This is a genomic window from Acidiphilium rubrum (assembly GCF_900156265.1).
GTDB classification, from domain to species: Bacteria; Pseudomonadota; Alphaproteobacteria; order Acetobacterales; family Acetobacteraceae; genus Acidiphilium; species Acidiphilium rubrum.
In genome coordinates this window covers 1-57,671 of record NZ_FTNE01000008.1, presented here as the reverse complement: position 1 = coordinate 57,671, position 57,671 = coordinate 1, and the positions used below count along the sequence as shown (strand labels likewise).

The following is a 57,671-nucleotide window of genomic DNA, read 5'->3' as shown; positions in this document are numbered from 1 at the left end:
CTGATGGGCGCGGTCGCGCGATAGCTGCGCGGCGGGTTTGATGATCCGACGAGCGGGCGGCGTGAAACGTGATCGGCTGGTCGATGGTTCGGTTATCGGGTGGCTGAGAAATCGATGACGGCGACAAAGCCGGTTTCGGTGCCGAAGCCGAGGCGGCTGCCGTCCGGGCTCCAGGCGAGGGCTGAGATCGGGCCGTGGCCGGGGGCGGCCACCGGGAGGACGCGTTCGCGCGCGATATCGACGACAAGGACCGTGCCATCCGCGTAGCCGCCGGCGACGACCTCGGTCTGCGGGTGGCAGGCGATGCGTTTGACGATACTGTCCGAGGCGGCGAGTTCGAGCGGGGCTTTGCCCATCGGGCCGCCGCCGAAGAAGGGCCAGAGGATGATGGCTTCGGCGCCGGCGCTGGCGAGCCATTTGCCCGATCTGGTGAAGCCGAGGGATTCCGGTTTGCTAGGGTAGCCGCTCATGCGCATGTGCTGACCGTCCGGCAATTTCCAGCCGTGTAGGGCGTTTTCCTGCATCGCGGTGGTGATCGCGCTGAGGTCCGGGTGGAGGGCGACGCCGATGTGGCTGCCTTTCCATTCCAGCACATGCGGCTTGGCGTTTTCCGAGCGGACGAACCAGAGCGAGGCGCCGTTGTAGTGCGAGGCGGCGATGCGGCGGAATTTGGCATCGATGGCGATGCCGGAGACGGTCGATGGATGGGCGAGGCTGCGCAGCAGGGCGCCTTTGTCATCGAGCAGCATGATGTTGCGCCCGACCGCGGCCGCGCGAATCGGGGCTTTGCGGTCGGGGATGGACGCGACGTGTTCGACCCATTTCATGCCGTAAGCGGCGACCGGCGTGACGCTGGCGGCGTCGATCCGGCGCAGATGCCCGTCATCGCCGCCGGTGAGGAAGCCGGTGGCATCGATGTCCGGCGCGATGGTGAGCACGGCACCATCGTGCAGTTCGTGTTCGTGCCAATTGGCGGCGGCGATGGCGTGGACGGCGACGCGGCCATCCCCCAGGCTTGCGGCGAAATGGGTGCTGGCGCGGTTGAAGCAGGCGGCGGTGACGAAGGCATCCGCATCGCGGGTGGTGCCGCGTTTTTCCAGGAGATCGTTGGGGCTGGAGATGGTGTTGCTCATATTGATAGGCCAGTCGAAGGGAGGGGAAGGACTTCTTTTTTGTAAAAAAGAAGCAAAAAACTTTTATTCGTTTTGGTCACGGGCGGTTTCACTGGCACAGTCCTAAGGACGGAAGTTTTTTTGCTTCTTTTTTTTCAAAAAAAGAAGTCTTCCCTTTCCTGACCTCGCTCATGCCGCGACGCAGCTCTCAAATCCGCGCCGCAACTGCGGCCGATTGAGGTCGCGGCCGATGAAGACGATGCGGCTTTCACGGTCCTCGCCTTGTTTCCAGGGGCGGATGTAATCGCCATCGGCCATCATGTGCACGGCCTGGAAGGCGAAGCGGCGGTCTTCGCCGGCGAAATCGAGAATGCCCTTGGTGCGCAGGATGTCCTGGCCCTGGGTGGCGAGGACGCCGCCGATCCAGGCGTTGAATTTTTCGGCATCGAGCGGGGTTTTGGTGGCGAGGCTGATGCTGGTCATGTGTTCGTCATGGGTGTGGGCATCGTCCTCGAGGAAATCGGGGACGGATTCCAGCACGCGGTCGAGGCTGAAGGCGTTGATGCCGAGCAGTTTGTCGGCCGGAACATCCGATTTGGTGGCGTGGTGGATCTCGGCATAGCGGTTGATGGTGCGGATGCGGGCTTCGACGGCGGCGAGTTCGTCCGGTGTCACGAGGTCGAGCTTGTTGAGCACGATGACGTCGGCGAAGGCGATCTGTTCGGTCGCTTCGGGGCTGTCGGCGAGCCGGGCGGGCAGGTTTTTGGCGTCGACCACGGTGACGATGGCATCGAGCCGGGTTTTGGCCTTGACGTCTTCATCGACGAAGAAGGTCTGGGCGACTGGGGCGGGGTTGGCGAGGCCGGTGGTCTCGACGATGATGCCGTCGAACCGACCGCGCCGCTTCATCAGCCCGCCGATGATGCGGATGAGGTCGCCGCGCACGGTGCAGCAGATGCAGCCATTGTTCATTTCGAACACTTCCTCGTCGGTATCGACCACGAGGTCGTTGTCAACGCCGCGTTCACCGAACTCGTTGATCACGACGGCGTAGCGCTTGCCGTGGTTTTCGGTGAGGATGCGGTTGAGCAAGGTGGTCTTGCCGGCGCCGAGAAAGCCGGTGAGGACGGTGACCGGGACGAGGTCAGTCATGGTATGATCCTGTCATGGCGGGTTGACGTGATTGGCCGGTATATAGGCGCTCCGGCTCGGCGGGGCCAGATTGCGGCAGCGCGAGGCCGAGACCGAGCATGACGAACAGCCATCCAGCCATCGGCAGGACTGCGAAATTATCGGTGGAGGCCAGCGGCCAGGCGTAGGTGAGCACGCCGATGAAGGCGCCGAGTTTCATGGGTTGGCGCAGGATGCCGCGGCCGAGTTCGATCAGCCAGGCGAGGTTGAGGGCGGCGAACAGCAGCAGCCCGCCGATGCCGGCTTCGATGGCGGCCTGGAGGTAGAAATTATGCGGGTGGATGTTGCAGGCACCGCGGGCGAGGTCGGTCGGGCCGATGCCGAGCGCGGGTAGACCGGCATCGAACCTGGATTGCGGGCAGAAATACAGGAAGCCGTTGAACCCGTAGCCGTGCCAGGGGGATCGTTCGATCATGACGGTGGCGCGGGTGTAGAGCTCGCCGTAGGGGCTGAGGGCGAAATGCTGCACCTGATGCGTGGTTTCGAGCACCAGCTTGTCGAAACTGGGCGGGGAGACGAGTTTCAGCGCCGGGATGGCGAGCAGGACGAGAATGCCGAGTGCGATGGCCGGCAGGCGCACCGGGCGGAAGGCGAGCGCTGTGACCGCGAGGCCGAGGCCGGCGAGCAGAAAGGGCATGCGCTGACCGATGATGAGGGCGGTGGCAAAGCCGATGATGCCGATCCCGGCGGCGGCGCATTTCGGGGCGATGCCGCGCCGGGCGATGAGTGCCGCGATGATCGGCAGCGCGACCAGGAACAGCAGATGGGTATAGGGCGGGCCGGCTCGCGGCGCCCAGAACGGGCCGGTCAGGGCACCATCCGGCCAACGATGGTCGCCGAAGATGTTGACGCCGATGATCGCCTGTTGCCAGCATTGCAGCAGGATCCAGCCCTCCGCGATGGCGATTGCGAGCCAGAAGCGGGTGCGGGCCGCCGGGGTATCGAGCGCCCAGGCGAGGCCGGCGGGCAGGAGCAGCAGGCGGATCAGCACGATCGCCTGGGACAGCGATTTCCAGCCGGCGGGCCCGAGGCCGAGTGCGGCGATGGGGGTGGAGGCGAGGATTTCGGCGGCCCACCAGAGCAGGGCGATGACGAACCAGGGCCGGCGTGCCCAGGCGAAATCGCGGCTGCGGAGGCTGTGGGTGAGGAAGGCGAGGTCGATCAGCCCGATCGTGAGTTCGGCGCCGGCGCGCGCATAGAGCAGGCAGAACGGCAGCAGCAGGGCGGCGAGGCGGGCGATGCGCTTGGCGGTCATGCCGCGGTCATAGCGCCGTTTTTTCGCCACGCAATGTCTGCAGGCGGGCGGCGATGACCGGCGTGTCGAAGGCGCGGGCGCGGGCGATGCCGGCGGCGGCGCGCATTTCGCGGGCATGATCATCGGTGGCGAGGGCTGTGATGGCCGCGGCGAGGGCAGCGGCGTCGCCCGGGTCGATCAGGATGGCGGCATCGCCGGTAACCTCCGGCAGGCCGCCGGTGTTCGTTGCGATCAGCGCCGCACCGCTGGCCAGCGCTTCGAGGGCGGTCAGGCCGAACGGTTCCGGCCAGCGCGACGGCACGACGACGATGGCGGCCGTGGCCATGGCGGCGAGCACGTCGGCGTGGGGACGATAGCCGGCGAAGCCGATGCCAGCGGCTTTGGCGGCCGCGCGCATGGCGGCGACATACGGGGTTTCGGCGCTGTTCGGGCCGAACCGGTCGCCGCCGATGATGGTCGCTTGCCAGCCTGGCAGATGGGGCAGGGCACTGGCGCAGGCGGTGATGAAATCGGCGATGCCCTTGGGCTCGACGATGCGGCCGGCGAACAGGATGGTGCGGCTGCGCGAGGTTGTCGGCGGCGGTAGTTCGGCAAGGGTCAGCGGGTTGGGCAGCGCGATCGGGCGGTGCGTGGGGCTGACGCGCGTGGCGGGCGGCAACGACGTGCCGAAGCGCTCGGCAAGATAGGTCGAGACGCAGATGACCCGGTGCAGACGCGTCATGATGTGGGCGCGCTGTGCGGCGCGCTTCAGCCCGCGCATGGTCAGTGGGTCGTTATGGATGAACAGCATCACGCGCGAGCGGGGCATCAGGCGCGCGATCGTTACGGCGAGGCGGGGCTGCTGGTGGATTTCGATGCTGGCGGGCTGGAGGGCGAGCAGGTGGCGTAGGACGTTCATGCCATAGATCAGTGGCGGCCGACCGTGCGCTGGTCGATAGTCGATGCCGGGAAAGACAGCGGGTTCGGCTCGGCCGATGACGCACGCGCCGGCGGCATGGGCCAGGCGCTGGACGACCAGGGCGATGGCGCCGGCACGGCCCGGCGCGAAACCCTCGCTCGCCGGCAGCACCATGGCGATGCCGGCGGGCGGCCGCCCGGGCTTCAAGCAGCGCGGACCTTGACGTATTCGCCGGGCGCATCGGCGAGGGCGTGCAGCTTGCCGCTGCCGGGGATGCGAGCGGCAACCCGGGTTTTTTCACGCGGGGCGAGCCAGCGCTGCCAATCGGGCCACCAGGACCCGGCAACCTCGGTGGCACCGTCCATCCACTCCGCCGCGGCTGCGGGCAGGGCGTCGTTGACGAAATGATTGTATTTGCCGCTGCCGGGCGGGTTGACGACCCCCGCGATATGACCCGAAGCGGCCAGCACGAAGCGCTTGGGGCCGGCCATCACCTGGGTGGCCTGGTAGGTGCTGGCCCAGGGTGCGATGTGATCCTCACGGCAGGACAGGAAATAGACCGGGATGGTGATGCGCCGTAGATCGACGCTGGTGTTATCGAGCGTCAGGCCGCCGGGTTCGATCAGGCGATTGTTCTGGTACATGTTGCGCAGATAAAATGAGTGCATCGCGGCCGGCATGCGGGTGGAATCGGAATTCCAGTAGAGCAGGTCGAACGGGAACGAATCATTGCCCAGCAAGTAGTTGTTGACGACGAAGCTCCAGATCAGATCGTTCGAGCGCAGCATGTTGAAGGTGGTCGCCATTTCGGCCCCTTCGAGATAGCCGCGCTTGTTCATTTTGTCTTCGAGTGCGCCGAGTTGTTCCTCGTCGATGAACACGCCAAGCTCGCCGACATCGGTGAAGTCGGTCAGTGTTACGAGGAACGTGGCGGATTTGATCCGTTTGTCGTTACGCGCCGCCATGACCGCGAGGGTTGCGGCCAATAGCGTGCCGCCGAGACAATAGCCGACCGCGTTGACATTGCGTTCGCCGGTTGCCGCCTCGATCGCGCCGAGCGCGGCGAAGACGCCCTCGTTCATATAATCGGCGAAATCCTTGGCGGCGAGGTGTTCATCGGGGTTGACCCAGCTTGCCACGAACACGGTGTGGCCCTGTTCCACCGCCCAGCGGATGAAGCTGTTTTTCGGCTTGAGGTCCAGGATGTAGAATTTGTTGATCCAGGGCGGAAAGATCACCAGCGGGGTCTTGATGACGGTTTCGGTGGTCGGCGCGTACTGGATCAGCTCCATCAGATCGTTGCGGAAAATAACCTTGCCGGGACTGACCGCGATGTTGCCACCGACGCTGAACTGATCGGCATCGGTCATGCGGATGTGCAACTTGCCGTGGCCGGCTTCGAGGTCGCGCAGCAGGTTCTGCAGGCCGCGCATCAGGTTTTCACCGCCCGATTCGATGGTTTTGCGCAAGACCTGCGGGTTGGTCAGCGCGAAGTTCGACGGGCTCATCGCGTCCATGAACTGGCGGGAATAGAAATCGACCTTCTGGGCGGTCTTGGGATCGAGTCCATCGACCCGCTTGACCACGTCCTGGACGAAGCGCGCCGAGAGCAGGTAACTCTGGCGGATGAAGTCGAATATCTCGCTCTCGTTCCAGCCCGCATCCGCGAAGCGTTTGTCCTTGGGGTCGACCGCGATGACCGGTGCGGTCTGCATGCCCATCAGGCGGCGCGTCGAATGCTGCCACAGCGTCATGTAGTCCTGCCAGAAGCCCATCTGCGCTTCGATCAGCTTGGTGGGATTGGCGATCATGCGCGCGGTCATTTCCATGAAGGCACCGCCGATGTTCAACGGGTCGACCGTCATGCCGCGGTCGGACTGGCGCTGCAGCCATTCGCTGACGATGCGTTGGGATCGGGCACCGATGTCCGCCATGGTGCGGGAATAGACCGCGGGGTCGGGCATTGGCAGCTTGCCGGGTTCGGGATTTTGCGGGTCGGTCATGGGGACTCCTTTCGGCTCCGTGATCGAGGCGCTAGAGAAAGGTCTGCTGAGCGAGGAGCCGGAATGGTCTATACCCAAGTTTCACGGAAGCCCGAAATGGTGCAATGCCGCATGGAACACGCGTGGCGGCGCGGCCTGGGTGGTGCGATGGCGCTGCTTGCGGTGGTGACGCTGGCCGGTTGTGCGACGTATGATCCGTTGACCGCGTATCATCGCTACGAGGGCGGCGTGATCGGGCATAATCCGCCGCCGGCGCCGGGGCTGCATGATAGCTTTCCCAACCTGGCATCGGTGCCGCCCAAGCCTCCGGTATTGTCGCCGATGGTGCAGCGGGCGGTTCGCCAACAGTTACTGGCAGCCAATCATCATCAGAATGCCATGCCGGTGCCGGGCGCGACACCGGTTGTTCCGGCAAAAGCGGCACCACAGGCCATTTTGACGCCGCCGGCCGTTCTGGTCGGATTTCAGCCGGATCGGGCGATCTTGTCGCACCGCGATCGCGTGGCACTGCAAGCTCTGATCGCGCGGCGCGCGGCGACGCCCGGTGCTGGAGGTGTGGCGGTGGTTGCAATGGGATTTGCGTCGGACCGCACGCCGGCCGGGTTGAAGCTGGCGTTGCTGCGGGCAACCGCAATCGCCAATGCGCTCAGCGCAGCCGGAGTGCCGGTATCTGTCATTCGCATCGAAGCGCTCACGGCGGGTCGCGGTGGTGCGGCGCAACTGCTATACGCCGGAGCGACGTAATAAACTGTCGCAACAATAATCTTGCTTCACCTTCGCCAGGACCGACCATGACCGAGGAATTCCATCGTATCCGCCGCCTGCCACCCTACGTGTTCGCCGAGGTCAATCAGGCCAAGGCGGCGGCGCGCAACGCGCGGGAAGACATCATCGACCTCGGCATGGGCAACCCCGACAGCGCCACGCCGCCGCATATCGTGGCCAAGCTGATCGAGACCGTCGCTGACCCGCGCAGCCATCGCTATTCGACCAGCAAGGGCATTCCCGGCCTGCGCCGCGCGCTCGCCGCCTATTACGATCGCCGGTTCGGCGTGAAGCTCAACCCGGATACCGAAGTCATCGCGACGCTCGGCTCGAAAGAGGGGCTGGCCAATCTGGCCAATGCGATCACCTCGCCGGGTGATACCATCCTGGTACCGAACCCGTCCTATCCGATCCATCAGTTCGGCTTCATCATCGCGGGTGCCTCGGTGCGCTCGGTGCCGGCGACGCCGGACGAGACGATGCTGCATGCGCTGGAGCGCGCGGTGAAGCATTCGGTGCCGCGGCCGACGGCGCTGATTGTGAATTTTCCTTCAAATCCAACCGCTTATTTGGCGACGCTGGATTTTTACAAGGACATCGTCGCCTTCGCCCGCAAGCATGAGATTTTTATTTTGTCCGATCTGGCCTATGCGGAAATCTATTTCGAGGGTGAGCCGCCGCCCTCGGTGCTGCAGGTCAACGGCGCCAAGGAGTTCACCGTCGAGTTCACCTCGATGTCGAAAACCTATTCGATGCCGGGCTGGCGAATGGGATTTGCGGCGGGGAATCCGCGGTTGATTTCGGCGCTGGCGCGAATGAAATCCTACCTCGATTACGGCGCCTTCACACCGATTCAGGTGGCGGCGACGGCGGCGCTGAACGGACCGCAGGATTGCGTTGATCAGATGCGCGCCCTTTATAAGGAGCGGCGCGACGTGCTGATCAAGGGCCTGGCTCAGGCCGGGTGGGACGTGCCGAGCCCGGCGGGGTCGATGTTTGCCTGGGCGCCGATCCCCGCGCGGTATGCGCATCTCGGTTCGGTGGATTTTGCCAAGCTGCTGCTCGAGCGGGCGAAGGTTGCGGTGGCGCCCGGTATCGGGTTCGGCGAGTATGGCGATACCCATGTGCGGATCGCGCTGGTCGAGAACACGCATAGGCTGCGTCAGGCGGTGCGGAATATCCGTGGCTTCATGGCGCCGGGCAATGCGCCCGCGGTGGCGGAGACCGAGGCGGTATGACGGGCGCCCTGGCGGTCGGCATCGCCGGGCTCGGCACGGTCGGCGCCGGTGTGGTGCGGTTGCTGGCCGATCACGCAGCGCTGATCGAGGCGCGGGCGGGACGGAAGGTTACTGTAGTGGCGGTCTCCGCGCGCGATCGGGCGCGCAATCGCGGTGTTTCGCTCGAGGGGCTGCGCTGGTACGATGATCCGGTCGCCCTCGCGGCGGATACCAAGGTCGATGTGGTGGTCGAACTGATCGGCGGGGCGGACGGGCCGGCGCATGATCTGGTGATGGCGGCCTTGGCGGCCGGCAAGCCGGTCGTGACCGCGAACAAGGCGCTGATCGCGATGCGCGGCAGCGCGCTCGGCGCGATCGAGGGTGCCAGCATCCGGTTCGAGGCTGCGGTCGCCGGCGGCATTCCGGTGATCAAGGCGCTGCGCGAAGGGCTGGCGGGTGATCGGATTGCCGGTTTTGCTGGTATTTTCAACGGCACCTGCAACTACATCCTGAGCCGCATGCGCGCTGAAAAACTCGATTTCGCGACCGTGCTGGCCGATGCGCAGGCCCAGGGCTATGCCGAGGCCGATCCGTCGTTCGATATCGATGGCATCGATACCGCGCATAAACTCGCGATTCTGGCGGCGATCGCGTTCGGCCGGGAGGTCGATTTCGGTGCCGTGCATGTCGAGGGGATCAGGGGCGTCAGCGCGCTGGATATCGCCTTCGCCGAGGAGCTTGGCTACCGCATCAAACTGCTCGGCATCGCGCGCGCGACCGATGCCGGTATCGAGACCCGCGTGCATCCGGCCATGGTGCCGCTGGCCGCACCGCTTGCCCGGGTCGATGGTGTGAACAATGCCGTGGTGATCGAGGGCGATCCGGTCGGGCAGATCGTGCTGCAGGGGCGTGGCGCGGGCGCGGGACCGACCGCTTCGGCCGTGGTGGCCGATCTGATCGATCTGGCGCGCGGTCGTGCCGCCCCGATGCTGGGCGTTGCACCGCAGGCGTTGGCACGGCGCGCGGCGGTGCCGATGGCGGCGCATCGTGGGGCGTATTTTCTGCGCCTGATGGTGGTCGATCAACCGGGCGTGATCGCCGATGTGACGGCGGTGCTGCGCGATCATGGGATTTCGCTGGAATCGATGTTGCAGCATGGCCGCAGCCCCGGCGATGCTGTGGCGGTGGTATTGGTAACGCACGTGACCCAGGAAGCCGCGATGGCGGCGGCGATCACGCGGCTGGCTGCCCTTGAATCGGTGCAGGTACCGCCCGCGCTGATCCGCATCGAAACCGCCTGAATTCCAAGACAGCACCAGGAAAGAAGCGCAATGACAACCGACAAATCGCCCAGCCAGTCTGACCGGAACCTCGCCCTCGAACTGGTCCGCGTGACCGAAGCTGCAGCACTCGCCGCCTCGATCTGGATCGGGCGGGGTGACAAGAACAGCGCGGATGGCGCGGCGGTGGGCGCGATGCGTCAGGCGTTCAACGCGGTGGCGATCAACGGGCTCGTGGTGATCGGCGAAGGCGAGATGGATGAGGCGCCGATGCTCTATATCGGTGAGCGGGTCGGCGCCGGCGGACCGGAAATGGACATCGCGGTCGATCCACTCGAAGGCACATACGTGACCGCGAAGGGCGCGCCGAACGCAATCGCCGTGATCGCGCTCGCCGAGCGCGGCAATTTTCTGCATGCCCCGGACATTTACATGGACAAGATTGCCGTGGGGCCCGGGCTGCCGGCCGGCGTGGTGACGCTCAACGCCTCGGTGCGCGAGAATTTGCGCAATCTCGCGATGGCGAAACAATGCGACATCTCCGATCTGATGGTCTGCACGCTCGATCGTGAGCGGCACGCCGAAATGATCGCGCATTGCCGGGAGGCCGGCGCGCGGATCAGCCTGATCGGGGATGGTGACGTGTCGGGCCTGATTGCGGTCTCGCAGCCGGAGGCCGGTATCGACCTGTTCATCGGCTCCGGCGGCGCGCCGGAAGGCGTGCTGGCAGCGGCGGCGCTGCGCTGCATCGGCGGGCAGATGCAGGGGCGGTTGCTCTATGAGGACGACGCGCAGATCGAGCGCGCCCGCGGCATGGGGATCAGCGATCCGCACCGGATTTACAGCCTGGAGGAGATGGCGCGCGGCAATGTGATGTTTGCGGCAACCGGCGTGACCTCCGGCCCGATGCTGCGCGGCGTGCGCCGGTTCGGCACGGGTGCCATTACCCACTCCACCGTGATGCGCTCGAAATCCGGCACCGTGCGTACGATCGAGGCGCGGCATAATTTCGAGACCAAGACGTGGGTCGAAAGCAAACCGGCGATCGAACCCAAGGCGGGACGCGCCTCCTGATCGAGCCCGAACCGGCGCTTGGCGTCACACACAGCCTGACGGGGCGGCGCTGGGTCTGGCGGCCGGCGGAGGAGCGGATCGCCCAGGCGATCGCGCAACGCCTGTCTGCCCCCGAACTGCTGGGTCGGTTGCTGGCGGCGCGGGGTGTTGCGGCGGAGCAGGCGGCCGATTTTCTGGACCCGACCTTGCGCGCCTATCTGCCCGATCCCTCGGTGCTGACCGATATGGACACGGCGGCGGCGCGCCTGGCCGATGCGGTGCAGGACGGCGAGACGGTAGCGATTTTCGGCGATTACGACGTCGATGGCGCGTGCAGCGGTGCCCTGATGGCGCTCGGGTTGGGGGCACTCGGGCTCGCCACGATCAATTACGTGCCGGACCGGATCCGCGAGGGCTACGGCCCGAACGCGCCCGCGCTGCTGGCGCTGGCGGGGCAGGGGGCGCGGCTGATCGTGTGCGTCGACTGCGGTGCCGCCGCGCATCAGGCGCTCGCGGCGCTGCACGGCGTGGCCGATGCGATCGTGCTGGATCACCACAAGCTCGAAGGTCCGCCGCCCGCCGTTGTCGCGACGGTCAATCCGAATCGGCTCGATGATCGGTCCGGTCTGAACAATGTCTGCGCGGCGACCATCGTGTTTCTCACCTTGATCGCGATGCAGCGCACGCTGCGCAAGCGCGGTTTTTTCACCGCGCGCCGCGAGATCGATCTGATCGCGATGCTCGATCTGGTCGCGCTGGCAACCGTGTGCGACGTGATGCCGCTAACCGGTGTGAACCGCGCGCTGGTCAGCCAGGGGCTGAAAATCATGGCGCGGCGCGCCCGGCCCGGCATTGCCGCCCTGCTCGATGTTGCCGGCGTGACCGAGGCGCCCGGTGCGATGACGTGTGGCTTTGCGCTCGGCCCGCGCATCAACGCGGCCGGACGGATAGATCAGGCCGATCTGGGCCTGCGCGCGCTGCTCGCCGCCGATCCGGCGCAGGCGACGGAGATTGCCCGGCGGCTCGATGACATCAACCGCCAGCGTCAGGCGGTCGAGGCGGATCTGCTCGATACCGCGCTGCGCCTGGCCGAGGCGCAGTTCGCCGCCGGAGCCGCGGTGGCGCTGATCAGCGGGGATGACTGGCACCCCGGCGTGGTCGGCATCGTGGCCGGGCGGATCAAGGAGGCGTTCAACCGGCCGGCGCTGGTCGCGGGGATCAGCCAGGGGCGGGCGACCGGTTCGGGCCGTTCGATCACGGGCATCGATCTGGGCAGCGCCATTATCGCCGCTCGGGAATCCGGCCTGCTGACGCGCGGCGGCGGCCATGCGATGGCGGCTGGCTTCACGCTCGAAGCTGATAAACTTGATGCCCTGCACGCGTTCCTGAACGAGCGGCTCGCCGCCGCGGCGATGCTGCCCGAGGCGGCGGAACTCTGCCTCGACGGCGCGATTGCCGCGGCCGGTGCGACCGAGGCGATCGCCGCCGAGATCGCGCGGCTCGGCCCGTTCGGCGCCGGTAATGCCGAGCCGATTTTTGTGATCGCGCGCGCGCGCGTGGTCCGCGCCGACCGGATCGGTCGCACCGAAACGACCATTCGCGCCTATGTCGACGGTGAGGCGGGCGGGCGGCTGAAGACCATGCTGTTCCGCGCCAAGGACGATGCCCTGACCACGGCGCTGCTCGACCGCTCCGGCACACCGCTGCATCTGGCGGGCCATATCCGCGCCGAACGCTGGAACGGCAAAACCACCACCAGCCTGATCCTGCAGGATGCCAGCCCGGCTTGACCCGATAATCCCACTCCGCTACCGAGAGCCACGCGGTCCCGTTCGTCTAGAGGCCTAGGACGCTGCCCTCTCACGGCGGTAACACCGGTTCGAATCCGGTACGGGATACCAACGCGTTATCAGCTATTTATCATAACGCCTTGCGATCAGGACTATGCTGTCGGCACATTGTTACGGCTTGGGCGGTGTGGCGGGCACTCCCGATGGCACGTATCATATTGGCTTAACACGATTTTCCCCTGCGCCCGCGACCGCGTTGCCCTGATCGATGCAAACCCTGGCATCCGCCACGGTCATCCAACCACGAAAGAGCGTCCAATGATAAAATTCTACTACAGCCTTGCGCCCAATCCCATGAAGGTCGCCTTGTTCCTCGAGGAAGCCGGGCTGCCCTATGAGGCGATACCGGTCGATACCCGCAAGGGCGAGCAGTTCGACACCGCCTTCGCTGCGCTCAACCCGAACAATAAAGTGCCCTGCATTGTCGATGGCGATGCCGTCGTGTTCGATAGCAACGCGATCCTGCTCTACCTCGCCGAGAAGACCGGCCGGTTTCTGCCGGAAGCGACACCGCAGGCCCGGGGTGCATTGTTGTCGTGGTTGATGTTTGTCGCCACCGGGATTGGCCCGTATTCGGGGCAGGCGGTGCACTTCCGGCATTTTGCGCCGGAGCCAAAAGAATACGCAGTTGGCCGTTACGCGTTCGAGGCGGACCGCCATTGGGGCATTGTCGATACGCATCTGGCGGACCGGCCTTATATGCTGGGCGAGACGTATACGATTGTGGATATGGCGCTTTGGGGCTGGGCGCGGATGGTGCCGTTCGTGACCGGGGATGATGCGATCTGGGCGCGGTTCGCCAACGTCAAGCGCCTGCTCGACGAGATCAGCGCGCGCCCGGCCGCTGTGCGCGCGGTCGCGATCAAGGATCGGCATGCGTTCAAGACCGAGATGGACGAGACGGCGCGGAAAATGATGTTTCGGCATATCACACCCAACGCCTGAATTTGTCGGGTTTCTAGGCGTTCTGCCTCATGCTTGCGGCGGACTGCTTCACACATAGGCAGTCCGAGTCAGAATTCGGTCGTTTTTCCGCGTTTTGTGGATGGCGCGGTGGCCTCGCGTTGTGCATGATCGCCCGATGGATGAAACGATCACACAATCGCGCGAAGGGTTCGCCCCGTTCGGTGCATGGCGGACCTGGTATCGGCTGACCGGCGCGCTGGATGGCGGCAAGCCGCCGCTGATCGTGTTGCATGGCGGCCCGGGCTGCACGCATGACTATGTCGATAGTCTGAAAGAGCTGGCGGCCACCGGCCGCGCGGTGGTGCATTACGACCAGCTCGGCGGCGGCCGTTCGACCCATTTGCCGGAGATGGGTCCACAGTTCTGGACAGTTCAGCTGTTCATCGATGAGTTGAACAATCTACTCGATCATCTGGGCATCAGGCAGAGCGGGTATCATCTGTTCGGCCAGTCCTGGGGTGGGATGCTGGGCGCGGAATTCGCGATCACGCAGCCGCCGGGCCTGCGTGCGCTGGTGATCGCCGACAGCCCGGCCTCGATGAAGACCTGGGTCGCCGAGGCGAACCGGTTGCGTGCCGCTCTGCCAGACGATGTGCAGGCGACGCTGACCCGGCACGAGGCCGATGGCACGACCGCGAGCCCCGCGTATGAGGCGGCGGTTGCGGTGTTCTATGCGAAGCATCTGTGCCGGATCGAGCCGATGCCCGATGAGGTGACCCGCACCTTCACCATGCTGGCACAAGACCCCACCGTGTATCACACCATGAACGGCCCCAGCGAGTTCCATGTGATCGGCACGTTGAAGCATTGGACCGTGGTGGACCGGGTGCACGCGATCACGGCACCCACGCTGCTGATATCGGGCAAATATGACGAGGCGACCATCGCCTGCGTGCAGCCGTTTCTGGCCGGCATTGCCGATGTGCGCTGGCATATATTCGGCAGATCCAGCCATATGCCGCATGTCGAGGAGAAGGCAGAGTGCCTTGCCCTCGTCGCGGCATTTCTGGATCGTTATCCGTTCGCATCATCTTGACAGGAGACGCCATGACCGATCGCATCAAGACCTGGCTGCTGCCCGGTATTCTGGCCGCAGGGCTGCTCCCCGGTTTCGCGCGTGCCGCGACGCCGGATGCATCCTTCGCGCAGCACAAGGGCGGTACGCTCAAACTGGTCGCGGCTTCGGCCGCCGGTACGATCGATCCGCAGGTGAATTACACCAACCAGTATTGGCAGACGTTCATCAACGTCTACGACGGTCTGGTGACGTTTCGGAAAACCTCCGGCAAGGCCAGCAACGAGATCGTGCCTGATCTGGCGACTGCGGTGCCGGCGCCGACCGACAATGGCCTGACCTATGTGTTCACATTGCGGAAAGGCATCAAATTCTCGAACGGCAAGCCGGTGACGGTGGCTGATGTGGTGGCGAGTTTCGAACGCATTTTCAAGGTGAACAACCCCAACGCGGGGTCGTGGTATAAATTCATCGTCGGCGGTGATGCCTGCATGGCCAAGCCCGCCGCCTGCACGCTGCCGAAGGGCGTGATCGCCGATGCGGCGAGCAACACCATCACGTTTCATCTGGTCTCGCCCGATCCTGAGTTTCTCGATCAGCTGGCGGTGCCGTTCGCGGTTATTCTGCCGGCCGACACGCCGGCCAAGGACATGGGCACCGTGCCGGTTCCAGGCACCGGGCCTTATATGATCACCAGCTATAATCCGCAGAAAGCGCTGATTCTCAAGCGCAATCCGTATTTCAAGCAATGGAGCGCCGAGGCGCAGCCGAACGGCTATGTCGATGAAATCGATTTCGATTTCGGCGTTACCGATGAGAACGCGGTCACCGCGATCGAGAACGGGCAGTATGATTGGGAGTTCGACCCGCTGCCCGCCGACCGGCTGGGCGAGGTCAGCACGCGGTTTCCCAATCAGGTGCATATCGACCCGCTGCTGGCCGATTACTACGCGCCGATGAACGTAAATATTCCGCCGTTCAACAACAAGGACGCGCGGCTCGCGGTGAATTACGCGCTCGATCGCCAGGCGCTGGTGAATATTTTCGGCGGCCGCAACCTTGCAACCCCGGCTTGCCAGATCTTGCCGCCCGACTTTCCCGGCTACAAACCCTATTGCCCGTACACGCTGCACCCGGGCACCACCTGGTCGGCGCCGAATATGGCGAAGGCGCAGGCGTTGATGAAAAAATCCGGCGAGATCGGCCAGAAAGTGACCGTGATCACCGATGACCAGGGCGTCGATCCCGCACTCGGCACCTATATGGCGAGCCTGCTCAACAAGCTCGGCTTCGTTGCCACCACCCATGTTCTGTCGGCGAATATTCAGTTCAACTATATTCAGAATACCAAGAACAAGGTGCAGATCAGCGTCAGCCAATGGTATCAGGATTATCCGGCGGCTTCGGATTTCCTCAATGTGCTGCTCACCTGCGGTGCAATTCATCCTGGGTCAGACAGTTCGATCAATATTTCCGGCTATTGCAGCAAGACATTCGATCAACACGTCGATGCGGTGTTGAAGACCGAGATCAGTGATCCGGCCAAGGCCAACCAGGAGTGGGCGGCGGTCGATCGTGAGGCGACCGATGCGGCGCCGTGGGCGACCATGTTCACGCCCAAGCAGCTCGATTTCGTCTCCAAGCGGGTTGGCGATTTCGTGTTCAGCGATCAGTTCCACATGTTGTTCTCGAAAATCTGGGTGAAGTGACCGGCGCGCCGCGATGAGTTTGACCAGCGAGGACGGTGCCCGCGTCGCGGCCGAGCCGGCATCCGGCCCGTGGCGCGCGGCGCTGCGCAAACTGGTGCAGAACCGCACCGCGATGGCGGCGGCGCTGGTGTTGGTCCTCGTCGTGCTGGCCTGCATCGCGGCACCGCTTTATGCGAAATATGTCGCGCACACCGACCCGTTCGGCTCTAACCTCGATGGTCAGATCACGATCGGCGGTAAATCGGTGCCGGTGATGCAGCCCTCGCCGACCGGGCTTGGGATGACGCCGATCGGGCCGACCTGGCGGGCGCAGTATTTTCTGGGCGCGGATAATCAGGGGCGCGATGTAGCGGCGCGCATGCTGTACGGCGGGCGGAATTCGTTGCTGATCGCGACCGGTTCGACCTTGATCTGTCTCGCTCTCGCCGGGCTGGTCGGCGTGGTGGCCGGGTTCAGCGGTGGCATCGTCGATACCGTGCTGGCCCGCGCGCTCGATGTGCTGTGGGCGTTTCCGGTCTATATGTTGGCGATTTCGCTGTCGGTCGTGCTGATCAGCCATGGTTTGAAGCTCGGGCCTTTCACCCTGCAGGCCGATAGTCTGCTGATCCCGGTGATCATCATCGGCGTGGTCTATGTGCCTTATGTCGCGCGGCCGATCCGCGGGCAGGTGATCAGCCTCGCGCGCAGCGATTTCGTGTTGGCGTCCCGCTGCCTCGGTGTGGCGCGGCGGCGGATTTTGTTGCGCGACATCGTGCCCAACGTGACCACCACGCTCATCGTGTTTGCGCCGCTGATGATGGCGCTGAACATGCTGACCGAGGCGGCACTGTCGTTTCTGTCGATCGGCGTGCAGCCGCCGGCGGCGAGCTGGGGCACCATTATTCTCGATGGCGAGGGGCTGCTCTACACGCGGCCGATGGTGGCGCTGGCGCCGGGCATCGCCATCATGATCACCGTCGTGATGCTGAATTTTCTGGGTGATGGCGTGCGCGAGGCGTTCGATCCGCGCGCGAAGCTGCGCGTCAAGTCCGACCGATGATTCTGGTGATGGTCCGCCGGCTCGGCGAGATGGTGTTCGTGCTGGTCTCGATCAGCGTGCTGGTGTTCCTGATTTTTTTCGCGACCCCCGGCGCCGATCCGGCGGCCCGGCTGGCGGGGCGGGGTGCGACGCCGGCGACGCTTGCCGCGGTGCGCCATAGTTTCGGCCTCGATAAACCGTTGCCGGTTCAATATGTGTTGATGATGAAGCATCTGTTCGTCACGCAGGACCTCACCTCGTTCGTCAACCCGGGTGAGAAGGTGGTGCCGGCGGTGTTGCAGGCCGTGCCGGTGACGTTGTCGCTGGTGTTCGGTGCCGCGATTATCTGGGTGATCGCGGCACTGGTGGTTGGCGTGCTGGCCGCCTGGGCGCGCGATACCGTGCTCGACCGGCTGCTGATGCTGTTCAGCCTGATCGGCGTTTCGATGCCGGTGTTCTGGCTCGCCGAAGTCGCCAATCTGATCACCCAGGCGCGCTATCACGACACCTGGCTGTTCTCCTGGGTGCCGGCACTCGGCTATGTGCCGCTCAGCGTGAGCGTGGTCGGCTGGTTCAAGAGCCTGGTGATTCCGTGGACCGTGCTGGCGGTGACCTATATCGGGCTCTATGGCCGGGTGCTGCGCTCGAACCTGGTCGAGGCGATGAACGAGGATTATATCCGCACCGCGCGCGCGAAGGGATTGTCGGAACGCCAGATCATTTTGCGCCACGCGCTGCGCATGTCGCTGATCACGCTGGTGTCGATGTTCGGGTTGGATTTCGGGCTGCTGGCCGGCGGCGGGGCGCTGCTGATCGAGGTGGTCTCGGGCCTGCCGGGGGTCGGCGAATTGACCTATCAGGCGCTGCAGAATCTGGACCTGCCGTTCATCATGGCGGCGGTGCTGTATGGGGCGGTGTTCATCGTGGTCGCGAATACCGTGGTCGATATGCTGTATGCCGTGATCGACCCACGGGCGCGATAGGATGCCATGCTGGTGCGATGCAACGATGAGATGTGATGGATATGGCTCATGAACGGTGAGACGCTGCTCGAGGTCGATGACCTGCGCGTTTCGTTTCGCACAGGTCAGGGCGTATTGCCGATCGTTGAGGGTGTTTCGTTCGTGGTCAAGGCGGGCGAAATTCTCTCGGTGGTCGGTGAATCCGGCTCGGGCAAGAGCCTGACCGCGCTTGCCATCATGCGGTTGATCACCGACCCCAACGCGGTGATCACCGGCAGCGTTCGCTTCAGGGGGCAGGATCTGCTGGGCTTGCCGGAGCCGGCCATGCGGTCGCTGCGGGGCGGCGCGATTGCCATGATTTTCCAGGACCCGATGACGGCGCTGACGCCCGCCTATACGGTGGGGGCGCAGATCGTCGAGCAGATCATGGCGCATCGGAATGCCGGGCGGATGGCGGCGCGCACCCGCGCGATCGACCTGCTGGGGGCGATGGGCATCGCCTCGCCGCGCGACATCGCCGGGCGCTATCCGCATCAATTGTCGGGCGGGATGCGCCAGCGCGTGATGATCGCCATGGCGCTGTCCTGCGATCCGGCGCTGTTGATCGCCGATGAGCCGACCACGGCGCTGGATGTGACGGTGCAGGCGCAGATTCTGGAATTGATCCTGCGGCTGCGCGGCGAGTTTGGATCGTCGGTGCTGCTGATCACCCATGACATGGGGGTGGTCGCGAAGGTGGCCGACCGGGTGGTGGTGATGTATGCGGGCGCGATTGCCGAAGCCGGGGCGACCCGCGCGTTGTTCGCTCGGCCAGCGCACCCGTATACGATCGGTCTGTTGGGGGCGATTCCGCGGTTGCGCGGGCCGCGGCTTGTGCGCCTGCCGGCGATTCCCGGCGCACCGCCGGCACCGCATGATCGGCCGAGCGGCTGCGGTTTCGCGCCACGCTGCGCCGCCGCGACCGGTATTTGTGCGGCGCATCCGCCACTGATCACCCACGACGGCCACGCCGTCGCCTGTTTTCACGCGCGCGCCGCATGAGCGACGCACCGCCGCTGCTGCAGGTGCGGAACCTGACCAAACATTTCAACGTCGGCAGTCGGTTCGCGAGCGGCGGGCGGCAGGTCGTGCAGGCGCTCGACGATGTGTCGTTCGATGTGTTTGCGGGTGAGACGCTTGGCCTGGTCGGTGAATCGGGATGCGGCAAATCGACCCTCGGCCGCTGCTTGCTGCGGTTATACGATGCGGATGGCGGGCGCATTCTGTTCAACGGGCACGATATCACCGCGATGACCGAGCGCGCGCTGCGCCCGCTGCGCGCGGACATGCAGATGGTGTTTCAGGACCCCTATGCCTCGCTCAATCCGCGCCGGCGGATCGGCGATCTGCTGGCCGAGGCGTTGATCGCGCATGGTCAGACCGATGCCGCGGCGAACCGCGCGCGGTTGGCCGAGCTGATGGGGCTGGTCGGGCTGGCGCCCGATCATCTCGATCGGTTTCCCCATGAATTTTCCGGTGGCCAGCGCCAGCGCATCGGCATTGCGCGCGCGCTTGCGCTCAACCCGAAACTGATCGTGGCGGATGAACCGGTTTCGGCGCTCGATGTCTCGATCCAGGCGCAGGTCGTCAATCTGCTCGCGGATCTGCAGGAGCGGCTGGCGCTGACCTATGTGTTCATCGCGCACGATCTCAGCGTGGTCCGCCACATCGCCGATCGCGTGGCGGTGATGTATCTGGGCACCATCGTCGAGATCGGGGCGACCGATGATGTGCTGCACGAGCCCGCGCACCCTTACACCGCCGCCCTGATTTCAGCGGTGCCGGAGCCCGATCCCCTGGCGCAGACCGCGCGCACTATCTTGCAGGGCGAGCCGCCATCCCCGGCGAATCCGCCATCGGGCTGCCGGTTTCATACCCGCTGCCCGATCGCTCAGCCGCGCTGTGCTGGCGAACGCCCGAACCTGAGCGCCGATGCCGCTGGGCGCACCGTCGCCTGCCATTTTCCGCTGACGGCCGGCGGGCGGCTGCCATGAAATGCGTTGGCAACCGATCAGGGTTCGATCATCCGGGCGCTCGTTCGATCATGTGCGCCCGGCCGGCTTCGTAGCTCTTCACATGGACATAGGCGATCCTGAGAACCGGGGCGGCCGCGCCGGGCGGGCAACGCGCCAGCATGGTGCCGAGGATATGATCGGCTTCGATCCGGCCTGAGCGTTCGATATCACGCAGCATCGAGGCGGCCAGCGGCGATCCCGGAGCGGTCAGGGCTGTGCTGGTCCGTTGCCGGGCCGGTTCGCGCAGGGTGTAGCCCTGGCTGGCCGCGATCGCGGCGCACTCGCCGGCCAGCGCGAGGGCGATGGTATCGCCACCGGCGGCCACGATGTCGCCGATCGTTGCACGCATCAGGCAGGTGATGCCGGCCAGTGACGTGATGAAGACGAACTTCTCCCACATGTCCTGCATGATCGTGTCGCTGCGCTGCGTCGCGAACCGCGCGGTGGCAAACACCGTGGTGATGGCGCTGACCCGCTCTATCTGGCTGGGATCGCGGGCACCGAAGGTCAGCGACTCGATCTCGTTCAAATGCACGATCCGCCCTTCAGGGTCGAGCACGGTCGAAATGACGCATTGGCCGCCGAGGACGCGCGCGGCACCGAACGCGCGGTCCAGATCGTCGAGATGGCTGATGCCGTTCAGCAGCGGCAGGATCAGCGTATCCGGCCCGACGGCTGGAGCGAAATCGGCGATGGCGCCGGTCAGATCGTAGGCTTTGCAGCTGAGCAGGATCAGATCGAAATCGGCGGTGAGGGATGCTGCGTCCACCAGCTTTGGTGACTTGTGGTGATAGTCGCCGCGCGCACTTTTGATCACCAGACCGGTGCGCCTGAGCGCTGTGGCGCGTGCGGGGCGCACCAGAAAGGTCACGTCGGCCCCGGCCTCGGTCAACCGGCCGCCGAAATAGCCGCCGATACTGCCGGCGCCGACCACCAGGATTTTCATGGCCATGGTTTACCGCTCCATCACGATCAGGGTGGATGTCGCCGAGGCATAGAGCTTGCCCGCCGCATCGGTCAGCCGCGCTTCAGCAAAGGCAGCGCGGCGGCCGATGGATACCACGGTGCCGGTAGCCCGAACCACCCCGGTTTCGGCGGTCAGCGCCCGGTGATAAGCCACTTTGAGTTCCAGCGTCGAATACGCCTGCGACGGGCTCAGCCGGGAATGCACCGCGCAACCGCAAGCGGAATCGAGCAGCGTCGCCGCGTAGCCGCCGTGCACCGTGCCGATCGGGTTATAGACCTCGCGGCCTGGATGACCCTCGAACACCACGTGACCTTCCGCTACCTCGACTAGGTCGAACCCCATCGTGCGGCCGATCCCCGGCATTTTGCCGGCGGCGATCAGCGCGCGTAGTTGTTCGAGCCCAGTTGGGGTTTGGGTTTCGTCGCTCATCGCCTGTTCCTCAATCATGCTGGTCTTACCTTATCACTTGCATCATAATAGTGACAAGGCTACAAGCATCCGCGCGAAAGTGAAAGGATCGAAATTCGATGCGGCGCAAGAGTTTCGGCAGTTTGCAATGCCCGATCGCCCGCAGCCTGGAGCGGGTGGGTGAGTGGTGGAGCATTCTGATTTTGCGTGATGCCTTTCATGGCCTGAAGCGGTTCGATGAGTTTCAGAAAAATCTGGATATCGCGCCGAACATGCTGACACGGCGGTTGCATGCGCTGGTGGAGTCCGGCTTGCTGGAGAAGCAACGCTACAGCGAGCATCCGCCGCGCTACGACTATGTGCTGACCGAACGCGGCCGGGATTTCCGGCCGGTGCTGTCGGCGTTGCTGGCCTGGGGCAACAAGCATTTCGCACCGGAAGGGCCGAGCGTCGTGCTGGTCGATCGGCAGACCGTGGCGGAGGTGGTGCCGATGATGGTGGATGGGCGGACCGGCAAGCGCGTGGCGACCGGCCGATGCAGCGCGCCCGCACGCTCGGCCGGGGGCGGGTCCGACGGGGCGGGGTAGCGCTGTGGAACTGGGGCGGTGGCTGGGTGCTATGGCCCCATGCCGACGAATTCCGCGATCAGCGCGGGGTCGGAGATTTGCTGGGGTGTGACTTCGCGCGTGATCGTGCCTTTCTGGATGATCAGCACGGTATCGGCGAGGTCGGCGATGAAATGCAGATCCTGCTCGACCAGGATCATGGTCAGCGCCTGGGTCTGGCGCAGCTTGTGCAGCGTTTCGATGATTTCATCGACGATCGATGGTTGAATTCCCTCGGTCGGCTCATCGAGCAGGATAAGTTTGGGGCTGCCGCACAGGCAGCGCGCCAGCGCGAGCAATTGCTGCTCGCCGCCCGACAGCGCGCCGCCGGGCCGATCCAGCAGGCGGGTCAGGCGGGGGAAATCGCTCAGGACCCGTTCGATCGTGGTAGATTCATCGGTTTTGGCGAGCAGGCAGCCCATTCGCAGATTTTCATGGACGCTGAGCGATGAGAAAATGTCGCGGCCCTGCGGCACATAGCCGAGACCGAGTTTTGCCCGGCTTGCGGGTGGCAAATGGGTGATGTCCGTCCCGTCGAACCGCACGCGCCCGGCGGTGGCGGGCAGGTATCCCATCAATGCCTTCAGCAGCGTGGTCTTGCCCATGCCGTTATGGCCGAGCACGCCGACGAAACCACCGGGACTCACGGCAAGATCGATGCCGGTGAGGATCGGGATCTGGCCGTAGCCCGCGCAGAGACCTGAAACATCCAGCATCATGCTGCCCTTTTTCCGAGATAGACATCGCGCACCGCCTGGTTGGCCAGCACGTGTTCGACGTTGTCTTCCACTAGAATTCTGCCCTGGTTGAACACCGTGACTTGCTTGGCGATCATGCGGATGAACTGCATGTCGTGCTCGACGACGATGAGCGCCTTGGTACGGTTGATTTCGCGGATCAATTGCGCAGTCCTGGCGACTTCCTCATGCGTCATGCCCGCGGCCGGTTCGTCGAGCAGGATGAGGTCGGGTTCCTGGGCGAGCACCGCGCCGATTTCGACCCATTGGCGCTGGCCGTGGGCGAGCACGCCGACCAGGCGATCCGCGATGTCGGTCAGGGCCAATCTTGCCAGCACCTCATCGACGATGGCGCGCGCACGGGCCGGCTTGTTGATCCGGATGGCCGAGACATAGAGGTTTTCGCGGACGATCAGGCCGTTGAACACGTTGGGGATCTGCGTCTTGATGCCGACGCCGAGCCGCGCGATCTCGTGCGTTTTTGCGTGGGTCACGTCGTGACCACGGAATTTGATCGTCCCCGTGCTGGGGGCCAACTGGCCGGTCAGTAGCTTGAAGAACGTGCTCTTGCCGGCGCCGTTCGGCCCGATCAGGCAGCGCAATTCGCCCTCGGCGAGGCTGAAATCGACGGTATCGACCGCGGTGACGCCGCCGAACCGCTTGCTCACGCCGCTCGCCTGCAGCAAAGCCGTGCCGCTCATGGTGCCGTCACCGTCTGTGACGATGCGCCTGCCCGCCTGCGCGCCGGAATGACGCGCGCGAGTTGCGCGGCGATGGCCGGCACCACCCCCTGTGGCACCAGCAAGACGAAGCCGAGCAGAATGACACCCAAAATCAGATTGGCATCAAAACGATGTTGCGTGCCGGTGAGGGTGATCAGATATTCGATCGCCACGGCGCCCATGATCGGCCCCAGCAATGTGCCGATGCCGCCGAGCAGGACGAATATGATGATCTGGGCCGATTGCGCGAGGCTGAAGGCGGTCGGGCTGATGAAGCCGCCCCAGTTGGTGAAGAGGCAACCGGAGAGACCGGCAATGCCGCCGCCGATGGCGAAGGCGACGAGTTTGTAGAAGCGTGGATCATAGCCGAGCAGCATCGCCCTGGTCTCGTTTTCGCGGATGGCGACGAGCACCCGGCCGAACCGGCTGGCGAGCAGCAGCCGCAAGCCGGTATACACGGCCATCAGCAGGATCATGCTGAGGATAAAAAACTGGAGTGGGCTCAGCGCTGCCGAAGGATCGCCCGGCAGGTTGATCGGCGGCACCGAAGGCATACCGTTGAAGCCGCCGAGTTCGGCGGCGCCGATGTGGTATTGCGAACCCGAGGTCGAGTTCATCACGTTATACAGGATAACCGCGACGGTCAGCGTGATCACGCCCATATAGGCATCGCTGATCCGGCCATAGAACATGAAATATCCGAGCATTGCGGCAAACGCCGCCGGTACCGCAATCGCCAGCAGGACCGCCCAGCTCGATCCGCCGAAATCGATCGCGGCAATGGCATAGGCATAGCCGCCGAGCCCGAAAAAGGCGGATTGGCCAAAACACATGATGCCGCCGAAGCCCCAGATGAAGCCGAGGCTGAGCGCCAGCACGGCCATGGCGATGAACACCGTGGCCTGCACCAGGCCGAACATGCCATCGATCAGCGGCAGGGCGATCGTGACGATCACGCCCGCCGCGATCACCAATGCAAACCCGGCGCGGCCGGTGAACAGCGGGCTCATAGGCTCCTCCGAAAGAACCGCCCGGTGATACCTTGCGGCAGAATGCGGATCATGATGATCGCCGCGATCAGCAACGCGACCTGACCGATCACCGGCGTGGTCTGGAATGTAACGATCTGGTCGATCGTGCCGAACAGGGCCGAGGCCAGGCCGCTGCCTGTGACGATTGCGGCACCACCGCCGATCACGGTGATGAACGCCTTGGCGATATAGGCCGCCCCCATGCCGGGTGCGACGCCCGCGACCGGTGCCAGCACGCCGCCGGCGAGCCCGGTGAGCGCCGCGCCGAGCGCGAAGGTGAGCATGTAGATGCGGTTAGGTGCGACGCCCAGCGCGGCGGCCATTGGCGGGTTCTGCATGGTTGCCCGCACGATCAGGCCGAATTTGGTAAAGCGCAGCACGCTCCAAACGCCGCCCAGCATGGCGGCGGCGACCGCGATGCTGAACACGCTGTAGAGGCTTGCGTGATACGGCCCGATGTTGAAGGCACCGAGCGGTGCCGAAACCCCCTCGACCGTGGTGCCGAACAGCGTGGTGATGCCGCCGATCATGAACAGGCTGAGGCCCCAGGTTGCCAGCATCGTGTCGATCAGCCTGCCGTACAGGAACCGGATGATGCAGCGTTCGACCAGCAGGCCGAACAGCCCGACCACGATGGGCGAGACGATGAGAATCGACACCCATAGATTGACGCCGGCATTGGTGCTCAGCACCGTCGCGTAGGCGCCGAGCATCAGGAATTCGCCGTGTGCGAGATTGATGATCCGCATCATGCCGTAAATCACGGCGAGCCCGATACTGATCAGCACGAGAACAGCGATGCCGTTGATGATGTTGAACAGGATAAGACCGAGCAACGCCATGTGCTTGTCCCTAGGCTTTGGTCTTGACATCAATCACGAATTGCTTGTCGATATTGGGATGTTTGATCAGATTGCAGACCGAGGCTGTGTCGCTCGGCGTCTGATTCGGGAAAGTCTTGAACACATCCCATTTCTTGTCGACCGCCTTGGCGAGATAGACATTGCGGATGCAATGCTGGGTCGCCGGATCGATCGTGACCTTGCCGGTCGGACCATCGAAACTCAGGCCGGAATCGAGCGCCTTGATCACCGGCATCCGGGTGACCGTGCCGGATTTCTTGACCGCTTCGGCCCAGAGGTTGAATGCCTCATAGGTGCAGGCTGCGGGTTCGCCGATGTAGGGAACGCCGGCGCCGAATTGTTTGTGGATTGCATCGACGAACGCAACGCTCGCCGGTGTCTGCAACTCCTGGTAATAGCCGAACGCTGTGATGATGCCGTTGCTCTCCTTGGCCTGAAGCGTCGCCATTTCGTTGACGATCCCAAACGTGGTGGACGCAATCGGGATCTTGCCGCTCATGCCGGCCGCGCCCCACTGGCGATAGAAGGCGGTATGGTTCGAACCCACCAGCGCCGACAGGATGAGGTCGGGCTTTTCGCTCTGGATCTTGCTGATCGTTGCATTGAAATTGGTGACATCGAGCGGGAAGAACTCGGTCGCCATGACCGTGCCGCCGTCATCTTGGGTGTATTTGGTCATCCATTTCGCGGTGATATGACCGTAATTATAATCGGCCGCGATGATATAGACTTTCTTGCCCCAGGTTTTCGTGGCGTAGGACACCAGTTTCTGCACGGTCTGCGCCGGTGTGGTACCGGTGCAGAAAATGTCGCGGTCGCACACGCCGCCTTCGTAGAACGTGTTGTAGAAATAGAGCACCTTGTATCGATCGAACACCGGGCGAATCGCCTCGCGTGAGGCCGACGTGATGCCGCCGAGCACGACATCGACGCGATCTTTCAAAGCGAGCGCCTGGGCATATTGCGAATAGAGCTGGATCGAGGATTGCGTGTCGTAGTTGATCAGATCGATCTGCCGGCCGAGGAGGCCGCCCGCCTTGTTGTGCGCCTCGACCGCGATTTTCAGTGCGTCCAGCATCGGCTGTCCGGTGGTGCCGAGAGGGCCGGACAGATCGACCAGCGAGCCGACCTTGATCGGTGCGGCCGCCATTGCACTGCCGATGAACGGTGCCGCGAGCGGCACGGCTGCGCTGGATTTGAGAATTGCGCGGCGAGTCAGAACCATTTTTGTCTCCTGAATATCCGAATGAAGTCGCGAGCCGTGATGAACGATCGAATGCGGTCAGTATCGTGTCGCTCCGCGCAGATAGAGGCGGGATGGCGTGGCGCGCGATACGTTGAATTGCCTATCGAGCCGTCCGAGCGGTGATTTTCAGTAATTATGATATCGTATCGAGATCACGTCAGACCTTTCCAGTCGACCCCGGCCTCAAACGCCCCGGCGGCCTGGTAGATGGTTTCTTCGTCATACATTCGGCCCACCAGCATGGCGCCGATCGGCAGGCCATCGACCATGCCACAGGGTATCGTCATCGCCGGATGGTGGGTGCAGTCGAACGGCGCGGTGTTGGTGAGCATTTCAAAGCCGCGCTGTAGAATCTCGCTGATCGGCGCATCCGCGGCGGGCAGTTTGGTGGCCGGCATCGGCAGGGTGGGCATCAGCAGCAGGTCGTAGTCGGCGAGCACCGCATCGTAGCCGGCGCGCAGGCGACGCACCAGATTCTGTGCTTTTGCGTAATAATGACCGCGATGCCGGGTGACCATGTAATGACCCAGCAGCATGGTGTTTTTCAGTGTCTCGGAGAGTTCGTCGGCGCGGCCACGCCAGTTGCTATGGGCATCGAGCAGCGAATTGACATAGAGCCCCTGCCAATTGAACCCGAACCCGTTGCCGAGCATCATCTGCATCGTCGCACCTTCCGCGCCGATCGGCAGCCAGATCGCCATGCCGAGGCTGTGCGTCGGGATCGAGACGCGCTCCACCACCGCGCCGAGACCGCGAAACCGCTCGGCCGCTTCGTGCACGATCGCATCGCTCGCCGCCGATGAATTCGGGTGACAGAACCCTTCGTCGACCACGGCGATCCGCAATCCCGCGGCGCCTTTGCCGATCGCGTCGCGATAGGGTTTGCTCATGCCGCCATACTGGCGCGGATCGAGCCCATCCGGCCCGGCCAGCACTTCGAGCAGCAGGGCGTTGTCCTCGACCGTGTTGGTCATCGGCCCGGTGTGATCGAGCGTCGTCTCGATCGGCATGATGCCGGTATAGGGCACCAGGCCGTGGGTGGGCTTCATGCCGTAGATGCCGCACCAGCCTGCCGGCATGCGGATCGAGCCGCCCTGATCGCCACCCAGCGCCATCGCGACTTCGCCGGTCGTAACGACAACGGCGCTGCCCGAACTCGACCCGCCGGCCGCGTAGCCCATTTTGTGTGGATTATGCACCAGGCCGGAACTCGCGGTGTGCGAGCCACCCGAAAAACAGAATTGCTCACAGACCGTTTTGCCGACGATGGTGCCGCCGGCATCGAGAATGCGGGTCACCACCGTCGCATCGACATCGGGCACATAGCCTTCGAGTGTGGATGATCCGTTCATCATCGGCACGCCGGCGACCATAATGTTGTCCTTGATCGCGACCGCCTTGCCCTTGAGCTTGCCGCTCGGCGCACCTTCGATCGTGGTCTTGACGTACCATGCGCCATATTTGTTATCGGCGGCGGTGGGCCGGTATCCCGGTGTGCGGGCGTAGCGGACTGATGGCAGTTCATCCGGCAGTTGATCGATCAGGTTATAGGCGGCGAACCCGCTTTCGAGCGCGGCGCGATGCTGTGCCATGTCGCCATCGGTCATGGTCATGCCCAGTTCGGCGGCGACTTCGTGCAACTGGTTGATCGAGGGCAGTTTCAGTGTGGCCAAGCGCGTGATCCGATCCCGATGCGGCAAACAAAAAACCCCCGGTCCGGCGCGTGATGCGCTAGAACGAGGGCTGGTCTGCCAAATTTCAAACAGGCTCTATTGCCTGAGCGGTCAGACTAGGGGCAGACCGCAGTCGCCGTCAAGCATAATTCCTGCGGTGATCCGTACCGGTCAAACCGCCACCGCACCAAATTCCCAAAAGTTTTTTGCTGCTTTTTTACAAAAAAGCAGGCCTCTTCTTGCAGCCACTTCAGAACACGGCATGATCCCCCAGCGCCGCCACGGGCGCGCCGCCGAGGACCTGATCGTAGTAATCGAACAATCTTTCGCTCCCGGTCGAGGGGGTTGCCTGCGCATCGTAACGTCCGGTCGCGGGGTCGAGCACCAGCATCGATTCCGTGGCGTAATAGCGGCCGATCCGCGCGAGTTCGGCCTTGGCCGCTAGCGCGGGCACGACCAATCCGGCGGTGCCGAGGACGCCGATGATGCCATCGAGCAAGCCCACCGGCACCTGACGGAAGCGTGGCGCCTGGCGCAGCCGCGCGAACAGGAATTCGCCCTGCTCGCGCGGCGTGATCGCGGCACCGGGGCCGCCGATCGGCAGAACGCGGTTCCAGCGCGCCTCGTCGTACAGGCAATCGACCAGATAGGTCGCGAGATCGCCATCGCTGATCGGCTTGCACGCGGTGAGCCTGCCATCGCCGAACAGCAGGAACGCCTTGCCCCGGCGCACCCGCGCGATCTGCCCGGACAATGATTTGAAAAAAGCGGTCGGCCGCACGATCGAATAGGTCAGGCCCGACTCCACCAGCGCCTGCTCGAAGGCGAGCTTGGCGTGCTGGAACGCGAGCAGCGGCTTTTGCACGCAGATTGCCGACAGCAGCACGAACTGACCGACGCCCGCCGCCTTGGCCGCCGCGAGCACGGCGAGATGGGCGCGATGATCGATCGCCCAGGCATCGCGCGGCGCGCCGGTGCGCGATGCCATGCACGATATCACGGCATCGAACCGCTCGCCGCAAAACCCGCCGCGCGCGAGGGCGCTTGCATCGGAGACATCGACGGTGCGAATCGTCGCACTGTGCAGCGGCGTGACATCCGCCCCTGCGCGGACAAAACACACGACTTCATCACCGCGCGAGACGAGGGCGCGCAGCGTCGCGCGGCCGATCGTGCCGGTCGCGCCGAGCAGCACGATCCTGCGTCGCGCGGGCGCGCTGGTCGGGTGTCGCGCTGGCGCGCTCATCCTGCGTGCAATCCCGGGGCCTCGTGCCCGGTCCGTGCGACATATTCGGTGTAGCCGCCGCCGTATTGGTGAATCCCATCCGGCGTCAGTTCGAGCACCCGGTTCGACAGCGCGGCCAGAAAATGCCGATCGTGCGAGACGAACAGCATCGTGCCCTCGTATTGCGCGAGCGCCGCGATCAACATTTCCTTGGTCGCAATGTCCAGATGATTGGTCGGCTCGTCGAGCACCAGGAAATTCGGCGGATCATACAGCATCAGCGCCATCACCAGCCGTGCCTTTTCGCCGCCGGACAGCACGCGGCAGGGTTTGTCGATCTCGTCGCCCGAAAACCCGAACGCGCCGGCCAGCGTGCGCAGCGCGCCCTGGTTGGCCTGGGGAAACGCGCGATCGAGCGTTTCGAACACGCTGCGGTCGCCATCGAGCATGTCCATCGCGTGCTGGGCGAAATAGCCGAGCTTGACCGAACCGCCGAGCGTGACCGATCCTTCATCGGGTTCGGTGGTGCCGGTCACCAGTTTCAGCAAAGTCGATTTGCCCGCGCCGTTCACGCCGAGCACGCAGCACCGCTCGCGCCGGCGCACCAGCAAATCCAGCCCGTCGTAGATGACCCGGCTGCCGTAGCGCTTGTGCACGCCGCGTAGCGCGGCCACGGTATCGCCCGAGCGCGGCGCCTGCGGGAACTCGAACACCACCGTCTGCCGGCGCTTCGGCGGCTCGACGCGGTCGATCTTTTCGAGTTTTTTCACCCGGCTCTGCACCTGGGCGGCATGCGAGGCACGCGCCTTGAACCGCTCGATGAAACTGATTTCCTTCGCCAACATCGCCTTCTGGCGGTCGAACTGCGCCTGCTGCTGTTTTTCGTTCAAGGCGCGCTGCTGCTCGTAGAATCCGTAATCGCCGGAAAACTCGGTCAGGCTGCCGCCATCGATCTCGATCACCTTGTTGATCACGCGGTTCATGAATTCGCGATCATGCGATGTCATGAGCAGCGCGCCGTCGTAGCCTGCGAGAAACTGCTCCAGCCAGATCAGGCTTTCGAGGTCCAGATGGTTGCTCGGCTCATCAAGCAGCATCACATCCGGGCGCATCAGCAAGATCCGCGCGAGGGCGACGCGCATCTTCCAGCCGCCCGAGAGCTTGCCGACATCGCCCTCCATCATTTCCTGGCTGAACCCCAGCCCGTCCAGCACTTCACGCGCGCGGCCATCGAGCGCATAGCCTCCCAATTCCTCGAAGCGGGCCTGCACATCGCCGAACCGCTCGATGATGGCGTCCAGCCGGTCCGCCTGATCCGGGTCCGCCATCGCGGTTTCCAGCGTCGCCAATTCGGCAGCCACTTCGCTGACCGCACCCGCGCCGTCCATCACCTCGGCCACCGCGCTGCGCCCAGCCATCTCGCCGACATCCTGGCTGAACAGGCCGATGCTGACGCCCCGATCGACCAGGATCTGCCCTTCATCGGGCTCCTCCTGTCCGGTGATCATGCGGAACAGCGTGGTCTTGCCCGCGCCGTTCGGCCCGACCAGCCCGATCTTCTCGCCGCGTTGGAGTGCGGCCGACGCCTCGATGAAGACCAGGCGCTGGCCGTTCTGCTTGCTGATGCTATCCAGGCGTATCATGCGTCCTCGGTGGTCAGGGTGATGGCCGCGCGCTTATAGCAAATCGGCGCGGGCGTGAACCGCATGGCTGGTGCGGGCGTCTGGACATCGGCGCGCCAGCCCCGCAAAAAGCGGTTTTCCGGGAGTGGCCAGCGATGCCTGAAGCCTTCATCTGCGATTATATCCGCACCCCGTTCGGCCGCTATGGCGGCGCGTTGTCCGGTGTGCGGGCCGATGATCTGGCGGCCGTGCCGCTGCGCGGGCTGCTGGCCCGCAACCCGCGGATCGACCCGCGGCGGATCGACGAGGTCTTGCTCGGCTGCGCCAATCAGGCGGGCGAGGATAACCGAAACGTCGCGCGCATGGCGCTGCTGCTGGCCGGCCTGCCGATCGCGGTGCCCGGTGCCACGATCAACCGGCTGTGCGGCTCTGGGCTCGATGCGGTCGGTACCGCCGCCCGCGCGATCCGCGCCGGCGAGGCCGATCTGATCATCGCCGGTGGTGTTGAAAACATGACCCGCGCGCCCTTCGTGATGGCCAAGAGCAGCGAAGCGTTCGGCCGCACCGCCGAGATATTCGACACCACGATCGGCTGGCGCTTCCCCAACCCTGGCTTGCGCGCGCAATACGGCGTCGAGCCGATGCCGGAAACCGGCGAGAACGTCGCGGCGGATTTCGCGGTCAGCCGGGCGGATCAGGATTTGTTCGCCTATCGCAGCCAGCGGAAATGCGCGGCGGCGGCGGAATTTCTGGCGGGCGAAATCACCCCCGTCACGCTGAAATCACGCAAGGGCGAAACACTGTTCGGCACGGATGAACACCCACGGCCGGACACCACGCTCGAAGGTCTCGCCGCTCTGAAAACCCCGTTCCGCACGCCGGGCACCGTTACCGCTGGCAATGCGTCGGGCGTGAACGATGGCGCGGCGGCGCTGATCATTGCCAGCGAGGCGGCGGCGCACACCCACGGCCTGACGCCGCGCGGTCGCATCATCGCGATGACCACCGCCGGCGTCGCGCCCCGCATCATGGGTATCGGCCCGGCCCCGGCCACCGAAAAACTGCTGGCGCGCACCGGGCTCGCTATCAGCGATATCGATATCATCGAATTGAACGAGGCCTTCGCCAGCCAGGCGCTCGCGGTGACGCGCCAACTCGGCCTCGCCGATGACGATGCACGGGTCAACCCGCATGGCGGCGCCATCGCGCTCGGCCATCCGCTCGGCGCATCCGGCGCGCGGATCGCCGGCACCGCGCTGCGGGCGCTGGAGGCGCAGGGCGGCAGGCGCGCGATCGCGACCATGTGCATCGGCGTCGGCCAGGGCATCGCCGTGCTGATCGAGCGCGTCTGACGCCATGATCGATAAATTCGTCCCCTCGATCGAGGCAGCGCTCGACGGCATCGGCGATGGTGCCACCATCATGGTCGGCGGTTTCGGTGCCGTCGGCCAGCCGCATCTGCTGGTCGATGCGCTGGGCGAGCGCGGGTTGCGCCACCTCACCATCATCGCCAACAATGCCGGCGGTGATTTCGGCGGCCTGCCGAAACTGATCGCCCAGGGTGCCATTACCAAGGTGATTTGTTCCTACCCGCGCGCCACGAGCAAAACCGCGTTCGACACGCTCTATGCCGAGGGCAGGATCGATCTCGAACTGGTGCCGCAAGGCACGCTGGCCGAGCGCATCCGCGCCGCCGGGGCCGGTGTGCCGGCGTTTTTCACCCCCACCGCGGCCGGCACCGAACTTGCCGCCGGCAAGGAAGTCCGTACCATCGATGGCCGGGCCTGTGTGCTGGAATATGCGTTGTCCGCCGATTTCGCGCTGATCGAGGCGTGGGAGGCCGACCGCTGGGGTAACCTGACCTACAACGCGGCAGGGCGTAATTTCAACCCGATCATGGCGACTGCCGCGGGCGTCACCATCGCGCTCGCCCATCACCGACGCGACCTCGGCACGCTCGCCCCGGAAACCATCGTCACGCCCGGTCTGTTCGTGCAGCGGGTGTTCATTGCAGGAGGATCGGCATGACAGCGCTTGCCGGCTGGTCGCGCCGCGACATGGCAGACCGCGTCGCGGCCGATATTCCGGAGGGTTGGGCGGTCAATCTCGGCATCGGCCTGCCCACGCTGATCGCGAATTTCGTACCGATCGAGCGCGAGGTGATGTTCCACTCGGAAAACGGCATTCTCGGCGTCGGCCCGCTACCGCCCGCGGGGCAGGAGAATCCCTGGCTGATCAACGCCGGCAAGCAGCCGATCACGCTGCGCCCGGGTGCCGCGATCGTCGGCCAGGCCGATAGTTTCGCCATCATTCGCGGCGGTCATCTCGATCTGTGTGTGCTCGGCGGCTATCAGGTCGGTGCCAATGGCGATCTCGCCAACTGGTCGACCGGCCGCGCCGGCGAAGCCCCCGCGGTCGGCGGCGCGATGGACCTCGGTGCCGGCGCCAAGCGCGTCTGGGTCCTGATGGAACACGCCGCGCGGGATGGCACGCCACGGTTGGTCGAACGTTGCACCTATCCGCTGACCGCGCTCGGCACGGTCAGCCGCGTCTATACCGATATCGCGGTGATCGATGTCACGCCGGACGGCTTCGTGCTGCGCGAGGCCGCCCCCGGCATCAGTATCGAGCAGATCGCGGCGCGGATGGGCGCGCCGCTCAGCCCCATTCGGGATTGAGTCGCGGCTATAGACGGCTAGAAATCCCGATCGCGCGGATAATTGACCGTTGCGATGCATTGGGTCGAAATCACCTCGCGCCGAAAGGTGAACCCGAGATCGTCGATGAAGGCGTGCTTGATTGAGATCGAACGGCAACCGGTCGATAGGAGATCAGCCGTCCGCTGCACCATCATCGCCTGACGGTCGAGCACGCTCTTGAAGTCGGAAATCACCGTCAGATCGACATGCTCGATCCGCCCGCCGGCCATCGCGACGACCGAAACCGCCTCGCGGATCAAATTCTCCGAATTCGCGAAGCGCCGGCTCGGCAAGGCGCGGCCATCGGCCAGATCGACGCCGATGCCGCCGACCGTGCCCAGAATCGCCGAGGTGATCGCATCCAGCCCGACATCCGAACCGCCGGATGTGCGCACGCCGGCATCGAGCACCACCGGAATGCCGCAGATCATGATGGTCGGGTTTTCGGCCGGGCTGGCGGCAACCAGATTCTCGGTCGAGAATCCCCAGCCGGAATGAATTTCCCGATGGCCGCGCTGCATGATCACTTCGGCGCGGTCGAGGTCGTGCTCCGTTGTGATCTTGAAATTATCCTCGGTGCCGCGCACCATCTCGATTTCGAGCCCGACCGCCTCGGCGATCGCCGCATCGTCGGTGAAATCCTGGGCGAGCGGGTTAGCGAGGTAGACGCGCCGGTGGGCGGCGAGAATATCGCGGAACCGGAACGCCTGCGGCGTCTGCGCGCGCCACAGATTGGTGCGCTCGACGGTTTTCAGAACCTTGTCCTCACCGCAGAATTTGAGCGTATCGGCCAGCGGCACGCCGGCGATCGCGCAGGGCGTGCGGTCCAGCGCGTCGATCACGGCGCCGATGGTTTCCTGCTCGACGAAGGGGCGCACGCCATCGTGAATGATAATCGTCTCCGGCGCCTCGCGCGCCAGTCCTTCGAGCCCGAGCCGGACCGATTCCTGGCGGGAATTGCCGCCGATCAGGGGCGGGGGCAGGTTCAGCCCTTCCGTTGCACGCTGATAGAGATCGATGTCGTTGGGGTGGATCACTACCTGAACGCCGCTGATCGCCTGATTGCGCCGGAACGCCGCCACAGTGTGACGAATGATCGGGCTGCCGTCCAGCAGCCGGTACTGCTTGGGAATCGGCCCGCTCAGGCGCTGTCCGCGTCCTGCAGCGACGATGAGAGCAAACGTCATGTTAACTTAACTTTTCCAGTCGTGCGATGTTCGCGGCCGAAGCGAAATCGGCCGTTCTGAACAAATGTTCGCTAAGCCCGGAACCAGATCACGTCAAGGCGAGGCGTGTCGCTTCCATGCAACGGCCTTGCATCGACCAAACGTCAGGCGCGCAGGATCTCGAGTTGCGTCCCCGGCACCAGCGCGGTCCAGAGCTCGTCATGCGGGATCGCGGTGACGCAGATCTCGCCGGGACGATCGGCGCTGGGTGCGCCGCCGAAGCTGAACGTGATATGCCCGAGGTCGCGGGCCTTCGCCCAGCTGCGCGGGCCCATCGCGGTAATCCTCGCTTCGCTTCCGCCGAACCGTACGATGTCGGACACCTGCGGCTCGGCGGTGCTTTCTGTCACCCCCGGCGCGTGGATGACCGAGATTTCCGCAAGTTCCGGCGGTGCGCCGACCTGGAACAGGATGAGCAGCCCGCCTTCCAGCAGCTCCGCCACCTCGGGCCCGATGTCGGCAATCGTGCTGCGGTACAGAACCTCCATGATACGCTCCTCAATACATGCCGAAGCTGAACGCCCAGCCGAGTAACACGGCGATCGGCCCGGTAATCTGGCGGCTCAGCAGCACCGCAGGCACACCGATTTCGACCGTTCGCGGCTTCGCTTCACCGAGCGACAGGCCGACCGGGATAAAGTCGCAGCCAACCTGCGTGTCATAGGCGAACAGGGCCGGCAAAGCGAATTGCGGCGGGATATGCCCCTCCGCGATCTGGGTGCCCACCAGCACGCCGACCACCTGCGCAATCACCGCTCCCGGGCCCAGCACCGGCGACAGGAAGGGCAGGCCGCAGATCACCGACAGCACGAGCAACCCCGGCAGCCCGCCGGCCAGAGGTGTCAGCAGATGCGCGATCACCTTGCCCAAGCCGGTCGCATCGATGATGCCGACAAGCATGGTGACGAAGGCGATGAACGGCAGGATGTTGCGGATCACTTGGTCGATCGATTTGCGGCCACTGGCGAACAAAATGCCAACCACGCGGCCCATGAACCGGCCGATCTGCGCGATAAATCCGGTAAACCCGCCCCCGCCCATCGGGATCGCCGCTGCCGCCGTCGTCTCGAACGGGCTGGCCATCGCGGGGGATGCCGGGCGCTCCAGGGCGATGGTGCCGCCCTCGATCGGGGTCAGCGATTTCGTCGTGACACCCGAGACATAGAGGTCTTCGGTGATGAACTGCGCCAGCGGGCCGGATTGGCCGACCGGCGTCAGATTGATGGTCAGCATTTTCTTGCGCGGATACACGCCGCACCGGGCGGTGCCGCCGCAATCGATCACCACGGCCGCGATCTCGCTTTCCGGTGGTGCCAGGCGAAATCCATCAACCGCCTCGCCGCCGGTCAGGCGGGCCAACTCGCGCGCCACCTCAGGAATGCCGCCGCCAGTAACCGCCACGATCTTGTCGCGCTCGGCGGTCGGCGCGATGATCAGCGGGCCGCCCCAGCCGCCAGGGCCTGCCGAGACGCGAACCGCACGATATTTGTTGTCTTGTGTCATGGTCGTCTCCCTCGTTCGGTTCAGCCCAGTTCGACACCCTGGCGACGCGCCAGGAACAGCGTGATCCGCTCGGTCACGATGCCGCGGATCAAGATGACGATCAGTCCGACCAGAAAATACCTGATCGCCAGATTGGCGATCGGCAGATGCAGTTTCTGGATGCCGGCCAGCACGCCGTAATAGACGAACAACTCACCGGCATTGGCATTCGGAAACAGCGCGGTGATCGGATGGCAGTATGATACCGCCGAATCATAGAACGCCGGCTTGTGCTTTTCCTCGAGGAACACGCCGAACGTATAGGCCATCGGATTGGTCAGGAAGAGCAACGAGAGCAGCGGCAGCAGCGTGTAGCGCGTGATGGCATATCTGCCGGCGAACCGCGCGAAATTATGGATGCGGTCCTCACCGACCAGGGCGGTCAGGGCATAGAAGGCGGTGAGCAGGACGACGAGCGTCGGGATGATCCCGACGACATAAGCGACGAAAACCTTGCCGCCGGCCTGGAACAAGCCGATGAACCATTCGGCGGCATCGGTAATGGGCATCAACCCGTGCATGGTGGTGGTCCTTCTCTCGTGGAGTTGGGCGGAAGTGTCAGGCGGCGATGGCGAGGGCGGCGATTGTGTCCTGGGCATCCGGTGCTGGTTCGCCAGCCGTGCGTAGCCGATCGATCTGCGCAATTGCCTGGGTCAGCGCCTTGGAAAAACCGCCATCGCGCGCTGCGGGCGGTGCGTTCCGCAGCGTCGCGAGCGGCGTGCCGGTCAATTCGGCCAGCGGGCGGAATTTCGCGAAAATGGTGCGCCCGCGCATCGCCAGGGCTTCGCGGACGATGCCATCGGTGCCGACCACCACGATCAGGATGATGCCCTTGCCGATCCGCCCGCGCGCATTGCCGACGCCGGCGAAACCATCCTGCCATTGCGTGGAAATTCTGCCGAGTACGCGCCGATAATGGCGCATCTGCCACACGGTGCCCCCGATCTGCATGATCCATAGCACTGCGAACACGGCAATCAGACTGATTGCGGACATTGCGTCTCCCCTTGCGTTGAATTCTCTTATTCGACTTGCTGGATCATGAACAAATGTTCGATCATGTGTCAATAAGTTTTTTTTTGAGGCGTGGCAAGATTTTACGATGGGCCGGAAAAAGACCCGTGGCAGGCCGATGTCTTGCGGCGACCGACTTGATGTTGATTGATTTTTGTGTTCAAAATGGTATAAATGTTCAGCGTGGCGATCCAGGCTGCACGCCATCCAACGGAGGAACACATGTCACTCGTCGATGATCTCGCAGCCCGCGCGGTCGAGTCCGCGCCGATCCGTATCGGCCTGATCGGCTGCGGTGAAATGGGGACCGACATCGTCACCCAGGTTGCCTTGATGCCGGGTCTCGAAATCGCCGTCCTCGCCGAAATGCGGATCGATGTTGCGCGCGCAGCCCTCACCCTGGCGGGTATCGGCGCGGATCACGTCCAACTGGTTGAAACCGTGGCGGCGGCAGAGGCGGCCATTTCCGCCGGCAAACTCGCGCTGACCCAATCCGCCGATATCGCCTGCACCGCCGGGCAGGTCGATGTCATCATCGATGCCACGGGCAACCCCGGCTACGGCGCGGAACTGTCGATTCGTGCGATGGACCACGGCAAGCACGTCGTGATGATGAACGTCGAGGCGGACATCACCGTCGGCGCCAGCCTTGCCGCCCATGCGGCCAAACGCGGCGTGGTCTATTCGCTCGGCGCCGGTGATGAACCCTCCGCGATCATGGAACTGATGGGGTTTGCCCGCTCGCTCGGCTACCCGATCGTCGCGGCCGGCAAAGGCAAGAACAACCCGCTGAATTTCGATGCGATTCCCGCCGACTACGCCGAGGAAGCGGCGCGCCGGCACATGAACCCGCGCATGCTGGTTGAATTCGTCGACGGCTCGAAAACCATGATCGAAATGGTCGCGGTCGCCAACGCCACCGGCCTGTTGCCGGATGTCGCGGGTATGCACGGGCCGGCCGCCAGCCTCGCCGATCTGCCGAACGTCTTTCGCCCGCGCAGCGAAGGCGGCCTGCTCAGCCGCAGCGGCGTGGTCGATTATTCGATCGGCGCCGGCGTAGCACCCGGCGTGTTCGTCATCATCAAGGCGCCGCATCCGCGCGTCCATGAACGGCTGCGCGACCTGAAAATGGGGGAGGGGCCTTATTTCACCTTCTACCGGCCCTATCACCTGACCAGCCTGGAAGTACCGCTCACCGCCGCCGCCGCCGTGCTCTACCGGCGACCGCACATGACGCCACTGCATCGCCCCGTCGCGGAGGTCGCCACCCTGGCCAAGCGTGATCTCACACCCGGTACCGTGCTTGGCAAAATCGGCGAAGCCGATTATCGCGGCTGGGCAATGACAGCCGAAGCCGCCCGTGCCGCCGATGCTCTGCCGATCGGCCTGGCCGAACGTGCCGTGGTCACCAGCCCGATCGCGCGCGGTGCGATGCTCACCTATGCCAATTGCCGGCCGGACCAGAGCATGGACATCGTGCGCCTGCGCGGATTGCAGGACGCGGCGCTGGGGTATCACGCGCAACCGCTGCAGCAAGCCGGTTGAGCCAACGGCCGCGCCGCCGCGACGTCAGCCCGGGCGATGCCGACCTACGGGTCCGCGCCGCCTGGATGTATTATATTGAAGGGCTGACCCAGGAAGACATCGCTGCGCGCATCGGTATCAGCCGGGTGCGGGTGCTGCGGATGCTGGCGGACTGCCGCGAGGATGGCACCGTCCAGGTGCGCATCAATGCGCGCGATACCAACTGCGTCGCGCTCGCCCGGGCGCTGGAGGAAAAATACGGCGTCGCCCATGCCATCGTGGTGCCGCAACCGGCCGAGGCCACGAACATCACCGATGCGATCGGTGCGGCGATCGGCGATTACCTCAACACCACCCTGCTCGATGGCATGACGGTCGGGCTCGGCTGGGGCCAGACATTGCGCGCCAGCCTCAAACACATCGCCAGCCGCAAGCTCGAGAACATGACGGTGGTCTCCCTGCTCGGCGCACTGACCCGCGCGAGCGCCTACAGCCCGTCGGAATTCGCCTGGCGCTTTGCCGATCTGTTCGGCGCGGACTGCTTCTTTCTCGCCGCCCCGGTGATCGCGCCCGACCCCATGACCCGCGATCTGCTGTACCGCCATGCCGGGATCGAGGAGGTCATGACCCGTGCCATGCGCCTCGACCTCGCGATCGTCAGCGTCGGCGACCTGACGCCGGATTCCACCGTGTTCCGCTACGCCCTGCTGCCCGAGGCCGATCTGCAATCGCTGATCGAGGCCGGCGCGATCGGCGATCTGCTGTGCAATTTCCTCGACGAGCAAGGACAAATCGTCGAACACGACATCAACCACCGCGTCATCGCCGTCGCCCCCGAAACGCTACGGCGCGTGCCGCATCTGGTGCTTGCCTCCGGCGGCTGGCGCAAACTGCGCATCATGTACGCCGCCATCCGCCTGCTGGCACCGCGCGTGGTGATCACCGATGAAGCGACGGCGGCGGGGCTGATCGCGCTGTAACCTGGCGGGCTTGTTCGCCGTCGCGGTAGTCCAAACTTCGCCAATCAGGGTAAACATTTTGATTGACGGAAATACAAATGATTTTTAGTAACAGGCAGTGTGGGGTCCGGCGAGGCCCATCAGCCCCAAATCTGGTGTGGGGGCGGCCGCTCGCCGTGTCGCGTCAAAAATAAACGGAGGAGTTCAATGGATAGCCTACTTGCAACCCTGAAAACGGTCATCGATGCGCTCGGTCCGACCGTGCTGCTTCCCATCGTGATTTTCTTCATCGCGCTGATCCTAGGGGCCAAGCCGGCCCGCGCCTTCCGCGCCGGCGTGACGATCGGCATCGCTTTCATCGGGATCAATCTCGTCATTGGCTTGATGTTCACCAGCCTGAGCGGCGTTGCCCAGGCGATCGTGAAGAACACCGGATTGCACCGCGACATCATCGACGTGGGTTGGCCCTCGGCTGCCGCGATCGCTTTCGGCTCTTCGGTCGGTTTGTGGGTCATTCCGATCGGGATCGTGGTCAACGTCGTTCTGCTGCTCGGCGGCGTTACGCGCACACTTAATGTCGATGTCTGGAATTTCTGGCATTTTGCCTTCGTCGGATCGCTGTTGGTCGCCGCTACCGGCAGCTTGGCCGATGGCCTGATCGCAGCCGGGCTGATGGCGGGGCTTGCTCTCCTATTCGCCGATTGGAGCGCGAAAGCGGTGCAGGAATTCTACGAGGTACCCGGCGTTTCGGTGCCACACCTGGCTTCCGCCCAAATCCTGCCGGTTGCGATTGCGGTGAACTGGCTGATCGAAAAGACCCCCGGTTTGCGCGCAATCCAAATGGATACCAGCTCGATCCAAAAGCGCTTCGGCGTATTCGGCGAGCCGATGATTCTGGGGCTCATCATTGGGATCATCCTTGGCCTGATTGGTTTTTACAACGCCGGCAATGCTTCCGTCGTGACCCAGAAGGTCCTCAGTACCGGGATTGATCTGGCCGCGGTCATGGTCCTACTGCCGCGCATGGTGAAAATACTGATGGAGGGGCTGATCCCGGTCTCCGATGCAGCCCAGCAATTCGTCCGCAAACGCTCAGGCGATCGTGAGATTTTCGTCGGCTTGGATTCGGCGATCTTGATCGGCCACCCCGCTGCGATCGCAAGTTCTCTCATCCTGGTGCCGATTGCCATCCTGATGTCGATCGTTCTCCCCGGCAACCGGGTCATTCTGTTCGCCGATCTTGCGGTAATTCCGTTCGTGGTGGCGCTCGCAGCGCCAGTGTGCCGGGGGAATGTGTTCCGCATGATCATCGTCGGCATCGTCACATTGGCGTTTGGCTTTTATATCGCCGGCGCGCTCGCCCCGTTGTTCACCGATGCTGCGCGTGCCGCGCATTTTGCCATTCCGAAAAATGCCTCGCTGATTACCTCCATCGTCGATGGTTTCATGTGGGTGCCCTTTGTGGTGGTGATGTTGGTGCGAACTCTTGGCATGGGCGGATTGGCGATCGTTCTGATGATGATCGCCGGCAGTTATGCGCTGTTCATCCGCAATCGGGCCGTCTGGGAGCGCGCAGCCGGTGCAAGCGTCGCTGCCGAAGCGGAACTGGCTGTCGCGACTAGCAAAGTGAGGGCCGCAGAATGACCGAAACCATTACAGGTCTTGCCGATCTGCTCGATCGGCGGGCTCTGCTGCCCGGATTGGCGGCGGTGTCCCAGAGCGACGTGATCACTGCGCTAGGCCGCAAACTCGAAATGATCGGCAAGGTGCACGGGTCCTATGTCGGAGCCGTGCTCAGCCGGGAAGGCACGATGCCGACTGGCCTGCCGCTGGATGCCATCCATGTCGCCATTCCGCATACCGACCCAATTCACGTCATCTCGCCAGCCGTTGCAGTCGCGACTCTCAACACACCCGTAACCTTCGCCAGTATGGAAGATCCCGACGAGTGGCTACCAGTCCGGGTCGTGTTCCTGCTAGCGTTGAACGACAAACACCGCCAACTGGCCATGCTTCAGCAGATCGCAGCACTTATCCAGGATGGCCCCCGCCTTACCCGTATTGTCGATGCGCCCGATGTCGACACATTATGGCACGAGCTCGCGGCATAAATCGTTCCGTTCAATCCAATCGGAGATCGTAGTCATGAAACGGAAAACCATACTCGTCGCCTGCGGCACTGCCGTGGCGACATCGACGGTGGTGGCCAGCGCCATCGAAGAGGCAATGCAGGAGCGCGGTATCTCGATCATCCTGCGCCAGTGCAAAGCAACCGAACTGCCCAGCCTGGCGGCGGACGCTGATGTCATCGTCTCAACCACCCCTGTGCCAGACGGTCTTGGCAAGCCGGTGATCAAGGGCCTGCCGTTTCTGACTGGCATCGGCAAGGCGGCGACGCTCGACCAGATTGAGGCCGCTTTGCGCGATTAAGACCGGCCGCGGCTGGGAGCGGCTGCGCGCTGCGCGTCGGTTTCCTTGACCCAGTGAGAGTGACGCCTCACAAAGGCTCGCCGAACATATGGGTATGAGGAGGCGTCTTTGTCCTGGTCACGTCCTGTTGGCGCGTCTATCGAGCGCAGTGGTGATGCCGACGCCACCGATCTGAAGACCCGCGTTGCCTGGCTCTACTTCATGGAAGGGCTGACTCAGGACGCTGTCGCTTTGCGCCTCGGGCTCACGCGTCAGAGGGTTCTGAAAATCCTTGCTGCTGCCCGGCAGGATGGGACGGTACAAATTCGCGTTACAACCAGGCTGACCAACTGCGTCGCGCTGGAGCGCAGGCTCGAAGCCGGTTTCGGCATCGAGCGGGCTATCGTGATTCCATCGCCCGGGGAGCCCCAACAACTCACGGCATTGCTGGGCGCTGTCGTCGGCGCTTATGTCTCCGAAGCGCTGCAGGATGGTATGACGATTGGCCTTGGTTGGGGGGCCACGCTACAATCGAGCCTGACCAGCATGATCGCGCGCCCGATGCGCGATGTCACGGCAGTGTCCTTGCTCGGCGGCCTGACGCGGGCAAGCGGCGTCAATCCGGCCGAATTCGCTTGGCGTTTCGCCGATCTGGTCGGGGCCGAGAGTTTCCTGCTCACAGCGCCGGTGTTTCTGCCTGACGAAGCTACCCGCGACACGCTGCGCCGCCACCCCGGCATTGTCGAGGTATTGGCGAGAGCGGCACGGCTGGACATGGCGCTGCTCAGCGTCGGCGACATCTCGCCGTCGTCGACAATGATGCGCTACGGCCTGATCACCCGGGATGAGTTGGCCGAGGTTACGCGTGCCGGTGCCGTCGCCGACGTGCTTTGCCAATTTGTCGATGCGCAAGGTCAGGTCTTGGACCATCCGATCAATCGGCGGGTACTGGCTGCCGATCCCGCCTCGTTGCGCGGCACGCCGGGGTTGGTGCTGGTATCGGGTGGTTGGGCGAAGGTCCCTTCCTTGCTGGCCGCGATCCGGCTGCTCGCGCCCCGGGTGCTTATCACCGACGAAATCGCGGCTGAGGGATTGCTTCGACTGACCGAGACTGAGGCCTAACAAATATATTTGATTATTGACAAATACATTTGTCATGGCCATTCTCCGGGCAGATACTTGCCCGATGTGAAGGAGAGTCCGTGGACACGCCACTCACCAAACCACTGCACCCCGAGTTCAAAACCCAGCCGTTGCTGGCTGCCGTGTTTCCTTTGGCCGAATCCGATGCACGTGCGGCACTCCGCCAGATGATGCTGATCCGCCGCTTCGAGGAAGCCGCCGAGGAATGCTACATGCGTGGGTCGATCCACGGCACCATGCATCTCTCGATCGGCCAGGAAGCCTCGGCGGTCGGTCTCTGCCTTGAATTGCGTCGCTCCGATCTGATCACCTCGACCCATCGCGGCCACGGCCATTGCATCGCCAAGGGAGCCGATCCGCGCCTGATGTTCGCCGAGTTCTTTGGCAAGGACGCCGGCTATTGCCGCGGTCGCGGTGGCTCGATGCATATCGCCGACGTCGAAAGTGGCAATCTCGGTGCCAACGGCATCGTCGGCGGCGGCATTCCCATCGCGGCCGGTGCGGCGCTCGCGATCAAGCAGCAGCGGCGCGATGACGTGGTGGTCTGCTTCTTTGGTGACGGCGCCTCGAACGAGGGTGCGTTCCACGAAGCGCTGAACATGGCCGCACTCTGGCATCTGCCGGTGATTTTCGTCTGCGAAAACAACAAATACGGCATGTCGGTCTCGACCGAACGCTCGATGTCCGTACCGCACGTCGCCGACCGCGCGCCCGCCTATGCCATGCCGGGCGTGAGGATCGACGGCAACGATCTTTTGGCTGTGCTGCAGGCCGGTCGCGCCGCGATCGATCGGGCGCGCGGCGGCGGCGGGCCGACCTTGATCGAATGTGAAACCTACCGCATCCGCGGTCATTCCCGCAGCGATCGCAACCGGTATCGCACCAAAGATGAAATCGATGCCTGGAAGGCGCGCGACCCGATTGCCGCGTTCGAATCCGTGCTGCGCGATGCCGGGCTGATGAGCGCTGCCGATATCGAGGCCTTGCGCGCCGAAGTCGCCGCCGAAATCGCCGCCGCGATCGACTTCGCCGCCGCCGCCGCCCCGCCCGATGCAGCCGATCTGACCGAACATGTCTATATTGCTGCCTGAGGAGTCGACCGCCGTGGATACCATGATCGAGCCCACCGCCGCGCTCCGCGAACTCAGCTATGCCGATGCGATCTACGAGGCGCTGTTCCAGGCCATGACGGAAGACGAGCGGGTGTTTCTGCTCGGCGAGGATATTGGCGTTTACGGCGGTGCCTTCCAGGTGACGCGCGACCTGTTTCATCTGTTCGGCGGGGAGCGGGTGATCGACACGCCGATCGCCGAGCTTGGCGCGGCCGGCGTCGCGGTCGGTGCCGCGCTGGCGGGCGGGCGGCCGATTCTGGAATTCCAGTTCTCCGATTTTGCAACCCTGGCGATGGAACAGATCGTCAACCAGGCCGCCAAGATCAGCTACATGCTCGGGGGTCGTGCCGCCGTGCCGCTGGTCATGCGGCTGCCCGCCGGCTCGGGCACCGGCGCTGCCGCCCAGCATAGCCAGAGCCTCGAAGCCTGGTTCGGCCATATTCCCGGTCTGAAAGTGGTCCAGCCATCGACGCCGCATGATGCCAAGGGATTGCTGCGCGCCGCGATCGACGATCCCAACCCGGTGCTGATCTTCGAGCACAAGCTGCTCTACAAAACCAAGGGCCATGTGCCGGAGGCGCCCTACCGCGTCGCGATCGGCAAGGCCGCGATCCGCCGGGCCGGCCGGGATCTGACCATCGTTGCCACCGGCGTCATGGTCGGCCGCGCGCTCGAAGCGGCGGCAAGCCTGGACGCCGCCGGTCACGATGTCGAGGTGATCGACCTGCGGTCGATCCGCCCGATCGACCGCGAAACCCTGGTCGCCAGCGTTTCGAAAACCACGCGGCTGCTGATCGTGCATGAAGCGGTCAAAACACTCGGCATCGGTGCCGAAATCAGCGCCATGATCGCCGAAAGTGAGGCGTTCGACCGGCTCGATGCGCCGATCCGCCGCCTCGGCGGTGCCGAATGCCCGATCCCCTACAATCCGGTATTGGAACGCGCGGCGGTGCCGCAGGTCGATGACATCATCCGTGCCGCGACCGATCTGATCGAAAGGGGCGCGTAATGCCAACGCCGGTCATCCTGCCCCGGGTCGATATGGACATGGAAACCGGGCGAATTGCGCGATGGCTGATCGAATCCGGCGCCAGTGTCCGCCAGGGCGACGCGCTGTTCGAGATCGAGACCGACAAGGCGACGATGGAGATCGAGGCGCCGGCGAGCGGCATCGTGCATATTTTCACCCCGGCGTCCGGCACCGATATCAAGGTTGCCAGCATCGTCGCGGAAATCCGCGCGCCCGGTGAAACTCCGACCGACGCACCTGTGCCGCAACGCGTGCCCGAACTGCACGCCGGCATCGCCGCAGGGCATGCGGCGCCGCTCGCCGAGATCGAGGCATCAGCGCCGCCGCCCATGCCATCATTTGCCCCGCCGGTAAAATTGCTGCGCGCGACACCGCTGGCCCGCCGCCAGGCGGCGATCCGCGGCCTCGACCTGACCGCGATCACCGGCAGCGGGCCGCGTGGGCGTGTGACCAGCCGGGATGTCGAAACCGTCACCTTGGCAGAACCGCCCGCCGCGCTGCCCCGGCCCGCCCGCATTGAAGTGCGCGAAACCATTGTATATCTGCATGGTTTCGCCTCCAACAGCACCGCGTGGGACCCGCTGTCGGCCCAGCTCGACGCCGATCTGCCGCGCATCGCGATCGATCTACCCGGTCACGGCGACGCGGCAACGCTCGCGCAGCCGACGCTCGCGGCAATGGCGGCGCACGTGGTCGCCGCGGTGCGCGAACAGACCAGCGGTCCGGTTCATCTGGTCGGCCATTCGCTCGGTGGCGCGATCGCCGCGCGGGTGGCGCTGTCGAACTTGCTCGACGTACGCTCCCTGCTGCTGATCGCTCCGGTCGGCCTCGGGCCGGTGATCGATCATGATTTCATCATCGGCCTGCTGCGCGCGCGTGCCGAAGCCAGCGTGCTGCCCTGGCTGCACCGCCTCGTCGCCGATCCGGCGCGGATCAGCCGCGGCATGGTCCGCGCGGTGCTGGCGCTGATGGCGGACCCCGCTCGTGCCGCTTTCCTCGCCGCGCTCGCCGCGAACGCGTTTCCGGACGGCACGCAGTCGGCCGACTGGATGATCGACGTCACGCCATTGCTGATGCCCGTGCGCATCGTCTTTGGCCGAGAGGATCGCATCATCCCGTTCCATCCGGCCGCGCGTATCGGCGGCAGCGTTGCCGTCAATCTCTTGCCAAACATCGGTCACATGCCCCAGATCGAGGCACCCGCGCTGCTTGCGCGGATCCTCGCCGAGGTGATCAGATCGGCCAGTATCGTGAATGTCCAAGCCAACGCGTCATCAGGCGCACCCTCGTAGAAGGAACCGAACCGACATGGATATCGAGGCGGAACGCAGCGTCCTGGTCAGGGTGCCGGAAGGGCTGCACGCGCGCCCGGTCGCGCAATTGGTCGCATTGGCCAAGGCTTTCCCCACAACGCTCGAAATCGTCCATGGTACCAAAAGTGCCAACCCGCGCAGCGCGGTCAAGCTTCTGCTGCTCTCGATCAAGGAGCATGATCGCGTCATCGTCCGCGGCAGCGGTGCCGATGCGCATAAGGCGGTCGATGCCGTCTGCCGCTTGCTCGAAGACACGACCGAGGCGGCCATCCCCGGCGGCATTTCATCCCCCTTCGCCGAGCGCGCACCTGAGCCCGCAACCGAACCCGATGACGGACAGTTCCGTGGCATCGGCGGCAGCGAAGGCGTCGCCCTGGGGCCAGCCTTTCCGTATTTCCGCCAGCGCCTCGTCATCGATCGCACCACGGTGCCGGCGGCGCAGCGGGCTGAGCAGGTCGCGGCCTTCCGCTCGTCGCTCGATCTCGTTTGCGCCCAGACCGATAGCGCCGATGCAACCGCGAGCCAGATCCAGAACGCGCTGAGCGAAATCGTGCGTGACGTGGAATGGACCGGCGGCATCGAGGCGGCGATCGCTGCCGGATTGCCGGCGGTCGCGGCGACGCTCGATGCCGGCGAGACCCTGGCAATGCAGTTCGAGGCGGTCCCCGATCCTTACGTCAGGGCCCGTGCCGATGATGTGCGCGGCGCCGCGCGTGCGATCGCTCTCAACCTGACCGGCGTGCACGATCCCGCGCTTGGTGAGGCGCCGGACGGTGCCATTATCATCGCCGAAGATCTGAACGCCTGGGATGTTGCCGATGCCGATTTGTCGCAGATCGGCGGCATCGTCTGCCGAACCGGCACGCCCGCCGCCCATATCGCCATTATGGCGCGCGCTTACGGCATCCCAGCGGTATTCGGCTGCGGGATGATGCCCGAGGTCGCGGCGGGAGTCGAAATCGGCATCGATGGTGCCGGCGGCATGGTCTTTGTCGCGCCCGGCGATGCCGAACGCGCGCGCCTGATGTCCGCCCGGACCGCCTGCACCGCAAAGCAGGATAACCTTCAGAGATGGGCGAGCGTACGTCCCGTCACCCGATCCGGCCATGCGGTGCAAATCGCCGCCAATCTGGGTTCGGTCAAGGAGATCGACGCGGCCCGCCGTGCCGGTGCGATGGGCGTAGGCCTGTTCCGCTCGGAGCTTTTGTTTAGCGAGCACCGCAGGCCCCTGACCGAACAGGAGCAGTTCGAAACATATGATGCGGTCGCGCGCGCCTTTGACGACCACCCGGTGATCATCCGCACCCTCGATATTGGTGGCGACAAATCAGTGCCGGGGATCGACATTCCACCCGAAGGCAACCCGTTTCTAGGGTGGCGCGGCATCCGCCTCTGCCTCGACCGGCCGGATTTGTTCAAACCGCAACTGCGTGCGCTGTTGCGCGCCGCGGTCAATCGCAATCTGAAAATCATGCTGCCGATGATCAGCGAGGCCTCCGAAATCCATCGTACCCGTGCCCTGATCGATGAATGCCGCCGCGAACTCGCCGCCGAAGCCATCGCGCACGACCGGCCGGCCACCGGCATCATGATCGAAACGCCGGCCTCGGTCCTGCTGGCCGAGGAACTGGCAAAAGAGGTCGATTTTTTCTCGATCGGCACCAACGACCTGACGCAATACATCATGGCGGCGGACCGCCTCAATCCATGTGTGGCCGCGCTGAGCCGACCCGAAAATCCGGCAGTGTTCAAAGCCATCGCCATGACCTGCGCGGCGGCAATGGCGCGAGGCATCCCGATATCGGTCTGCGGCGAAGCGGCATCGAGCCCCCCGATCATTGCGAAACTGCTCTCGTTCGGGATCCGATCGCTCAGCATGAGCCCGTCGTCGATCCTGCGCATCAAGCAATTCGTCAGCGAGGAGGCTGGGCTTTAACCCCCGGCCGACCTCACTGGTTCGGGTGCGCCAGACCGATTAGCCCAGCCTAGCGCGTCATCATACCGGGATGAACGCCGTAATATTCGTCGACCCGCTCGCCATAAATGCCATTCGACCAGTCCGGCATGGCGCTGGTGGCGAAGGACGGGCCACCCTCGAGGCGATCACGATCGATATCGACCACATAACCACCTTGTTGGCGGTCATAATGCAGCATGCTCCACGGCAGCGGATGGTAATGCTCGCCGAGCCCCAGAAATCCGCCGAACGACATGATGGCATAGGAAATCCGGCCGGAATTCTTGTCGATCATGACATCATAAATCGACCCGATCGAATCGCCCTGCCGGTTATAGACATGCGTGCCGTTGACTTTGCTGGCGGCGATCAGCGTTCTGGTTTCGCTGAGGCTATCCAACTGTTCGGCGCGCGCCGAGTTCGCGGTACGCATGGTTTCGTCGTGACTGCTCATGTCCGGGTTCCCCTGGTTTGATGGTTTGTAGCCGCCGTTCGGCGGCCGTCGTCCATCCGATGTGAGCATCGCCACCACCGATTACGACGCGGCGCAGATGAAACTATTGTCAGGCAAATCCTTGTGCTGCTAGCTGATCAGCTCGATCTAATGATAACCTGCTGCCCGAGGATAAATGCCGCGCGTGATAGAAACAAATTCACTGATCATGCAACGAATTCCGTCAACCTGACCGTACCGTTGCCGAATTGTTATTTGGATCACGTGGTAGAAGCCCCAGATGTCCGCAGCCAGCGTGACGACAATGCGTGACGTTACGACTAATCAACGAAATCTCTGCCGCGACGTCGACCGTCCTGCGTCGCGCGCATCGATCAAATCAAACATGAATATACTGAAAGTTTTCGACACATGGACATCAATCAACGCCAACAGAAAATCCACGATGAAGTGCGCGCTGCCGACCAAGCCCGGCCAAAGCTCGAAATGAAGGGCGCCATGCAGGCCGGCGCGCGCCACTACCCCGAACCGCCGTTTACCACCGATGCAGCGGGCCAGCGCGGTATCGAAGCCGGACAGAGCATCAAGCCGTTGTACGACGCCCCGTTCTGGAAAGGGTCTGGCAAACTCGAAGGCAGCGTCGCCATCATTACCGGCGGTGATTCCGGCATTGGCCGCGCCGTCGCGGTATTGTTCGCGCGCGAAGGCGCCGATGTCGCCATCCTGCATCTGGCATCCGAACAGGAAGACGCCGATGTGGTTGTCAAAGCGATCGAGCACGAAGGCCGCAAGGCGATGGCGGTCGTCGCCGACGTGACCGATCGCGCATCGTGCTTCGCGGCCGTTCGAAAAATCGTCGATGCATTCGGCAGGGTCGATGTCCTGGTCAACAACGCGGCATTCCAACTCCACGTCAGCCGGTTCGAGGATCTATCCGAAGAGCATTTCGATTTGACAATAAAAACCAATCTCTACGGCTATTTCCACATGGCCCAGGCCTGCTTGCCGCACATGCGCGCGGGCTCCGCAATCGTGAACTCGGGCTCGGTCACCGCCTTGATGGGCAATTCCACAGTCATCGATTACACCATGACCAAAGGCGGCATCCACGCCTTCACCCGCGCCCTCTCCGGCAGCCTGGTGCCGCGCGGCATCCGCGTCAACGCCGTTGCCCCCGGCCCGGTGTGGACACCGCTGAACCCCAGTGACAACCCCGCAGGCATGGCCGAATTCGGCACCAACACGCGCATGAAGCGCCCGGCCCAGCCCGAGGAAATCGCACCGGCCTATGTCTTTCTCGCATCGAAACAAATGTCGAGCTACATCACCGGCGAAATCCTCCCCGTCATCGGCGGCTATACCGACCGTTAGTAAACGGGAACGGCTGCGGCGTGGTCACCGCCGCAGCACCGCGCGGGCAATATCCGAACCAAAAAGGATCACGATAATGGCGCAACAACCAAGCGGTATCGACTTCAACCAAGGTGTCGCAATCCACGCGCTTGCCAATCATCCAGCCGTGCGCGGTCATGCCGATGGTGAGCCCGTACTCATGGTCCGCTCCGGCGACACCTTCTTCGCCATCGGTGCCGATTGCACCCATTACGGCGCGCCGTTGGAAAAAGGGCTGATCAGCAATGGAACCATCCGATGCCCCTGGCATCACGCCTGCTTCAGCCTGCGCACCGGCGCCGTTATCGACGCACCCGCGCTCGACGCGCTTGCCACCTGGAACGTTGAACAGCGTGACGGCAAGCTATTCACCAACGGCCGAAAACATCCAGCCAAGCCCGCGGCTCTAAAAAATCCACCCAGCAGCATCGTCATCATCGGCGGCGGTGCGGCCGGCGAAGCGGCGGCTGAAACTCTGCGTCACGAAGGCTACCAAGGCCGCATCACCATCCTCAGCGCCGACCCCGATCTTCCGCCGGACCGAACCGCCCTGTCCAAAAGCTTCCTGAACGGTTCATCGGCGGCAGAGACCATTCCTCTGCGCGATGCGGCCTTCTTCACCGACCACGCGATCGATCTGGTGCTAAATGCCCGCGTCAACCTGATCAACACGGCGGATAAACAGGTCATGCTGACCGACGGCATCAGCCACCCCTACGATGCCCTGCTGATCGCGACCGGCGCCATGCCCGCGCGCCTCGATCTCCCCGGCGGCGATCTCGTCCACTACCTCCGCACCGTGGCCGACGGCCGCAATCTCGATGCGCTGGCGGTCAAAGGCGCGCGCGCCGTCGTGATCGGATCGAGTTTCATCGGCATGGAAGTCGCCGCCGCGCTGCGCCAACGCGAGGTCGAGGTCCTTATCGTCAGCCAGGAATCCAAGCCAATGGCAACGGTGCTGGGCGCGAACCTCGGCGCATTTTTCCAGACACTACACGAAGATCACGGCGTCGCCTTCCGCCTCGAAGCGGACGTCGCATCGGTCACCGAAACCGCGGTCGTCCTCGCCAGCGGTGAACAGATCCCGGCCGATTTCGTGGTCGCGGGCATCGGCGTCGCGCCGCTCACGGAACTCGCGGCCGATGCCGGTATCACCGTCGATCATGGCGTCATGGTCGATGCCTATCTGCAAACCAGCACCCCCGGCATCTACGCGGCCGGCGATATCGCCCGCTGGCCAGACCCGCACACCGGCAAACCGATCAGGGTGGAGCACTGGGCCGTCGCTCAGCGCCAAGGCCAGGTCGCCGCCCGCAACATGCTCGGCCGCCAGCAGCGGTTCGACCAGTTGCCGTTCTTCTGGACCGGTCAGTACGATGTCAGCCTCCGCTACGTCGGCCACGCGACCGATTGGGACGACGAACTGGTCGACGGAACCATGGGCAACTGCACCGTCACCTATCGCAAAGCCGGTAAGCCCCTCGCCATCGCGACCCTCAAGCACGACAAGGCAGCGCTTGACTTCGTCGCCGCCCACCAGCCAACCCATGAATGACGCCGACCCACCCACCCTGGTATTCCTGCATTTCCTCGGCGGCAGCAGCAATACCTGGCGCTACACGATCGATCATCTGCCGCCGTCCACCCGCTGCCTCGTCATCGATCTGCCCGGCTTCGGTGCCGCCTCGGCCCTGCCGGGCGGCAGCGTCAGCGCCATGGCCGATGAGGTGATCGCCACCATCGGCCGCACCGTGCGCGGGCGCTGGGTGCTGGTCGGCCACAGCATGGGTGCCAAGATCGCAACCGTCATTGCCCGTGCCGCCGAACATGGCGCGGAAGCCCTATCCGGCCTCAGCCACATCATCCTGCTGGCCGGCTCGCCCCCCGCTCCAGAGCCGATGAGCGAGGAATCCCGCGCCGAAATGCGGGGCTGGTTCCAAGGGTCTGCCGATGAGTCGATGGCTCAAGCGCGTCGCTACATCGCCAACAATATCGCGGACAGCCTCGATCCATCCGCGCATCAGGCGGCCGTCGCCGATATTCTGCGTACCAACCGCGCGGCCTGGGTCGCGTGGCTCGATAGCGGCAGCCGCGAGAATTGGGCCGCGCGCATCGGCACGCTGCGTACACCCGCCTTGATCATCGCCGGTGCGGCCGACGCCGATCTCGGGGCCGAAGCCCAACGCACGCTGATGGCGCCGCATTTCACCCATCACCGCCTGATCACCCTCGCCGCAACCGGCCATCTGATCCCGCTCGAACAACCCGCAGCACTCGCCCGCCTGATCGAAGATCACGCGGACCTGCCCCACAATAACAACACGATCGACGCCTCCTACCGCGCCTTGATCGCATCTGACCGCGTCAGCACCCACACCCGCGCTGCCCTCCTCGCGCGAACCCTACCCGCCGCCGAGGCATCCCCGTTCAACGATCAGCAGACCCGAACCCTGCACGCGGTGATTGCGCGCGTCATCCCCCCGGCCGTCGCACCGCCCAATCTTGCCACCACCATCGCCGCCAGTTTCGCAGCCCCGCGCGGCTGGCGTTTCGCCGCACTCCCACCCGATACCGAAGCGTGGAGCATGGCGCTCGACACGCTGAACCATCGCGCCAACCACCGCTGGAACACCATGTTCATCGCGCTGTCACCCGCACAGCAGGACACCATGCTCACCGAACTCGCCGCCGGCGATACCAATGCTGCACCCGCCAGCCTCGATGCCAGCCAGATGCGCCTCTGGTTCGAAGATTTCCGCGCCGCCGCGGTTCGCGCCTACATGGCGCATCCCGCCACCCTCGCGCGCATCGGCTACAGCGGCATCGCCTACGGCGGCGATGGCGACCATAAACCCGGCTTTCACCCGATCGGCCTTGACGTCGTCGAACCCTGGGAACCCAAACCCCGCGCACCACATGCGCCGGCAGGGCAGGGCGCATGAATCTCGATACCATGCGCCGCCACGCCACCGGTGATACGGTCGATGCCGTCATCATCGGCACCGGTGCCGGCGGTGCGCCCTTGCTAGCCGCCCTCGCGACCGCCGGCCTCAAGGTCGTCGCCCTTGAAGCCGGCCGCAACTGGGAGCCCGAAACCTTCCCGGCCGATGAAATCGCCGCCGCCGGCATCTACTGGCGGGATGAACGCCTCAGCGCGGGCGATACCCCCCAGCCGTTCGGTGCCAACAACAGCGGCACCGGCGTCGGCGGCTCGACGCTCCATTGGGGTGCGTTCTGCCCGCGCGCCGACCCGCGTGACTGGCGCCTGCGCACCGAAACCGGCCAGGGCCAGGATTGGCCGCTGGACCCCGCTTCCTTCACGCCGTATTACGAACAGGCTGAAGCCTACATCGGCGTCTCCGGCCCGCGCGCCTACCCGTGGGACCCATCCCGCAGCTACAGACTGCCGCCGGTCGCGCGCAACGCACCCGCCATGCTGATGCAGCACGCCTGCGACTCTCTCGGCATCACGACGACCGACGCACCCGCCGCCGTCGTCTCGCACCGGTTCGAGCAGCACAACGCGCTGCCCCGCCCCGCCTGCATCAACTGCGGCTATTGCCACCAGGGCTGCCGCATCGGTGCCAAGGCCAGCATGGATGTCACCTATCTGCCGGCCGCGGTGCATGCCGGTGCGGAAATCCGCCCGGACTGCAGGGTCCACACCATCGAGCGCGATGCCACGGGCAAAATCACCGCCGTCGTCTATCGCCACCAGGGGCACGACCATCGCCAGCGCTGTGCTGCGGTTTTCCTGTGCGCCGGTGCGGTGGAAACACCGCGTCTGCTGCTGCATCTCGGCCTCGCCAATTCCAGCGGCCAGGTCGGCCGCAACTACATGGCCCATGTCGCCACCCAGGCCTGGGGCAGTTTCACCGCGCAAACCCGCCCCCACAAAGGCTACCCCTCGTCGCTGATCACCGAGGACATGCTGCGTCCGGCCGACGCCGATTTCGCGGGCGGCTACCTGATCCAGAGCCTCGGCATCGTGCCGGTCACCTGGGCCGAACAGGTGGCACGCGGCCGGGGTTTGTGGGGGCAGCCGCTCATCGACTATCTCGATCATTACAACCATGTTGCCGGCGTCGGCATCAACGGTGAATGCCTGCCCTCCGCCGGTAATTTTCTCGATCTGTCCGACGAGACCGACGATATCGGCATGCGCCGGCCGCGCATCCATTTCAGCTACGGCGAGAACGAACACAGGCTCGAGCGCCATGCCCAGCGCGTTCTCACCAACATCTGGCAGCACGCGGGCGCGACCGATATCTGGACCATGCGCCGCTCCGCCCACACCATCGGCACCTGCCGCATGGGCAGCAGCGCCGATACAGGCGTTGTTGATCATGCAGGCAACAGCTTCGATATCCCGAATCTGTGGATCTGCGACAATTCGGTCTTCCCCAGCGCCATGGCCGCCAACCCCGCCCTGACCATCATGGCGCTCAGCCTGCGCACCGCCGATGCATTCCTCCGCGGGCACCGCACCTGAAGCGGCGGCATCCGCCTCAGTCCTTGCCGCCAAGACCCAGCGTTTTGGCCACAGCATCAAACCCGCGTTCGATCGTTCCCAGCACACCGCTGGTCTTTTGCCGTTCATCGATGAATACGGCCAACCGGTCGGTCGCGAGCTTCGCCTGGCTCAGCCCATCGCCCAGCGCCTCATGGGCGCGCTGCATCAGCCCGCCCTTGTGCCCGGCGTGCTGGATTTCGCTTTCGATATGGTGGCTGAAGCCGAACAGCGAGGCTTTGAACCCCTCCAGCATCGCCACAGGCCGCGCCTCCTGAATATCAGGCGCCACCCCGGCCTCGGGCAGATCGCGCCGCGGCGTGGTGCGCCAGGTCATGGACGCGATCGGGTCATTGGCCTGTTCGGCGCGCCGCCCCAGCGGCTTCACACCTGGCCAGATCCGGCTTGCCATCTTCAACAGGCTGGTATGATCGAATTCGGTCGAAATCACACCAGGATCAAGCATCGGCGAGACAAAAATCGCCGGCACCCGAAAACCCAACAAATCAAACGCGAAATGCTCGGTATGCTCATCGGGCGGCACCGTCGCCGGCGGCACCACATGATCGTAAAATCCACCATGCTCGTCATACAGCACGACCAACAAGGTCTTTTCGAACAGCCCCGGGTTCGCCCGCAGCGTGTTATAGACCTCGGCGATCAGCGCATCGCCCCGCATGATATCGTGCGGCGGATGCTGATCGTTCTGATGCGGCCCGAAGTAGCTCGGTTCGATGAAGGTATAACCTGCAAGATCGCCCTTCGCGACATCGTCTTGCCAATGCGCGTAGTGACGGTAATTGCCGAGATGATGCCATTGATGGCTGAGCACCAAAGTCTGCGGCACATCGCCATAATAAATCCGCCACGGCACGCCCGCATCGCTCAGTTCGTCATACAGCGTGCGCTGGCCGTACATGTGCAGCTTCGAACTGAACAGACCACCCGGTTCATTGACATGCCCGCGCGAGGTGCCGCTGTGGGCAAACAGGCGGTTGATCCAGGTCGGTCCGGGCAGTGATGAAAACCACCGGTCGCAGACTACGAAATTCTCCGCCAGCGTGTGCAACCCCGGCAGAAACCCGCGCGGAAAATAGCCCATGATTTCCTGGCGTTCCTCGGGCGTGCTGTTCGGATGAGTGCGGACGAAATCAGCGACGAACCCGCCATTGGTGCCATCGGCAAACTGCGCCAGTGAATTGGCCAGATAATGTTTCGGATCACGATCGATATTGCGCGATATCGTCTCCCGTTGCACCAGGTCCGGTGCACCCGGCGCCGCGGCTGGGTTGCTGTGCGGCCGTGCCACATCGACACCGTCGAGACCGGCATGCACCGTCGCCATCGACCCGAGCATCCGGTCGAAGCAATTATTCTCCATCATCAGCACGACGACATGCTCGATCGGCAGAGTTTGCTCAGAATCCATCGTCCATCCCTTTCAGTCCACCGCCGCGATATGGTGCGCCGTTTGCCCATATTCGAGGCGGTGAGGCCATTGCAGCCAAAGGATGCAATCGCGCTGGGTTTAGCCATGGATCGAATCAGACGATCTCCCGATCGTGTTCAAGGCTTACGGCTGGATATAAGGTTGCCAGCCGCACATGACCTAACCGCATTTATTCATGAGGGCGTTTCATTCAATTCTTCTACAATTAGCTATGCAACCTGACGTCGTGGGCGCGTGACGACTCACCGGCCGCTCTGGGCTGGTTTTGATGAGCTTGGCGATGTGTCGGCGCTGGAGTTGGATGAGATCGGGACCGGTCGGGGCAACCGCCCCTGGGCTCAGACCAGTAACCTGGGCAGTCTGGCCAGAGCGTAGCGGAGAATGACCTGATCCGGCATCGATCGCGGCAGATGCAGGCGAATTGATTTCTTCAATGTCTCGACCTGGACGGCGAGTTTGATCAGGCGTAGCCGCAAGGTATCGAACTGGA

General features: G+C 64.2%; 54 protein-coding genes and 1 tRNA gene (1 of these 55 running past the window's edge). 32 read left to right on the top strand and 23 right to left on the bottom strand.

What is annotated here, in order from left to right; genetic code table 11:
* A protein-coding gene (gene proB, locus BW994_RS07855) for a glutamate 5-kinase (protein WP_029310667.1) crosses the window boundary here: on the top strand, positions 1-24 show its end. It extends 1,116 nt beyond the left edge of the window; only the last 24 of its 1,140 coding nucleotides appear in the window; its start codon lies beyond the left edge, outside the window; it ends in the stop codon at positions 22-24.
* A 68-nt stretch (positions 25-92) separates the two neighbouring features.
* Here proB and BW994_RS07850 read toward each other — a convergent pair whose 3' ends face one another.
* From BW994_RS07850 to BW994_RS07830, 5 genes are all read right to left on the bottom strand, one after another.
* Entirely contained in the window at positions 93-1,133 is a 1,041-nt protein-coding gene (locus BW994_RS07850) for a WD40 repeat domain-containing protein (RefSeq protein WP_029310668.1), read from the bottom strand.
* Between the two features lie 168 nt (positions 1,134-1,301).
* On the bottom strand, positions 1,302-2,264 hold the full coding sequence (locus tag BW994_RS07845; protein WP_029310669.1) for a CobW family GTP-binding protein: 963 nt from the start codon (positions 2,262-2,264) through the stop codon (positions 1,302-1,304).
* Positions 2,257-3,558: an O-antigen ligase family protein gene (locus tag BW994_RS07840; RefSeq protein WP_029310670.1), complete on the bottom strand. Its 1,302-nt coding sequence runs from the start codon at positions 3,556-3,558 to the stop codon at positions 2,257-2,259. The genes BW994_RS07845 and BW994_RS07840 overlap by 8 nt, the downstream gene beginning before the upstream one ends.
* Positions 3,559-3,565: 7 nt before the next feature.
* Entirely contained in the window at positions 3,566-4,663 is a 1,098-nt protein-coding gene (locus BW994_RS07835; RefSeq protein ID WP_245594045.1) for a glycosyltransferase family 4 protein, read from the bottom strand.
* Positions 4,660-6,459 carry a PHA/PHB synthase family protein gene (locus BW994_RS07830; RefSeq protein WP_029310672.1) on the bottom strand — a complete coding sequence of 600 codons (1,800 nt, stop codon included), beginning with the start codon at positions 6,457-6,459 and terminating at the stop codon, positions 4,660-4,662. Before BW994_RS07830 ends, BW994_RS07835 begins: the two co-directional genes overlap by 4 nt.
* 63 nt (positions 6,460-6,522) lie before the next feature.
* Between BW994_RS07830 and BW994_RS07825 the strand changes: the two genes are divergently transcribed.
* The 13 genes from BW994_RS07825 (at position 6,523) to BW994_RS07755 (ending at position 20,327) form a co-directional block, all read left to right on the top strand.
* Complete coding sequence (locus tag BW994_RS07825; RefSeq protein ID WP_076454438.1) at positions 6,523-7,203, top strand: OmpA family protein; 681 nt, start codon at positions 6,523-6,525, stop codon at positions 7,201-7,203.
* 47 nt (positions 7,204-7,250) lie between these two features.
* Positions 7,251-8,462 carry an LL-diaminopimelate aminotransferase gene (locus tag BW994_RS07820; protein ID WP_029310674.1) on the top strand — a complete coding sequence of 404 codons (1,212 nt, stop codon included), beginning with the start codon at positions 7,251-7,253 and terminating at the stop codon, positions 8,460-8,462.
* Complete coding sequence (locus BW994_RS07815) at positions 8,459-9,742, top strand: homoserine dehydrogenase (protein ID WP_029310675.1); 1,284 nt, start codon at positions 8,459-8,461, stop codon at positions 9,740-9,742. Before BW994_RS07820 ends, BW994_RS07815 begins: the two co-directional genes overlap by 4 nt.
* A gap of 30 nt (positions 9,743-9,772) precedes the next feature.
* Entirely contained in the window at positions 9,773-10,795 is a 1,023-nt protein-coding gene (glpX, locus tag BW994_RS07810) for a class II fructose-bisphosphatase (protein ID WP_035227935.1), read from the top strand.
* Positions 10,792-12,564, top strand: a complete 1,773-nt coding sequence (gene recJ / locus BW994_RS07805) for a single-stranded-DNA-specific exonuclease RecJ (RefSeq protein ID WP_029310677.1) — start codon at positions 10,792-10,794, stop codon at positions 12,562-12,564. The genes glpX and recJ overlap by 4 nt, the downstream gene beginning before the upstream one ends.
* 35 nt (positions 12,565-12,599) lie before the next feature.
* Positions 12,600-12,675, top strand: a tRNA-Glu gene (locus BW994_RS07800).
* Positions 12,676-12,882: 207 nt separating this feature from the next.
* Complete coding sequence (locus tag BW994_RS07795) at positions 12,883-13,569, top strand: glutathione S-transferase family protein (protein WP_029310678.1); 687 nt, start codon at positions 12,883-12,885, stop codon at positions 13,567-13,569.
* A gap of 136 nt (positions 13,570-13,705) precedes the next feature.
* Positions 13,706-14,626 (top strand): proline iminopeptidase-family hydrolase, encoded by a 921-nt coding sequence (locus BW994_RS07790; protein WP_029310679.1) that lies wholly within the window; start codon positions 13,706-13,708, stop codon positions 14,624-14,626.
* Positions 14,627-14,637: 11 nt separating this feature from the next.
* On the top strand, positions 14,638-16,314 hold the full coding sequence (locus BW994_RS07785) for an ABC transporter substrate-binding protein (protein ID WP_029310680.1): 1,677 nt from the start codon (positions 14,638-14,640) through the stop codon (positions 16,312-16,314).
* A 13-nt stretch (positions 16,315-16,327) separates the two neighbouring features.
* On the top strand, positions 16,328-17,353 hold the full coding sequence (locus BW994_RS07780; protein ID WP_029310681.1) for an ABC transporter permease: 1,026 nt from the start codon (positions 16,328-16,330) through the stop codon (positions 17,351-17,353).
* On the top strand, positions 17,350-18,315 hold the full coding sequence (locus tag BW994_RS07775) for an ABC transporter permease (protein ID WP_029310682.1): 966 nt from the start codon (positions 17,350-17,352) through the stop codon (positions 18,313-18,315). Before BW994_RS07780 ends, BW994_RS07775 begins: the two co-directional genes overlap by 4 nt.
* A gap of 48 nt (positions 18,316-18,363) precedes the next feature.
* Positions 18,364-19,335, top strand: coding sequence for an ABC transporter ATP-binding protein (locus tag BW994_RS18865; protein WP_051657143.1), 972 nt, complete (start codon positions 18,364-18,366; stop codon positions 19,333-19,335).
* Positions 19,332-20,327 carry an ABC transporter ATP-binding protein gene (locus tag BW994_RS07755; protein ID WP_029310684.1) on the top strand — a complete coding sequence of 332 codons (996 nt, stop codon included), beginning with the start codon at positions 19,332-19,334 and terminating at the stop codon, positions 20,325-20,327. Before BW994_RS18865 ends, BW994_RS07755 begins: the two co-directional genes overlap by 4 nt.
* 28 nt (positions 20,328-20,355) lie before the next feature.
* Here BW994_RS07755 and panE read toward each other — a convergent pair whose 3' ends face one another.
* Complete coding sequence (panE, locus tag BW994_RS07750; RefSeq protein ID WP_245594046.1) at positions 20,356-21,300, bottom strand: 2-dehydropantoate 2-reductase; 945 nt, start codon at positions 21,298-21,300, stop codon at positions 20,356-20,358.
* Positions 21,301-21,303: 3 nt separating this feature from the next.
* On the bottom strand, positions 21,304-21,744 hold the full coding sequence (locus BW994_RS07745) for a PaaI family thioesterase (protein ID WP_029310686.1): 441 nt from the start codon (positions 21,742-21,744) through the stop codon (positions 21,304-21,306).
* A gap of 98 nt (positions 21,745-21,842) precedes the next feature.
* Here BW994_RS07745 and BW994_RS07740 point away from each other — a divergent pair, with 98 nt between their 5' ends.
* On the top strand, positions 21,843-22,310 hold the full coding sequence (locus BW994_RS07740) for a winged helix-turn-helix transcriptional regulator (RefSeq protein WP_081848990.1): 468 nt from the start codon (positions 21,843-21,845) through the stop codon (positions 22,308-22,310).
* A gap of 29 nt (positions 22,311-22,339) precedes the next feature.
* On the opposite strand, the gene BW994_RS07735 is transcribed toward BW994_RS07740, so the two are convergent.
* From BW994_RS07735 to BW994_RS07700, 8 genes are all read right to left on the bottom strand, one after another.
* Positions 22,340-23,047 carry an ABC transporter ATP-binding protein gene (locus BW994_RS07735; RefSeq protein ID WP_029310688.1) on the bottom strand — a complete coding sequence of 236 codons (708 nt, stop codon included), beginning with the start codon at positions 23,045-23,047 and terminating at the stop codon, positions 22,340-22,342.
* Positions 23,044-23,766 (bottom strand): ATP-binding cassette domain-containing protein, encoded by a 723-nt coding sequence (locus BW994_RS07730; RefSeq protein WP_029310689.1) that lies wholly within the window; start codon positions 23,764-23,766, stop codon positions 23,044-23,046. The genes BW994_RS07735 and BW994_RS07730 overlap by 4 nt, the downstream gene beginning before the upstream one ends.
* Positions 23,763-24,797 (bottom strand): ABC transporter permease subunit, encoded by a 1,035-nt coding sequence (locus BW994_RS07725; RefSeq protein ID WP_029310690.1) that lies wholly within the window; start codon positions 24,795-24,797, stop codon positions 23,763-23,765. Before BW994_RS07725 ends, BW994_RS07730 begins: the two co-directional genes overlap by 4 nt.
* Complete coding sequence (locus BW994_RS07720; protein WP_029310691.1) at positions 24,794-25,660, bottom strand: ABC transporter permease subunit; 867 nt, start codon at positions 25,658-25,660, stop codon at positions 24,794-24,796. The genes BW994_RS07725 and BW994_RS07720 overlap by 4 nt, the downstream gene beginning before the upstream one ends.
* Positions 25,661-25,670: 10 nt before the next feature.
* Positions 25,671-26,906, bottom strand: a complete 1,236-nt coding sequence (locus BW994_RS07715; protein ID WP_029310692.1) for an urea ABC transporter substrate-binding protein — start codon at positions 26,904-26,906, stop codon at positions 25,671-25,673.
* Between the two features lie 173 nt (positions 26,907-27,079).
* Complete coding sequence (locus BW994_RS07710; RefSeq protein WP_029310693.1) at positions 27,080-28,600, bottom strand: amidase; 1,521 nt, start codon at positions 28,598-28,600, stop codon at positions 27,080-27,082.
* 250 nt (positions 28,601-28,850) lie between these two features.
* Positions 28,851-29,846: an NAD(P)H-binding protein gene (locus BW994_RS07705; protein ID WP_175612101.1), complete on the bottom strand. Its 996-nt coding sequence runs from the start codon at positions 29,844-29,846 to the stop codon at positions 28,851-28,853.
* A complete protein-coding gene (locus BW994_RS07700) occupies positions 29,843-31,468 on the bottom strand; it encodes an ABC-F family ATP-binding cassette domain-containing protein (RefSeq protein WP_029310695.1) in 1,626 nt (541 codons plus the stop codon). Before BW994_RS07700 ends, BW994_RS07705 begins: the two co-directional genes overlap by 4 nt.
* A gap of 134 nt (positions 31,469-31,602) precedes the next feature.
* Between BW994_RS07700 and pcaF the strand changes: the two genes are divergently transcribed.
* The 3 genes from pcaF to BW994_RS07685 are packed head-to-tail and all read left to right on the top strand — an operon-like array spanning position 31,603 to position 34,125.
* Complete coding sequence (gene pcaF / locus BW994_RS07695) at positions 31,603-32,799, top strand: 3-oxoadipyl-CoA thiolase (protein WP_029310696.1); 1,197 nt, start codon at positions 31,603-31,605, stop codon at positions 32,797-32,799.
* A gap of 4 nt (positions 32,800-32,803) precedes the next feature.
* A complete protein-coding gene (locus BW994_RS07690) occupies positions 32,804-33,475 on the top strand; it encodes a 3-oxoacid CoA-transferase subunit A (protein ID WP_029310697.1) in 672 nt (223 codons plus the stop codon).
* On the top strand, positions 33,472-34,125 hold the full coding sequence (locus BW994_RS07685; RefSeq protein ID WP_029310698.1) for a 3-oxoacid CoA-transferase subunit B: 654 nt from the start codon (positions 33,472-33,474) through the stop codon (positions 34,123-34,125). The genes BW994_RS07690 and BW994_RS07685 overlap by 4 nt, the downstream gene beginning before the upstream one ends.
* A gap of 17 nt (positions 34,126-34,142) precedes the next feature.
* On the opposite strand, the gene ispD is transcribed toward BW994_RS07685, so the two are convergent.
* The 5 genes from ispD to BW994_RS19595 all read right to left on the bottom strand — a co-directional run bounded on the left by ispD (position 34,143) and on the right by BW994_RS19595 (position 37,910).
* Positions 34,143-35,333 carry a 2-C-methyl-D-erythritol 4-phosphate cytidylyltransferase gene (gene ispD, locus BW994_RS19600; protein ID WP_029310699.1) on the bottom strand — a complete coding sequence of 397 codons (1,191 nt, stop codon included), beginning with the start codon at positions 35,331-35,333 and terminating at the stop codon, positions 34,143-34,145.
* Between the two features lie 143 nt (positions 35,334-35,476).
* Complete coding sequence (locus tag BW994_RS07675; protein ID WP_029310700.1) at positions 35,477-35,860, bottom strand: PTS glucitol/sorbitol transporter subunit IIA; 384 nt, start codon at positions 35,858-35,860, stop codon at positions 35,477-35,479.
* A 10-nt stretch (positions 35,861-35,870) separates the two neighbouring features.
* Positions 35,871-36,875: a PTS glucitol/sorbitol transporter subunit IIB gene (gene srlE, locus BW994_RS07670; protein WP_029310701.1), complete on the bottom strand. Its 1,005-nt coding sequence runs from the start codon at positions 36,873-36,875 to the stop codon at positions 35,871-35,873.
* A 20-nt stretch (positions 36,876-36,895) separates the two neighbouring features.
* Positions 36,896-37,435, bottom strand: a complete 540-nt coding sequence (gene srlA / locus BW994_RS07665) for a PTS glucitol/sorbitol transporter subunit IIC (protein WP_029310702.1) — start codon at positions 37,433-37,435, stop codon at positions 36,896-36,898.
* A gap of 37 nt (positions 37,436-37,472) precedes the next feature.
* A complete protein-coding gene (locus BW994_RS19595) occupies positions 37,473-37,910 on the bottom strand; it encodes a transcriptional regulator GutM (RefSeq protein WP_029310703.1) in 438 nt (145 codons plus the stop codon).
* Between the two features lie 240 nt (positions 37,911-38,150).
* Here BW994_RS19595 and BW994_RS07655 point away from each other — a divergent pair, with 240 nt between their 5' ends.
* The 10 genes from BW994_RS07655 to ptsP all read left to right on the top strand — a co-directional run bounded on the left by BW994_RS07655 (position 38,151) and on the right by ptsP (position 49,354).
* Positions 38,151-39,473 (top strand): NAD(P)H-dependent oxidoreductase, encoded by a 1,323-nt coding sequence (locus BW994_RS07655; RefSeq protein WP_051657153.1) that lies wholly within the window; start codon positions 38,151-38,153, stop codon positions 39,471-39,473.
* Entirely contained in the window at positions 39,470-40,432 is a 963-nt protein-coding gene (locus BW994_RS07650) for a sugar-binding transcriptional regulator (RefSeq protein ID WP_035227941.1), read from the top strand. Before BW994_RS07655 ends, BW994_RS07650 begins: the two co-directional genes overlap by 4 nt.
* 99 nt (positions 40,433-40,531) lie before the next feature.
* The gene (locus BW994_RS07645) at positions 40,532-42,055 is read left to right on the top strand and encodes a PTS galactitol transporter subunit IIC (RefSeq protein ID WP_217696446.1); all 1,524 of its coding nucleotides are present in this window, start codon (positions 40,532-40,534) and stop codon (positions 42,053-42,055) included.
* Positions 42,052-42,522: a PTS sugar transporter subunit IIA gene (locus BW994_RS07640; protein ID WP_029310707.1), complete on the top strand. Its 471-nt coding sequence runs from the start codon at positions 42,052-42,054 to the stop codon at positions 42,520-42,522. Before BW994_RS07645 ends, BW994_RS07640 begins: the two co-directional genes overlap by 4 nt.
* Positions 42,523-42,556: 34 nt before the next feature.
* Complete coding sequence (locus BW994_RS07635; RefSeq protein ID WP_029310708.1) at positions 42,557-42,841, top strand: PTS sugar transporter subunit IIB; 285 nt, start codon at positions 42,557-42,559, stop codon at positions 42,839-42,841.
* A gap of 108 nt (positions 42,842-42,949) precedes the next feature.
* Positions 42,950-43,942 (top strand): sugar-binding transcriptional regulator, encoded by a 993-nt coding sequence (locus BW994_RS07630; protein WP_211252747.1) that lies wholly within the window; start codon positions 42,950-42,952, stop codon positions 43,940-43,942.
* A gap of 80 nt (positions 43,943-44,022) precedes the next feature.
* A complete protein-coding gene (locus BW994_RS07625) occupies positions 44,023-45,054 on the top strand; it encodes a thiamine pyrophosphate-dependent dehydrogenase E1 component subunit alpha (protein WP_029310710.1) in 1,032 nt (343 codons plus the stop codon).
* A gap of 22 nt (positions 45,055-45,076) precedes the next feature.
* Positions 45,077-46,084: an alpha-ketoacid dehydrogenase subunit beta gene (locus BW994_RS07620; RefSeq protein WP_029310711.1), complete on the top strand. Its 1,008-nt coding sequence runs from the start codon at positions 45,077-45,079 to the stop codon at positions 46,082-46,084.
* Complete coding sequence (locus tag BW994_RS07615) at positions 46,084-47,397, top strand: acetoin dehydrogenase dihydrolipoyllysine-residue acetyltransferase subunit (protein ID WP_051657145.1); 1,314 nt, start codon at positions 46,084-46,086, stop codon at positions 47,395-47,397. Before BW994_RS07620 ends, BW994_RS07615 begins: the two co-directional genes overlap by 1 nt.
* A 16-nt stretch (positions 47,398-47,413) precedes the next feature.
* Positions 47,414-49,354: a phosphoenolpyruvate--protein phosphotransferase gene (gene ptsP, locus BW994_RS07610; RefSeq protein ID WP_029310713.1), complete on the top strand. Its 1,941-nt coding sequence runs from the start codon at positions 47,414-47,416 to the stop codon at positions 49,352-49,354.
* Between the two features lie 49 nt (positions 49,355-49,403).
* Here the strand turns inward: ptsP and BW994_RS07605 are convergent, their stop codons facing one another.
* Positions 49,404-49,829, bottom strand: coding sequence for a PRC-barrel domain-containing protein (locus BW994_RS07605; RefSeq protein WP_245594047.1), 426 nt, complete (start codon positions 49,827-49,829; stop codon positions 49,404-49,406).
* A 411-nt stretch (positions 49,830-50,240) separates the two neighbouring features.
* Between BW994_RS07605 and BW994_RS07600 the strand changes: the two genes are divergently transcribed.
* From BW994_RS07600 to BW994_RS07585, 4 genes are all read left to right on the top strand, one after another.
* Positions 50,241-51,200, top strand: coding sequence for an SDR family oxidoreductase (locus BW994_RS07600; RefSeq protein WP_029310715.1), 960 nt, complete (start codon positions 50,241-50,243; stop codon positions 51,198-51,200).
* Between the two features lie 76 nt (positions 51,201-51,276).
* On the top strand, positions 51,277-52,776 hold the full coding sequence (locus tag BW994_RS07595; protein WP_035227948.1) for an FAD-dependent oxidoreductase: 1,500 nt from the start codon (positions 51,277-51,279) through the stop codon (positions 52,774-52,776).
* On the top strand, positions 52,769-54,163 hold the full coding sequence (locus BW994_RS07590; protein WP_083703299.1) for an alpha/beta hydrolase: 1,395 nt from the start codon (positions 52,769-52,771) through the stop codon (positions 54,161-54,163). The genes BW994_RS07595 and BW994_RS07590 overlap by 8 nt, the downstream gene beginning before the upstream one ends.
* The gene (locus BW994_RS07585) at positions 54,160-55,713 is read left to right on the top strand and encodes a GMC family oxidoreductase (protein ID WP_029310718.1); all 1,554 of its coding nucleotides are present in this window, start codon (positions 54,160-54,162) and stop codon (positions 55,711-55,713) included. Before BW994_RS07590 ends, BW994_RS07585 begins: the two co-directional genes overlap by 4 nt.
* Positions 55,714-55,729: 16 nt before the next feature.
* Here the strand turns inward: BW994_RS07585 and BW994_RS07580 are convergent, their stop codons facing one another.
* Together BW994_RS07580 and BW994_RS19160 are read right to left on the bottom strand one after the other, a co-directional pair.
* Complete coding sequence (locus BW994_RS07580) at positions 55,730-57,160, bottom strand: alkaline phosphatase family protein (protein WP_051657146.1); 1,431 nt, start codon at positions 57,158-57,160, stop codon at positions 55,730-55,732.
* A 359-nt stretch (positions 57,161-57,519) separates the two neighbouring features.
* On the bottom strand, positions 57,520-57,671 hold a 152-nt coding region (locus tag BW994_RS19160; protein ID WP_175612100.1), incomplete at its 5' end, for a transposase.

Coding starts and splice junctions, on each gene's coding strand:
- BW994_RS07850 (WP_029310668.1), bottom strand. CDS start 1,133: ATGAGCAACACCATCTCCAGCCCCAACGATCTCCTGGAAAAACGCGGC.
- BW994_RS07845 (WP_029310669.1), bottom strand. CDS start 2,264: ATGACTGACCTCGTCCCGGTCACCGTCCTCACCGGCTTTCTCGGCGCC.
- BW994_RS07840 (WP_029310670.1), bottom strand. CDS start 3,558: ATGACCGCCAAGCGCATCGCCCGCCTCGCCGCCCTGCTGCTGCCGTTC.
- BW994_RS07830 (WP_029310672.1), bottom strand. CDS start 6,459: ATGACCGACCCGCAAAATCCCGAACCCGGCAAGCTGCCAATGCCCGAC.
- BW994_RS07825 (WP_076454438.1), top strand. CDS start 6,523: ATGGTCTATACCCAAGTTTCACGGAAGCCCGAAATGGTGCAATGCCGC.
- BW994_RS07820 (WP_029310674.1), top strand. CDS start 7,251: ATGACCGAGGAATTCCATCGTATCCGCCGCCTGCCACCCTACGTGTTC.
- BW994_RS07815 (WP_029310675.1), top strand. CDS start 8,459: ATGACGGGCGCCCTGGCGGTCGGCATCGCCGGGCTCGGCACGGTCGGC.
- glpX (WP_035227935.1), top strand. CDS start 9,773: ATGACAACCGACAAATCGCCCAGCCAGTCTGACCGGAACCTCGCCCTC.
- BW994_RS07795 (WP_029310678.1), top strand. CDS start 12,883: ATGATAAAATTCTACTACAGCCTTGCGCCCAATCCCATGAAGGTCGCC.
- BW994_RS07790 (WP_029310679.1), top strand. CDS start 13,706: ATGGATGAAACGATCACACAATCGCGCGAAGGGTTCGCCCCGTTCGGT.
- BW994_RS07785 (WP_029310680.1), top strand. CDS start 14,638: ATGACCGATCGCATCAAGACCTGGCTGCTGCCCGGTATTCTGGCCGCA.
- BW994_RS07780 (WP_029310681.1), top strand. CDS start 16,328: ATGAGTTTGACCAGCGAGGACGGTGCCCGCGTCGCGGCCGAGCCGGCA.
- BW994_RS07775 (WP_029310682.1), top strand. CDS start 17,350: ATGATTCTGGTGATGGTCCGCCGGCTCGGCGAGATGGTGTTCGTGCTG.
- BW994_RS18865 (WP_051657143.1), top strand. CDS start 18,364: ATGAACGGTGAGACGCTGCTCGAGGTCGATGACCTGCGCGTTTCGTTT.
- BW994_RS07755 (WP_029310684.1), top strand. CDS start 19,332: ATGAGCGACGCACCGCCGCTGCTGCAGGTGCGGAACCTGACCAAACAT.
- panE (WP_245594046.1), bottom strand. CDS start 21,300: ATGGCCATGAAAATCCTGGTGGTCGGCGCCGGCAGTATCGGCGGCTAT.
- BW994_RS07745 (WP_029310686.1), bottom strand. CDS start 21,744: ATGAGCGACGAAACCCAAACCCCAACTGGGCTCGAACAACTACGCGCG.
- BW994_RS07740 (WP_081848990.1), top strand. CDS start 21,843: ATGCGGCGCAAGAGTTTCGGCAGTTTGCAATGCCCGATCGCCCGCAGC.
- BW994_RS07735 (WP_029310688.1), bottom strand. CDS start 23,047: ATGATGCTGGATGTTTCAGGTCTCTGCGCGGGCTACGGCCAGATCCCG.
- BW994_RS07730 (WP_029310689.1), bottom strand. CDS start 23,766: ATGAGCGGCACGGCTTTGCTGCAGGCGAGCGGCGTGAGCAAGCGGTTC.
- BW994_RS07725 (WP_029310690.1), bottom strand. CDS start 24,797: ATGAGCCCGCTGTTCACCGGCCGCGCCGGGTTTGCATTGGTGATCGCG.
- BW994_RS07720 (WP_029310691.1), bottom strand. CDS start 25,660: ATGGCGTTGCTCGGTCTTATCCTGTTCAACATCATCAACGGCATCGCT.
- BW994_RS07715 (WP_029310692.1), bottom strand. CDS start 26,906: ATGGTTCTGACTCGCCGCGCAATTCTCAAATCCAGCGCAGCCGTGCCG.
- BW994_RS07705 (WP_175612101.1), bottom strand. CDS start 29,846: ATGAGCGCGCCAGCGCGACACCCGACCAGCGCGCCCGCGCGACGCAGG.
- BW994_RS07700 (WP_029310695.1), bottom strand. CDS start 31,468: ATGATACGCCTGGATAGCATCAGCAAGCAGAACGGCCAGCGCCTGGTC.
- pcaF (WP_029310696.1), top strand. CDS start 31,603: ATGCCTGAAGCCTTCATCTGCGATTATATCCGCACCCCGTTCGGCCGC.
- BW994_RS07690 (WP_029310697.1), top strand. CDS start 32,804: ATGATCGATAAATTCGTCCCCTCGATCGAGGCAGCGCTCGACGGCATC.
- BW994_RS07685 (WP_029310698.1), top strand. CDS start 33,472: ATGACAGCGCTTGCCGGCTGGTCGCGCCGCGACATGGCAGACCGCGTC.
- ispD (WP_029310699.1), bottom strand. CDS start 35,333: ATGACGTTTGCTCTCATCGTCGCTGCAGGACGCGGACAGCGCCTGAGC.
- BW994_RS07675 (WP_029310700.1), bottom strand. CDS start 35,860: ATGGAGGTTCTGTACCGCAGCACGATTGCCGACATCGGGCCCGAGGTG.
- srlE (WP_029310701.1), bottom strand. CDS start 36,875: ATGACACAAGACAACAAATATCGTGCGGTTCGCGTCTCGGCAGGCCCT.
- srlA (WP_029310702.1), bottom strand. CDS start 37,435: ATGCACGGGTTGATGCCCATTACCGATGCCGCCGAATGGTTCATCGGC.
- BW994_RS19595 (WP_029310703.1), bottom strand. CDS start 37,910: ATGTCCGCAATCAGTCTGATTGCCGTGTTCGCAGTGCTATGGATCATG.
- BW994_RS07655 (WP_051657153.1), top strand. CDS start 38,151: ATGTCACTCGTCGATGATCTCGCAGCCCGCGCGGTCGAGTCCGCGCCG.
- BW994_RS07640 (WP_029310707.1), top strand. CDS start 42,052: ATGACCGAAACCATTACAGGTCTTGCCGATCTGCTCGATCGGCGGGCT.
- BW994_RS07635 (WP_029310708.1), top strand. CDS start 42,557: ATGAAACGGAAAACCATACTCGTCGCCTGCGGCACTGCCGTGGCGACA.
- BW994_RS07620 (WP_029310711.1), top strand. CDS start 45,077: ATGATCGAGCCCACCGCCGCGCTCCGCGAACTCAGCTATGCCGATGCG.
- BW994_RS07615 (WP_051657145.1), top strand. CDS start 46,084: ATGCCAACGCCGGTCATCCTGCCCCGGGTCGATATGGACATGGAAACC.
- ptsP (WP_029310713.1), top strand. CDS start 47,414: ATGGATATCGAGGCGGAACGCAGCGTCCTGGTCAGGGTGCCGGAAGGG.
- BW994_RS07605 (WP_245594047.1), bottom strand. CDS start 49,829: ATGAGCAGTCACGACGAAACCATGCGTACCGCGAACTCGGCGCGCGCC.
- BW994_RS07600 (WP_029310715.1), top strand. CDS start 50,241: ATGGACATCAATCAACGCCAACAGAAAATCCACGATGAAGTGCGCGCT.
- BW994_RS07595 (WP_035227948.1), top strand. CDS start 51,277: ATGGCGCAACAACCAAGCGGTATCGACTTCAACCAAGGTGTCGCAATC.
- BW994_RS07590 (WP_083703299.1), top strand. CDS start 52,769: ATGAATGACGCCGACCCACCCACCCTGGTATTCCTGCATTTCCTCGGC.
- BW994_RS07585 (WP_029310718.1), top strand. CDS start 54,160: ATGAATCTCGATACCATGCGCCGCCACGCCACCGGTGATACGGTCGAT.
- BW994_RS07580 (WP_051657146.1), bottom strand. CDS start 57,160: ATGGATTCTGAGCAAACTCTGCCGATCGAGCATGTCGTCGTGCTGATG.